At 49.8% G+C, this 54,691-nt stretch carries 63 protein-coding genes and 2 tRNA genes (1 of these 65 cut by a window edge); 36 read left to right on the forward strand and 29 right to left on the reverse strand.

Translation table 11 applies throughout. The annotated features are described in order from the left end of the window. Positions 1-170 precede the first annotated feature (170 nt). Positions 171-698, forward strand: a complete 528-nt coding sequence (locus FTO68_RS07885) for a DUF2238 domain-containing protein (RefSeq protein ID WP_497529828.1) — start codon at positions 171-173, stop codon at positions 696-698. Between the two features lie 55 nt (positions 699-753). Here FTO68_RS07885 and FTO68_RS07890 read toward each other — a convergent pair. From FTO68_RS07890 to argH, 11 genes are all read right to left on the reverse strand, one after another. Further along, positions 754-827 (reverse strand) — tRNA-Thr (locus FTO68_RS07890). 167 nt (positions 828-994) lie between these two features. Continuing rightward, positions 995-2,746 (reverse strand): DUF2070 family protein, encoded by a 1,752-nt coding sequence (locus FTO68_RS07895; RefSeq protein WP_255332845.1) that lies wholly within the window; start codon positions 2,744-2,746, stop codon positions 995-997. Between the two features lie 2 nt (positions 2,747-2,748). Then, positions 2,749-3,411, reverse strand: a complete 663-nt coding sequence (locus FTO68_RS07900; RefSeq protein ID WP_255332846.1) for a diphthine--ammonia ligase — start codon at positions 3,409-3,411, stop codon at positions 2,749-2,751. Continuing rightward, positions 3,411-4,280: a carbohydrate kinase family protein gene (locus FTO68_RS07905; protein ID WP_255332847.1), complete on the reverse strand. Its 870-nt coding sequence runs from the start codon at positions 4,278-4,280 to the stop codon at positions 3,411-3,413. The genes FTO68_RS07900 and FTO68_RS07905 overlap by 1 nt, the downstream gene beginning before the upstream one ends. Further along, on the reverse strand, positions 4,277-4,615 hold the full coding sequence (locus FTO68_RS07910) for a DUF555 domain-containing protein (protein WP_255332848.1): 339 nt from the start codon (positions 4,613-4,615) through the stop codon (positions 4,277-4,279). Before FTO68_RS07910 ends, FTO68_RS07905 begins: the two co-directional genes overlap by 4 nt. Before the next feature lie 17 nt (positions 4,616-4,632). Further along, positions 4,633-5,160, reverse strand: coding sequence for a nitroreductase family protein (locus FTO68_RS07915; protein ID WP_255332849.1), 528 nt, complete (start codon positions 5,158-5,160; stop codon positions 4,633-4,635). After that, positions 5,147-5,503 carry a hypothetical protein gene (locus FTO68_RS07920; protein ID WP_255332850.1) on the reverse strand — a complete coding sequence of 119 codons (357 nt, stop codon included), beginning with the start codon at positions 5,501-5,503 and terminating at the stop codon, positions 5,147-5,149. The genes FTO68_RS07915 and FTO68_RS07920 overlap by 14 nt, the downstream gene beginning before the upstream one ends. A gap of 48 nt (positions 5,504-5,551) precedes the next feature. Next, positions 5,552-5,833, reverse strand: a complete 282-nt coding sequence (locus tag FTO68_RS07925; protein ID WP_255332852.1) for a DUF5350 domain-containing protein — start codon at positions 5,831-5,833, stop codon at positions 5,552-5,554. Between the two features lie 49 nt (positions 5,834-5,882). Further along, positions 5,883-7,712 (reverse strand): Glu-tRNA(Gln) amidotransferase subunit GatE, encoded by a 1,830-nt coding sequence (gene gatE / locus FTO68_RS07930; RefSeq protein WP_255332853.1) that lies wholly within the window; start codon positions 7,710-7,712, stop codon positions 5,883-5,885. Beyond that, positions 7,702-8,928 carry a Glu-tRNA(Gln) amidotransferase subunit GatD gene (gatD, locus tag FTO68_RS07935; RefSeq protein WP_255332854.1) on the reverse strand — a complete coding sequence of 409 codons (1,227 nt, stop codon included), beginning with the start codon at positions 8,926-8,928 and terminating at the stop codon, positions 7,702-7,704. The genes gatE and gatD overlap by 11 nt, the downstream gene beginning before the upstream one ends. Then, positions 8,925-10,406 carry an argininosuccinate lyase gene (gene argH, locus FTO68_RS07940; RefSeq protein WP_255332855.1) on the reverse strand — a complete coding sequence of 494 codons (1,482 nt, stop codon included), beginning with the start codon at positions 10,404-10,406 and terminating at the stop codon, positions 8,925-8,927. Before argH ends, gatD begins: the two co-directional genes overlap by 4 nt. Positions 10,407-10,599: 193 nt before the next feature. Here argH and FTO68_RS07945 point away from each other — a divergent pair, with 193 nt between their 5' ends. The 17 genes from FTO68_RS07945 to hisB all read left to right on the forward strand — a co-directional run bounded on the left by FTO68_RS07945 (position 10,600) and on the right by hisB (position 24,287). Beyond that, the gene (locus FTO68_RS07945; RefSeq protein WP_255332856.1) at positions 10,600-11,820 is read left to right on the forward strand and encodes an ABC transporter substrate-binding protein; all 1,221 of its coding nucleotides are present in this window, start codon (positions 10,600-10,602) and stop codon (positions 11,818-11,820) included. Next, positions 11,820-12,581 (forward strand): ABC transporter permease, encoded by a 762-nt coding sequence (locus FTO68_RS07950; RefSeq protein WP_255332857.1) that lies wholly within the window; start codon positions 11,820-11,822, stop codon positions 12,579-12,581. The genes FTO68_RS07945 and FTO68_RS07950 overlap by 1 nt, the downstream gene beginning before the upstream one ends. Continuing rightward, the gene (locus FTO68_RS07955) at positions 12,578-13,336 is read left to right on the forward strand and encodes an ABC transporter ATP-binding protein (RefSeq protein ID WP_255332858.1); all 759 of its coding nucleotides are present in this window, start codon (positions 12,578-12,580) and stop codon (positions 13,334-13,336) included. Before FTO68_RS07950 ends, FTO68_RS07955 begins: the two co-directional genes overlap by 4 nt. Positions 13,337-13,396: 60 nt before the next feature. Further along, positions 13,397-13,897: a 50S ribosomal protein L16 gene (locus FTO68_RS07960; RefSeq protein ID WP_255332859.1), complete on the forward strand. Its 501-nt coding sequence runs from the start codon at positions 13,397-13,399 to the stop codon at positions 13,895-13,897. A gap of 71 nt (positions 13,898-13,968) precedes the next feature. Continuing rightward, entirely contained in the window at positions 13,969-14,808 is an 840-nt protein-coding gene (locus FTO68_RS07965; RefSeq protein ID WP_255332860.1) for a fumarate hydratase, read from the forward strand. Further along, a complete protein-coding gene (locus FTO68_RS07970) occupies positions 14,805-15,353 on the forward strand; it encodes a FumA C-terminus/TtdB family hydratase beta subunit (RefSeq protein WP_255332861.1) in 549 nt (182 codons plus the stop codon). The genes FTO68_RS07965 and FTO68_RS07970 overlap by 4 nt, the downstream gene beginning before the upstream one ends. 67 nt (positions 15,354-15,420) lie before the next feature. Next, on the forward strand, positions 15,421-15,693 hold the full coding sequence (locus tag FTO68_RS07975; RefSeq protein WP_255332862.1) for a 4Fe-4S dicluster domain-containing protein: 273 nt from the start codon (positions 15,421-15,423) through the stop codon (positions 15,691-15,693). Beyond that, positions 15,690-16,790 carry a 2-oxoacid:acceptor oxidoreductase subunit alpha gene (locus FTO68_RS07980; protein ID WP_255332863.1) on the forward strand — a complete coding sequence of 367 codons (1,101 nt, stop codon included), beginning with the start codon at positions 15,690-15,692 and terminating at the stop codon, positions 16,788-16,790. The genes FTO68_RS07975 and FTO68_RS07980 overlap by 4 nt, the downstream gene beginning before the upstream one ends. Then, the gene (locus FTO68_RS07985) at positions 16,787-17,575 is read left to right on the forward strand and encodes a thiamine pyrophosphate-dependent enzyme (protein WP_255332864.1); all 789 of its coding nucleotides are present in this window, start codon (positions 16,787-16,789) and stop codon (positions 17,573-17,575) included. Before FTO68_RS07980 ends, FTO68_RS07985 begins: the two co-directional genes overlap by 4 nt. Further along, on the forward strand, positions 17,572-18,111 hold the full coding sequence (locus FTO68_RS07990; protein ID WP_255332865.1) for a 2-oxoacid:acceptor oxidoreductase family protein: 540 nt from the start codon (positions 17,572-17,574) through the stop codon (positions 18,109-18,111). The genes FTO68_RS07985 and FTO68_RS07990 overlap by 4 nt, the downstream gene beginning before the upstream one ends. Then, positions 18,108-19,196, forward strand: a complete 1,089-nt coding sequence (locus FTO68_RS07995; protein ID WP_255332866.1) for a succinate--CoA ligase subunit beta — start codon at positions 18,108-18,110, stop codon at positions 19,194-19,196. Before FTO68_RS07990 ends, FTO68_RS07995 begins: the two co-directional genes overlap by 4 nt. Further along, positions 19,193-20,068: a succinate--CoA ligase subunit alpha gene (gene sucD, locus FTO68_RS08000; RefSeq protein WP_255332867.1), complete on the forward strand. Its 876-nt coding sequence runs from the start codon at positions 19,193-19,195 to the stop codon at positions 20,066-20,068. The genes FTO68_RS07995 and sucD overlap by 4 nt, the downstream gene beginning before the upstream one ends. Positions 20,069-20,091: 23 nt before the next feature. Continuing rightward, complete coding sequence (locus FTO68_RS08005) at positions 20,092-20,871, forward strand: DNA integrity scanning protein DisA nucleotide-binding domain protein (RefSeq protein WP_255332868.1); 780 nt, start codon at positions 20,092-20,094, stop codon at positions 20,869-20,871. 60 nt (positions 20,872-20,931) lie between these two features. Next, the gene (locus tag FTO68_RS08010; protein ID WP_255332870.1) at positions 20,932-22,137 is read left to right on the forward strand and encodes a methionine adenosyltransferase; all 1,206 of its coding nucleotides are present in this window, start codon (positions 20,932-20,934) and stop codon (positions 22,135-22,137) included. Further along, positions 22,118-22,996, forward strand: coding sequence for an ATP phosphoribosyltransferase (gene hisG / locus FTO68_RS08015; protein WP_255332871.1), 879 nt, complete (start codon positions 22,118-22,120; stop codon positions 22,994-22,996). The genes FTO68_RS08010 and hisG overlap by 20 nt, the downstream gene beginning before the upstream one ends. Positions 22,997-23,001: 5 nt before the next feature. Further along, positions 23,002-23,712: a 1-(5-phosphoribosyl)-5-[(5-phosphoribosylamino)methylideneamino]imidazole-4-carboxamide isomerase gene (gene hisA, locus FTO68_RS08020; RefSeq protein ID WP_255332872.1), complete on the forward strand. Its 711-nt coding sequence runs from the start codon at positions 23,002-23,004 to the stop codon at positions 23,710-23,712. Beyond that, positions 23,709-24,287, forward strand: a complete 579-nt coding sequence (hisB, locus tag FTO68_RS08025) for an imidazoleglycerol-phosphate dehydratase HisB (RefSeq protein WP_255332873.1) — start codon at positions 23,709-23,711, stop codon at positions 24,285-24,287. The genes hisA and hisB overlap by 4 nt, the downstream gene beginning before the upstream one ends. A 17-nt stretch (positions 24,288-24,304) precedes the next feature. Here hisB and FTO68_RS08030 read toward each other — a convergent pair whose 3' ends face one another. From FTO68_RS08030 to FTO68_RS08040, 3 genes are all read right to left on the reverse strand, one after another. Next, positions 24,305-24,514: a histone family protein gene (locus tag FTO68_RS08030; RefSeq protein ID WP_255332874.1), complete on the reverse strand. Its 210-nt coding sequence runs from the start codon at positions 24,512-24,514 to the stop codon at positions 24,305-24,307. A 178-nt stretch (positions 24,515-24,692) separates the two neighbouring features. Continuing rightward, positions 24,693-25,448, reverse strand: coding sequence for a methanogenesis marker protein Mmp4/MtxX (gene mtxX / locus FTO68_RS08035; RefSeq protein WP_255332875.1), 756 nt, complete (start codon positions 25,446-25,448; stop codon positions 24,693-24,695). Further along, positions 25,445-26,449 carry a methanogenesis marker 2 protein gene (locus FTO68_RS08040; RefSeq protein ID WP_255332910.1) on the reverse strand — a complete coding sequence of 335 codons (1,005 nt, stop codon included), beginning with the start codon at positions 26,447-26,449 and terminating at the stop codon, positions 25,445-25,447. Before FTO68_RS08040 ends, mtxX begins: the two co-directional genes overlap by 4 nt. Positions 26,450-26,562: 113 nt before the next feature. Between FTO68_RS08040 and FTO68_RS08045 the strand changes: the two genes are divergently transcribed. Continuing rightward, a complete protein-coding gene (locus FTO68_RS08045; RefSeq protein ID WP_255332876.1) occupies positions 26,563-27,942 on the forward strand; it encodes a replication factor C large subunit in 1,380 nt (459 codons plus the stop codon). On the opposite strand, the gene FTO68_RS08050 is transcribed toward FTO68_RS08045, so the two are convergent. Further along, positions 27,922-28,335: a UPF0146 family protein gene (locus tag FTO68_RS08050; protein WP_255332877.1), complete on the reverse strand. Its 414-nt coding sequence runs from the start codon at positions 28,333-28,335 to the stop codon at positions 27,922-27,924. The genes FTO68_RS08045 and FTO68_RS08050 overlap by 21 nt on opposite strands. A gap of 14 nt (positions 28,336-28,349) precedes the next feature. Here FTO68_RS08050 and FTO68_RS08055 point away from each other — a divergent pair, with 14 nt between their 5' ends. Together FTO68_RS08055 and cas1 are read left to right on the forward strand one after the other, a co-directional pair. After that, on the forward strand, positions 28,350-28,883 hold the full coding sequence (locus FTO68_RS08055; protein WP_255332878.1) for an archaemetzincin family Zn-dependent metalloprotease: 534 nt from the start codon (positions 28,350-28,352) through the stop codon (positions 28,881-28,883). 94 nt (positions 28,884-28,977) lie between these two features. After that, positions 28,978-29,904 (forward strand): CRISPR-associated endonuclease Cas1, encoded by a 927-nt coding sequence (gene cas1 / locus FTO68_RS08060; protein WP_255332879.1) that lies wholly within the window; start codon positions 28,978-28,980, stop codon positions 29,902-29,904. Positions 29,905-29,935: 31 nt separating this feature from the next. Here cas1 and FTO68_RS08065 read toward each other — a convergent pair whose 3' ends face one another. From FTO68_RS08065 to FTO68_RS08075, 3 genes are all read right to left on the reverse strand, one after another. Continuing rightward, positions 29,936-30,214 carry an acylphosphatase gene (locus FTO68_RS08065; protein WP_255332880.1) on the reverse strand — a complete coding sequence of 93 codons (279 nt, stop codon included), beginning with the start codon at positions 30,212-30,214 and terminating at the stop codon, positions 29,936-29,938. A 93-nt stretch (positions 30,215-30,307) separates the two neighbouring features. Beyond that, positions 30,308-31,666 carry a phosphoglucosamine mutase gene (gene glmM, locus FTO68_RS08070; RefSeq protein ID WP_255332881.1) on the reverse strand — a complete coding sequence of 453 codons (1,359 nt, stop codon included), beginning with the start codon at positions 31,664-31,666 and terminating at the stop codon, positions 30,308-30,310. After that, positions 31,647-32,243: a DUF5806 family protein gene (locus FTO68_RS08075; protein ID WP_255332882.1), complete on the reverse strand. Its 597-nt coding sequence runs from the start codon at positions 32,241-32,243 to the stop codon at positions 31,647-31,649. Before FTO68_RS08075 ends, glmM begins: the two co-directional genes overlap by 20 nt. A 496-nt stretch (positions 32,244-32,739) precedes the next feature. Between FTO68_RS08075 and FTO68_RS08080 the strand changes: the two genes are divergently transcribed. Further along, complete coding sequence (locus tag FTO68_RS08080) at positions 32,740-34,077, forward strand: IS4 family transposase (protein WP_255332883.1); 1,338 nt, start codon at positions 32,740-32,742, stop codon at positions 34,075-34,077. 1,165 nt (positions 34,078-35,242) lie between these two features. On the opposite strand, the gene FTO68_RS08085 is transcribed toward FTO68_RS08080, so the two are convergent. Next, on the reverse strand, positions 35,243-35,395 hold the full coding sequence (locus FTO68_RS08085; RefSeq protein ID WP_255332884.1) for a hypothetical protein: 153 nt from the start codon (positions 35,393-35,395) through the stop codon (positions 35,243-35,245). An 845-nt stretch (positions 35,396-36,240) separates the two neighbouring features. Further along, positions 36,241-36,429, reverse strand: coding sequence for a hypothetical protein (locus FTO68_RS08090; protein ID WP_255332885.1), 189 nt, complete (start codon positions 36,427-36,429; stop codon positions 36,241-36,243). Here FTO68_RS08090 and xerA point away from each other — a divergent pair. Beyond that, positions 36,428-37,294: a site-specific tyrosine recombinase/integron integrase gene (gene xerA / locus FTO68_RS08095; protein WP_255332886.1), complete on the forward strand. Its 867-nt coding sequence runs from the start codon at positions 36,428-36,430 to the stop codon at positions 37,292-37,294. The genes FTO68_RS08090 and xerA overlap by 2 nt on opposite strands. An 82-nt stretch (positions 37,295-37,376) precedes the next feature. Here the strand turns inward: xerA and FTO68_RS08100 are convergent, their stop codons facing one another. From FTO68_RS08100 to FTO68_RS08125, 6 genes are all read right to left on the reverse strand, one after another. Next, complete coding sequence (locus FTO68_RS08100) at positions 37,377-37,559, reverse strand: tautomerase family protein (RefSeq protein ID WP_255332887.1); 183 nt, start codon at positions 37,557-37,559, stop codon at positions 37,377-37,379. Positions 37,560-37,613: 54 nt separating this feature from the next. Continuing rightward, positions 37,614-38,732 carry a DUF373 family protein gene (locus FTO68_RS08105; RefSeq protein WP_255332888.1) on the reverse strand — a complete coding sequence of 373 codons (1,119 nt, stop codon included), beginning with the start codon at positions 38,730-38,732 and terminating at the stop codon, positions 37,614-37,616. A 186-nt stretch (positions 38,733-38,918) separates the two neighbouring features. Then, positions 38,919-39,779, reverse strand: coding sequence for a coiled-coil protein (locus FTO68_RS08110; protein ID WP_255332889.1), 861 nt, complete (start codon positions 39,777-39,779; stop codon positions 38,919-38,921). Positions 39,780-39,781: 2 nt separating this feature from the next. Beyond that, complete coding sequence (locus FTO68_RS08115) at positions 39,782-39,928, reverse strand: hypothetical protein (protein ID WP_255332890.1); 147 nt, start codon at positions 39,926-39,928, stop codon at positions 39,782-39,784. Positions 39,929-40,120: 192 nt separating this feature from the next. Beyond that, the gene (gene ftsZ / locus FTO68_RS08120) at positions 40,121-41,266 is read right to left on the reverse strand and encodes a cell division protein FtsZ (protein WP_255332891.1); all 1,146 of its coding nucleotides are present in this window, start codon (positions 41,264-41,266) and stop codon (positions 40,121-40,123) included. A 15-nt stretch (positions 41,267-41,281) separates the two neighbouring features. Continuing rightward, positions 41,282-41,461, reverse strand: a complete 180-nt coding sequence (locus FTO68_RS08125) for a ribbon-helix-helix domain-containing protein (protein WP_255332892.1) — start codon at positions 41,459-41,461, stop codon at positions 41,282-41,284. Between the two features lie 258 nt (positions 41,462-41,719). Between FTO68_RS08125 and FTO68_RS08130 the strand changes: the two genes are divergently transcribed. From FTO68_RS08130 to FTO68_RS08140, 3 genes are read left to right on the forward strand one after another with little or no spacing between them, the layout of a single operon-like run. After that, positions 41,720-42,727 (forward strand): pyridoxal phosphate-dependent aminotransferase, encoded by a 1,008-nt coding sequence (locus tag FTO68_RS08130; RefSeq protein WP_255332893.1) that lies wholly within the window; start codon positions 41,720-41,722, stop codon positions 42,725-42,727. Further along, entirely contained in the window at positions 42,715-43,362 is a 648-nt protein-coding gene (locus FTO68_RS08135; RefSeq protein WP_255332894.1) for an NTP transferase domain-containing protein, read from the forward strand. Before FTO68_RS08130 ends, FTO68_RS08135 begins: the two co-directional genes overlap by 13 nt. Before the next feature lie 22 nt (positions 43,363-43,384). Next, complete coding sequence (locus FTO68_RS08140) at positions 43,385-44,611, forward strand: ornithine cyclodeaminase, nickel-pincer nucleotide-dependent (protein WP_255332895.1); 1,227 nt, start codon at positions 43,385-43,387, stop codon at positions 44,609-44,611. 15 nt (positions 44,612-44,626) lie between these two features. On the opposite strand, the gene FTO68_RS08145 is transcribed toward FTO68_RS08140, so the two are convergent. Further along, a complete protein-coding gene (locus tag FTO68_RS08145) occupies positions 44,627-45,613 on the reverse strand; it encodes an archaeosine biosynthesis radical SAM protein RaSEA (protein ID WP_255332896.1) in 987 nt (328 codons plus the stop codon). 29 nt (positions 45,614-45,642) lie between these two features. Here FTO68_RS08145 and FTO68_RS08150 point away from each other — a divergent pair, with 29 nt between their 5' ends. From FTO68_RS08150 to FTO68_RS08190, 9 genes are all read left to right on the forward strand, one after another. Next, complete coding sequence (locus tag FTO68_RS08150; RefSeq protein ID WP_255332897.1) at positions 45,643-46,743, forward strand: hypothetical protein; 1,101 nt, start codon at positions 45,643-45,645, stop codon at positions 46,741-46,743. Between the two features lie 33 nt (positions 46,744-46,776). Then, a tRNA-Ser gene (locus tag FTO68_RS08155) sits at positions 46,777-46,859 on the forward strand. Between the two features lie 100 nt (positions 46,860-46,959). Beyond that, on the forward strand, positions 46,960-47,184 hold the full coding sequence (locus tag FTO68_RS08160; protein ID WP_255332898.1) for a HypC/HybG/HupF family hydrogenase formation chaperone: 225 nt from the start codon (positions 46,960-46,962) through the stop codon (positions 47,182-47,184). Next, positions 47,184-47,525, forward strand: a complete 342-nt coding sequence (locus FTO68_RS08165) for a hydrogenase maturation nickel metallochaperone HypA/HybF (protein ID WP_255332899.1) — start codon at positions 47,184-47,186, stop codon at positions 47,523-47,525. The genes FTO68_RS08160 and FTO68_RS08165 overlap by 1 nt, the downstream gene beginning before the upstream one ends. Next, entirely contained in the window at positions 47,522-48,517 is a 996-nt protein-coding gene (hypE, locus tag FTO68_RS08170; protein ID WP_255332900.1) for a hydrogenase expression/formation protein HypE, read from the forward strand. Before FTO68_RS08165 ends, hypE begins: the two co-directional genes overlap by 4 nt. Then, a complete protein-coding gene (gene pyrC, locus FTO68_RS08175; RefSeq protein ID WP_255332901.1) occupies positions 48,511-49,773 on the forward strand; it encodes a dihydroorotase in 1,263 nt (420 codons plus the stop codon). Before hypE ends, pyrC begins: the two co-directional genes overlap by 7 nt. A gap of 186 nt (positions 49,774-49,959) precedes the next feature. Further along, positions 49,960-50,274 carry a DUF167 domain-containing protein gene (locus FTO68_RS08180; RefSeq protein ID WP_255332902.1) on the forward strand — a complete coding sequence of 105 codons (315 nt, stop codon included), beginning with the start codon at positions 49,960-49,962 and terminating at the stop codon, positions 50,272-50,274. Between the two features lie 176 nt (positions 50,275-50,450). After that, positions 50,451-51,767, forward strand: coding sequence for a DNA primase DnaG (gene dnaG, locus FTO68_RS08185; protein ID WP_255332903.1), 1,317 nt, complete (start codon positions 50,451-50,453; stop codon positions 51,765-51,767). Positions 51,768-51,841: 74 nt separating this feature from the next. Further along, complete coding sequence (locus FTO68_RS08190; protein WP_255332904.1) at positions 51,842-52,126, forward strand: UPF0058 family protein; 285 nt, start codon at positions 51,842-51,844, stop codon at positions 52,124-52,126. A 16-nt stretch (positions 52,127-52,142) separates the two neighbouring features. Here FTO68_RS08190 and FTO68_RS08195 read toward each other — a convergent pair whose 3' ends face one another. Both FTO68_RS08195 and tes read right to left on the reverse strand, forming a co-directional pair. Next, positions 52,143-52,931: an ATP-grasp domain-containing protein gene (locus FTO68_RS08195; RefSeq protein ID WP_255332905.1), complete on the reverse strand. Its 789-nt coding sequence runs from the start codon at positions 52,929-52,931 to the stop codon at positions 52,143-52,145. A gap of 18 nt (positions 52,932-52,949) precedes the next feature. Continuing rightward, positions 52,950-54,422 carry a tetraether lipid synthase Tes gene (gene tes / locus FTO68_RS08200; RefSeq protein WP_255332906.1) on the reverse strand — a complete coding sequence of 491 codons (1,473 nt, stop codon included), beginning with the start codon at positions 54,420-54,422 and terminating at the stop codon, positions 52,950-52,952. A gap of 135 nt (positions 54,423-54,557) precedes the next feature. Here tes and FTO68_RS08205 point away from each other — a divergent pair, with 135 nt between their 5' ends. Then, positions 54,558-54,691: the beginning of a CDP-2,3-bis-(O-geranylgeranyl)-sn-glycerol synthase gene (locus tag FTO68_RS08205; RefSeq protein ID WP_255332911.1), read on the forward strand. The gene runs 367 nt beyond the window's last position; only the first 134 of its 501 coding nucleotides appear in the window; it begins with the start codon at positions 54,558-54,560; the stop codon falls past the right edge of the window.

The raw sequence follows: 54,691 nt of genomic DNA on the forward strand, positions 1-54,691 counted from the left end.
TATCCCAAATATCTATTAATCTCTCATTATATAAGGATCTATCGGTCATACGGGCGTATTTTCCGAAAAGTGGGGGTGTGTGATGTGAGTTAAGGAGAGGTCAGGAGAGGGGGTGCTGACCTGTTACGAAAAAACACTTCATTGAGCGATATTGTGTCCTTATCCTGGAACTGGCATTATTCTGCTTTGCCTGGAAGGCTTTTATGATCGGTGATACCACCCGTCTTCTCGTTGTTATTGCCTCGATGCTTCTTATCCTTCTCCCCTCACTTTCTGAGCGCCTTCTATCCATCAAGCTGCCGGATGGCACGAAAATGGCAGTTGCTATTGCCCTTCTGTTCCATGTTGCCGGAGGCATCAATCAATATTACTGGATTTATGCACCATATTATGACAAGATAGCTCATTGCATATCCGGTTTTGCCCTTGGTTTGGTATTATTCTCCTTCTTTCTCTATCTAGCCGGAAAAGGCATCCGGATGCCACTATCCAATGTATATGCAGGTATTATCCTGCTGGTATTCTGTTTTGGAGTGTTCTGGGAGATAATTGAATTATCAATCGATGCTCTGATTGGATCGACCTATAATCTCGGGGTCGTTGACACCTTTTTTGATATGGCTGGCAATACCCTTGGCTCCCTCGGTGCAGTATTCTATGCCAAATATGTTATGCAATCTATGCCTTCTAACATATAAGTCATCAACTCATGAACAATAATCCAATATTTTTGGTAATTCTAAAAATAAAGGAAGCCTCAGCCGTGATTTGAACACGGGACCTGCTGATTACAAGTCAGCCGCTATGCCGGGCTAAGCCACTGAGGCACTTTAAACTCAATGAGCATAACAGACGGTGACGGAAGCAACATCTCCAACACAATCGCCTTGAAATGCTTATAACAATACGCTTGCCTCATTAAAAAGGTCTTCGGAAGGGGGTCCCCTCCCCTCCCCTCTGTATCCCTCTCACCGGGTATGGAGTGCCCCTTCGATCACCAGTATAGTCCGATCACCGAGAAGGTAAGGATCGAGAGGATAAAGGCAAGAATCAGCATTCCGAGGCTTAAAGGTGGAATAAAGATCAGCATGGCATTGACGGTGCTTGCAAACTGTGCGATCCGTTGAGAGCCAAAGATGGTTATGCCCTCGCACCATGTTGTCGCAGATGCAGCCCTGGCAGGTGAAAGATCTTCTAATGCTTCCAGAACAGCTGCTCTGACATGCGGAACAATCTCAGATGCAGGGATTGAAAGGCCGATTGGATTTTTCCCGCTAACTGTATTGACGACATGGGTATCAGTTGTCATAATCTCCGATTCATCAACCAGATCAACAATTGCGCGGCGGATCTCCTCTCTCACTCCATGGTGGATATTATTGCCATCAAAGAGAATATAGGCAGTTTTCGTGGTACCAACCATCATTACTAGCACCTGGATACCAAGATCGCCAAACCCGTCCTCTCTACCAAACGGCAGCTGGTGATGACAGATCCCAACAGCAATCGGCAGAAGTGATGCAGCGGCAGCCTCTTCCATAGCGGCAAGTGCTGCCCGATAATATTCGATTCCGAGCGGGGTTGCCGGCAGTACCGGTGAAGAAACATCAGTCATGCAGTTGTGGGCATCAATAAAGACGACATCACGGAACCAGCGATGCCCTTCGGCCATGATCGCCATCCCGATATTAAAATCGATATCCTCGGTCTTTTCAGGTGAACGGGTGGAGATCATCAGTATAGAGTCTGAGAACCGCTGTGTCAGGATCTCAACACTTCCATACCGTTTTCGGATTGGCGTGCTCCCGCCTTCAGAAAATGTCAGGCTCCTCCGGGACTTTTCAAGTGACTCGATGATAACTTCGGCTTCAGACTCTGAAACCAGGTTGAAGTCATGGGTGGCACATCCATGTGCAACGAACATTTCGGCATCAAACCTGTCGTGGATAATTTTCGGGAGATTTGCGCTCCCAATCTCACCCATTGGTCCTGGATGGATATTTGGTACAGTGAGGACTGCCATCTTCTTATCATAACGCGAAAAGATCAGGCTGGATTGTGGGACTGTCACTTCCTCGCCGATATCCCGGAAGAAATCCTCCATGGTCTTTGATCCATCTGTCATGTGGGCAATGAAGGCATTCAGGAAACTCAGTCCGGAGATGCCAAATGATCGTTTCAGTGGACGATCAATGAGCCATATGAATATCGAGCTACCTATACCGAAGATGATCAAAAGGCCGCCTGCCCACAGGAAGAACTCCCCCCCAAAATAGTAATACCCTGCACACAGGCCAGTAAGACTCTGGAGTGCCGCAGGAATGATCATTCTCCTGAGCCGGTAATCTGCAACAGCAACAAGGACAAGCATCCTGAGCGAGAGGATCATGCCAAGACCGGTTGCATAGGTGATTGGGAGATAGAATCCCGAATCTGCACCTATTGCAGCAAAAGCGGTCGTGATCACCCCTATAACAACTGATGCCAGGGCAAGAAGCCCGGATCTGTTCCAGGTCAGTGTCTTTCCAGACAGGAGGATACTTTGCCGGGTCAGATAAAAAGCAACCAGTGCAGGCAGAGAAAAGCCAATAGATCCAAAGAACCAGATTGGCTCTTTTGCCTGTATCAGTGCAATGTCGATGAGAAAACCAAGAATGACAATGAGAAGCAGAGATCGTGGCCAGGATGGGGCAGTAAAGATGAATCTCGATAGCCGCTCAATCCTGACATCGCCCCCTGTTGTCATGGTTACCACAATCCGTTCAGGATCAATTCGCTCCGGCCAGCATTAATTCTGCGATTCTCTTCACTCCACCGGATTGGAGCGCTGTAAAATGGGGCGTTCAGCGCTAGCGTCTCGTACTCGCCCCCTTCCCCGGCGATATGTATCCTGTTTCTGCGTGAGAGCTGCTTGAGTCTCTCTACCAGTTTGGCATCGATGTGGGCGCCAAGTATATCTTCAGTCAGGCCGTCTGCTGCACAGACCACGATGATGGCATCGAGGCGACGGACCACTTCGTCCATGATCCATTCAGGATCCTTTTGCCAGAGTGGGGAGAAGACATGTAGACTCAGGCTCCGGGCAATCTCACTGACCCGTTCGTACTGGTATGCAGACTCAATCGCACCAGCGATAATCCCATCAATCCTGAGTTCTGACAATCCTCTTTTGAGATCGATAAGCTCCTCTTCTTTGCGTCCGTGTGTTTGTATCTCGACATACTCCATTCCACCCCGTTCTGCGATCAGATGGACCGCATCCAGGTTCGATGAATGGAACATATACGAATCCGGGTTTTCTGGCCTGACACAGACAATATATCCAACTTCAAGCCCCTCATCAAGGGCTAGCTGGATTGCGAGGATGGAGTCCTTCCCTCCTGATGTCAGAGCGGCATACACTGGTTCCATCACCCGAAGTATTTCCGCAGCCGCTCCTGCATCTGATCCCAGCTCGGAAGGTTCGTCTGGCAGCCAACCCTCTCAATTACAAAAGAAGAACAGACCGTTCCGATACGGCAGCAATCTGTAAGCGGCATCTGTTTCTGGTAGGCTGTCAGGAACCCGGCCCGATACGCATCGCCTGCACCGGTTGGGTCAACCAGCGTCACCGGGACTGATGGGATCACCGTGAGCACTCCATCTTCATAGAGCCTGCTCCCGTCTTTTCCCTGGGTGAAGATAGCAACTGGCACCCGTCCTGAAAGCTCTTCTTCAGTGTGTTTCAGTACTCCTGCCATGATCTCCGCTTCATACCGGTTTGCAAAGAGGATATCGATCGAATCAAGCAGCTGTTCAAACTGCTCGGCACTATATTTGTGGATATCCTGTCCGGGATCAAATGAGGCAAAACCCGCACGCTCAGCAACTTTCACATTATATGACGGATCGGCTGTTGCCATATGTACAAAGTCAAAGGCAGGTGGATCGGCTTTTGTGAATGCTTCAGATGCCCCCCATTCAAAGAAGGTGATCTGATCTTCTTTTGTATCGGTGAACATGCAGGCAAGCGGTGTGTGCGCTTCCTCCTCAATGTAGAAGAACCTGCCCACCTGGTGCGAATCCAGCCATCTGTCATACTCCGTTCCTGCAAAGTCTCCTCCCACAGCGGAGACGAGCGTAGACTCTCCGCCAAGTACTGCAATGCCGACGGCGATATTTGCTGCCCCGCCGCCGAAGAATATCTGGTGATCAAGGATCTGTGTCGAGGTGTTTGCATCCGGCAGATGAGGGACACGGAAGATATGGTCTGTCGCCGTATGGCCGACGACATGAATCATATCTCGATCACTTCCACTACCTGGAGTGGAATCTCCCTGAGTGCCTTTCCAATTGTTGCCTTGGCTATCCTCTCAGCATGCTGCTCTGACTCTGCCTTGAAGACTTTCATATCCAGTGTCAGGCCGACAAGTGCTGTATTTGCCACCATCAGCGCATTATTCAGTTCTTCTTCACAATTTGGGCATGATGTGGCCCCGATCTCAACCTCGACAAATTTTGCCGTCGGATTGAGCCGCTTTCCAGCCTCGCTGATGGCAATACCGATCGCATCGTCAACGGTTTTGACGTCTTTTACGATCCATGCCGATTCCAGTGTTACGTGATAATCTGCCATATTTATCCATCTCCAACTTACCAGTAATCCTCATGCATGTGTTCGTGTATGGGCATCCTTTCTGGTGATGCCGCCTGCTCCTTCCCCTCTCCGATCAGGAGTATCACAACCGGCCGGACATGCGGCGGGATGCCGAGGATCTCTTTCATCTCTTCCTCGTCAAACGCCCCGATCCAGCAGGTGGCACGCCTCAATACGTGTGCAGCGAGCATCATATAGGTTCCTGCGATAGTTGCATCCTGAACCGCATATAATATCCCGCGCTCCCCGTACCGTGACATAGATCTGACATAGTTTGCGCAGATGACAAAGGCTGTCCCCGCCCCACCAATAAAGTCCTGGCTAAATGCTGCATCTGCTATGGCTTCAAGGAGATCCTCCTGCCTGCAGATGATCACATCCCATGCCTCCCGGTTGCCTGCAGTCGGGCAGGTTGAAGCAGCCCTGAGGATATACTCAACCTCTTCCCTCGCTATCTGCTCGCCCGTATAACTCCTGACAGAGCCGCGGGATTGTAGAAAACCAAGAAATTCAGAGGATTCCATGTGAATGAAGCACTTCCCAGGATTCCTGGGCAGCTGTTGTTGCGGCAGAAACGCCTTCGCCTGCCCGCTCGGTAGCAAGACCGAACTGGCTGCTCTCGGCAAGGCTGATCATCTCGGACAGAGAATGAACCACCTTTCCAAATGCCGTAATCCCGGTTGCCGCGGATGCCGTCTGTGCATCCGCACGCAGCTCGTCCATGACGGCAATCAACATTCTGCGTGCACCCGGTCGCTCTTCTTTTGGATAATCCGGCAGTGTCATCAGCATCTTTGAGACCGAGATGATCCCGGTCTTCAGACGTTCAGCATACTGCCAGGAGAGAACTGCATTCCTGACATCCATATGGATATACAAGAGGCAAAAGAATATAAAAAGATAGGTAGTCTTCGATTACCGCCTGGATTTCTGTTTGGCGCCCATCATCGTCTTCTTCGAGCGGCGGATGTGGCGGCGGACACGTGGGTCGACAACATGTCCTCCCCGGCGTCCCCCTCCCCGGCCCTGCTGCTGGGCATTTGCCATCTTCTGCTCAAGCTTCTTGACGATGGTGTGTCTCTTAAATCTCTGGTTCGGCCCTGGCTTCTTCGCCTCACCACTTTTTTGAGGAACAAGTCTGATCTGTCCCTGGTTTCCTTTTACCTGGTGCCAGTTTATACTGCCTGTCTTTCCCATATGAAACTCCTTATAACTACTGTTTGGCTTTTTGATAAAGATATCTTTTTTAGATCATCTTCTTGATCGACTGCTTGAGAACATCTGCAACAATCTGCCCGTCTATCCTGCCACGGACTTCTTTCATCACAATACCCATCACCGGTCCAAGCGCGGCCATCCCCCGTTCGCTGATGAAATCTTTTCGCTCGGCAACAATCCCATCGATCAGGCTTTCAAGGTCATCAACAGAGAATGTCGGCCCTACAGACTGAATTGCCTCTTCAAGTGGTGCACCCCCGGCCAGGGTGCGGAGGATCTCAGGCACTGCCTCTTTTGCAACTTCTCCATGACCAACGCGGGTGAGGAGTTCAATGATGCTTTCGTCAGGCACCTCCCCGCAGTCCACGCCATCGCGGGATAGCTCCCGTATGGTAGAGATGAGTGTCCGTGCAGCTAATGAGGGTTTAATTCCGGCTGTAATCGCCTTTTCAAAGGTTAAAAGCCGGTCTGAGTACGCGATGTGTCGGGCGAGCGCGCTATCAATGCCAAGTTCGCTGCTAAATCGTGCCGCAATGTCGGTCAGCAGTTCAGGAAGCTCGATTGCATCCATCATCTCACGGCTGATCTCAACAGGCAGCACATCCGTCTCCGGGTACATTCGTGCTGCTCCCGGTAACGGACGCATATACGCCGAGTTCCCTTCAGGGAGCATCTTCCTGGTCTCTTCAGGCACCCCGACAAATGCCATCCCGGCACGCCTGAGTGCAAGCCTGATTGCACATGAAGCCTGCTCTTCTGTTCCAGAGACGAGGATAACACAGTCTCCTTCATTCGCACCTGTCCGCTTTCGAAGGCCAGCCACCTCTTCTTCGGTTACCCCATAGGCAGGCAGCTCATCGGTATGGAATATACCGCCGACACCGCACTTCTTTGCATAATCCGACATCTCGCTTCCAAGGCGGCGTCCTGGCTGGATCTCCCTTCCGACAATCCCGGCAAATCCTTTTAACACGCAAGCCATGATGCAGGGAGCCTTCTTCAGCACCTTTGATTGCGTCGAAGCGAAGAGATCGGAGACGTTGATCCCATCATCGGGCACTTCTGCACCACGGCTGAGCAGTTCTTCCCTGATCGCAAGCAGGTTCACCTGCCGCAGCACCTCACGGGAGACTACCTCGGGGATCAGATCGAGTTCCTGTACTCCTTTAATCTCAACGCGGGCACCGTCCCTTATGGAAATATTCACATCCTGCCGGATAGTTCCGATGCCGCGTTTAACCCTTCTGGTTGATCTGAGGATCATTCCTATATATTCTGCGGTTTTCTTCACCTCTTCAGGTGTATGCATGCAGGGGGCGGTTGTGATCTCAACAAGTGGTATTCCAAGGCGGTCGAGTGAGAATGTGTTGCCAGTCACCCTCTGGGCAGCTTCCTCTTCAAGGCAGATCGATTCGATCCGGCAGTCCCCGCCGGCAACTCCGTTCATCGCAACGAGTGCCGTCCTCTGGAATCCGGTGGTGTTCGATCCGTCGATAACCATCTTCCGCATCACATGAACCTGTGGAATCGGTTTCATCGAGAGGAGCTTTGCAATAGTGAGCGTAATCAGAAGGGCTTCTGGATTCAAAGGCGTCGGCGGCTCGTCATCATTCTCGACAAGGCAGGTGGTGTCATACGTATAGTACGAGAAGAGGCGCATTTGCTTCATCTCTTCTTCTGCTGCACGATCTATGATTCCCATCTCAGATACCGTCGCCCTCAGGTATCTCCGGATCTCACCGTTCCTCTCTTCAATATTCCTGAGTGAGGTAGGGCACCGGCAGAAGAGTTTCTCGATAGTATCAAGCTGCTGGTGGATCTCAATCCCGGCCATCAGGCCAAGCGCCTCATAATCCATATGCCGACCTCCTTACAATCTCACCTTTCTGGCTCTCCTGCATCAGCTTCCGGATCTCACCGGGCTCATCTGTCTGCCCAAGCACCCACATCAGTTTTACAAGCGCAGTCTCGGGGAGCATATCCTCTCCTTCGATGACACCGGCCCTGAGAAGGTCGCGGCCCGTATCATAGACCCTGTCGCATACACGGCCGCTCAGGCATTGTGTCGTCATCACAACCGTTGTCTGGTTGCGCACAAGTTGGCGTATTCCATCCATTAGGGTGGTTCCGACATGGCCGAGCCCTGTTCCGGCGATGACAACCCCGCGATATGATGCATATGAATCAAGGATTGCGGGATCCATACCTGGATAATAGGAGAAGAGCGCACATCTCTCCTCCATTGTATCATTGAGGACTGGTTCCTGTGCCCCTCTCTGAATAGCATGGGGGGCTGGAGAGACTGCAAGTTCCGGATATGTGATTGTTGCGATAGGTTCAGTCCCGATGCTCTGAAAGGCATCCCGGCGTGAGGTATGCATCTTTCTGACTCTTGTTGCACGGTGCAGCGCACAGAAATCATCATGTTCTGTTCCATGCATGCAGATGGCAACCTCCCCGAGATCGGCTGAGGCAGCTGCTGCACTGCAGAGTGCATTCATCGCATTATCGCTGCTTGGGCGATCGGCTGACCGCTGTGATCCAACAAAGATTACAGGGACCGGTGTATCGAGCATAAAACTCACTGCAGATGCTGAATATGCCATCGTGTCGGTTCCATGGGTGATGATCACTCCACGGACGCCTGCTTCGATCTCAGCATATATGGTGCGGGCAAGCTCAATCCACATGGAGGGCTTCATATTCTCAGATAGAATTGAGAACGGCTGGCGTGTCCGGTACTGCCCGACTGAAGCCATCCGGGGTATTGCACGGATGATCTCCTCAGCCGTCGATCTGCTTGTCACCGCGCCTGTCCGATAGTCGACACGGGATGCGATCGTTCCTCCGGTAGATATGATCGAAAGCTCCGGTAATGTGGAATCCTGTATGATCAAAGGTTCTTCCGCCTTCCTCTCCTGAGCATCCCCGATGAATCTCACATCTGTTGGAGGCAGGCCGATATTATAGCCAGATGAAAGTTTCAGAACAGCCATGCCATCCCGCTCGGTAATATAAATTGCTTCTACCGTCTCTCCGCCCAGAGTACATGATACCAGATCCCCGGTTTTCATGCTTCAGTCAGCCCCTTTATCATCTGAATGAGCTCTTCTTCTGCATCCTTTGTTGCGTTCTTTCGCATCGTTATCATCTCATTATGTTTTTTCAGGAGACCTGAGCGTAATCGGATTGCATACACAATCGCTTCTTCTGCAGGTCCTCCGGCAACCCTTTTCGCGGCAACCACGAGTGTGGGATCGAGTGCCTTTCGAATGCGATCCTCCGTCAGTCCCCTTTCTTTGAGCGAGATGCCTGCGATCTCTTTGCCTGCTTCTTCGATTGTAGAAAGGGTGATCTCTCCAGAGCGGACAGCTCGCCCGACGATATTGTGCGCAGTCCGAAAAGGCAGTCCAAAATCACGAACAAGGGTGTCTGCAAGCTCAGTTGCTGTTGAAAACCCCCTTTCGCTTTCACGATACATCTTTTCTTTGTCGAATACTGCCGTCTGCACCATCCCGGCAAGAATCTCCATGCTTGCGGCGGTATGGGAGATTCCATTCCAGAGGTGGGGTGTCAGCGTCTGGAGATCGCGGTTATAGCTCATGGGGAGCCCTTTCATGCAGATGAGTGCGGACTGGAATGCCCCTGCGACCGTTCCGGCATGTCCGCGCATAATCTCGGCACAATCCGGGTTCTTCTTTTGCGGCATGATTGAACTGGTAGAGCAGTAGATGTCATCCAGCTCGACAAAACCGACAAATGCGCTGCTCCAGAGTATCAGCTCCTCACAGAGCCTGCTCGCATTTGCCATCATGATAGTGAGGGCAGAGAGCACCTCCAGTGCAAAATCCCTCCCGGACACCGCATCCATTGAGTTGCCGAGGATACAATCAAACCCAAGTAACCTTCTCGTCATCTCCCGGTCAATGGGAAAACCTGTCGAGGCAAAGGCAGCGGAACCGAGTGGTGAACGGTTGACTCGTGTATATGTGTCAAAGAGCCGCTCGGCATCTCGTGAAAATGCCTCTTCATAGGCGAGAAGGTGATGGGCGAGTGTTGTCGGCTGTGCATGCTGAAGATGCGTAAAACCTGGCATCACAGTTTTGGCATGCCCATCTGCGAGATCGATCAGGATCTTCCTGAGAGAGGATACTGATCCAAGGATCTCAAGTATATCCTCTCGCACCCTGATCCTGAGGCAGGTTGCCACCTCGTCATTTCGTGAACGTGCAAGGTGGAGCCGTCCTCCGGCATCGATTCCGGCTTCTGCTATCAACTCTCCCTCTATCCCTGCATGGATGTCTTCAAAACGCTCATCATATGCCTCCCCGGGGATGCCATCAGTATACATCCTGAGGAGGGCACCAGCGAGGAGTTTCGCATGCTCTGCCGGGATCAGCCCCTGCTGCTTCAGCATAGCAAGGTGGGCCATATCCACCCTGAGATCCGGAGAGGCGATTCTCCGATCCGCATCCATTGATGAGAGATACCTGGCTATGAAAGCATTCCGGTTGCCAGAGAGCCTCCCCTCCCGTATCTGGTCGTGTCGCATCCTCTTCCTCTCTGTTATGATGGTACCTGAAAACTGATTATCTCTTCGTAGAAAGCTTTTCGTTTATGTTACTGGTATTCTGGACGTCTCACTCAGATAGAATCATTTTCTGTAGAAAATAATTGGATATATTATCTTATATGTCCAAATTACAATCCAATAGATTATATAGTCTACCTCTCCACTCCTACACATGAATGCTAAGTTGTTAGCGTCTATAGTAGCTCTTCTTGCACTTGCACTCCTTGTGGCAGGTTGCGTATCAGAAGAAGTACCGGCAACTCCTCCTGAGGATGTACAGGGAGAAGTGGGTATCATGTATACAGCAGTTGGGCAGATGCCGATGCTTCTCTCGACCGGGCAGGTGGATGGCTTCATGGTATGGCAGCCTCTTGTATCTGTAGCGACAGTCTCAGGAATCGGGACTGTGGTCAGTTACTCCCAGGACCTTCCTCCGGCAGGTACCTGGAACGATCATACCTGCTGTGCGCTCTCTGCACGTGAAGACTTTATTGCAGAAAATACTGATGTTGCAAATGCTATCGCAGCGCTCTTCATTCTTGCCGGAGACTATGTCCGTGATAATCCGGAACGGACTGCCGAGATCTCTGCCAACTGGCTGTACGGCGGTGCAGACATGACATTTGGTGATGTCACGATCAGCTCCCATGATGTACTGAAAGACTCGATCCCAACGATCAGGTTTACAACAGCACACTCTCCCGAATGGCTCAAGAGCAATGATGAATTCATTCTTGCGCTCAAGGATATCGGTTACCTGACCGGAACGCTTAAGGATGCCTCGAATGAAGAGATCCGGGATATGCTCTTTGACTTTACCTCTTATGAAGCGGGACGGGCAATGGTTGATGCAGGTGAGATTATGACTCCTGCAAAGCTTACAGAGCCGATATCACTCGGGTATCTCCCCTCCGATCATGATGCCCCCCTCTTTGTTGCTGTCAAGGAGTGGCGTTACTTCAATGACGAATTCGGTATTGCCCTGAAACCGAGGGCTGATGTCCCCGGCAAAGTGGAAGTTGCGGATCTAATCGTTAATGGCGTCACTGTCGCCGAGGTGAAGCTTGTACTCGGCGAGGGTGGAGCTCCGCTGATGACGCTCATGTCGACTGACGCGATCCAGATGGCATATGCCGGGACTCCGCCTGCGATTACAGCCATCGACAAGGGAACGCCTATTAAGATCCTCTTCCCAACACAGACGGAAGGATCAGGCTTCGTCGTTGCAGCATCTGCACCGGTCACTGACTGGGACTCATTCATCACATGGGTTGGAAAACGGTCAGCAGAAGGAAAACCAGTTACGATCGCCGCACCGGCCAGAGGCTCGATCCAGGATGTGCAGATAAAATATGCACTTCAGGATAGCGGTGTGGTGGTGAAAGAAGTCTGATGAAATGGTATCTGAAGATTATTCCTCTCCTTTTTATTCTCGTTGCATGGGAGATTGTATCGGTTATATTGAATAATCCGTTCATTCTTCCAGAACCTGCATCTGTAGCTGCTGTCCTCATGAAACCAACTGCGGATATCCTTGGAAGCGGGAGCATTCTTGAAAACTCCCGCCTCTCCATCTGGCGTGTGGCTCTTGGATTTGGGCTTGCAGTGGCTTGCGCGGTACCCGCGGGGATTATTATCGGGCGATATCAGATCATCGAAGATCTGGTGAACCCGATCATCCAGCTATTCCGCCCGATACCTCCGCTTGCATGGGTTCCTCTTGCGCTGGCCTGGTTTAAAATCGGTCTCCCTTCTATGGTCTTCATCATCTTCATCGGGTCGTTCTTCCCTATTCTAATCAATAGTATCGATGGTGTGCGGAGAGTGAACCGGACATGGATCGAGACTGCGTCGATCTATGGGGCAAAAGGATGGAAACTCCTTGTATATGTAATCCTTCCGGCAGCAGCTCCTGCCATCTGGACCGGTCTTCGGGTTGGGTTTGGGGTTGCCTGGATGTGTGTGGTTGCAGCAGAGATGCTCCCCGGCACCACCTCGGGCATCGGGTACCTGATCATGTACTCGTATAACTGGGGGCAGGTGCAGGTGATCATTGCCGGTATGATCATCATCGGCATCATCGGGATCGGTGTTGACATCCTCTTCCGTGCAGTTGAGAAACGGAAGTTCCAGTGGCAGGAGATGAACAGATGACGGTTGTTTTGAAAAATGTCGGCAAAATATTTGCCGCGCGCCAGAAAGAGCCACTCACTGCCATTGATGATATATCTGCCAGTATCTCAAGAGGCGAGTTTCTCTGTATCCTAGGTCCATCCGGCTGCGGAAAGACGACGCTTCTCCGGATGATCGGCGGCCTTGACCATCCTACCTCAGGGGAGATTATCGTTGAAGGAACGCCTGTAACAGGACCCGATCCCCGGCTTGCAATGATCTTCCAGGAATATTCGCTCTATCCCTGGCGCACTGTCCGTGCAAATGTGGGCTTTGGGCTTCAGATGCGGGGGATTGCAGTTCCTGAGCGTGAAGAGATCGTCAATCGGTTTATCAGGCTCGTTGGCCTGGAAGGGTTTGGTGATAGTTATCCTTATGAATTATCTGGCGGAATGCGCCAGCGGGTTGCTGTCGCACGGGCGCTCGCCACCGATCCCGCTGTCCTGCTGATGGATGAACCATTTGGCGCCCTTGATGCACAGACCCGGAACCGGATGCAGAAAGAGCTCCTCCTGATCTGGGAGAAGACGAAAAAAACGGTGATCTTTGTAACTCACAGCGTGGATGAAGCGGTCTATCTGGCCGATCGGATCATTGTGCTCTCGCCTCGTCCGGGCCAGATAGCCGGAACCTATGATGTCGACATCCCCCGGCCGCGTGACCGGACCAGTATTGAGTTTGCGACTCTCCGCCGGGATGTGCTTGAACTGATCGACCGGCTTGACGAACGCCAATAACTTTTATACCTTATACCATCCATTTTATTAAGCATATTTTCATAGCGAGGAGTTTTTTACATGGTACGAAAGCCAGCAAAGATGTACAGAGCCATCTCAAAGAAGGCATATACACGCAGGAAATATATGGGTGGTGTCCCGGGCCTGAAGGTTGTCCAGTTTGATATGGGAAACCTCCAGGATGAGTTTCCGGTTTCCCTCCACCTTGAGGTAAAAGAGGCATGCCAGATACGCCATACAGCACTTGAAGCTGCCCGTGTCAACATGAACCGAAGACTGATGAAGGAAGTGGGCAGGAGCAACTTCCACCTGAAACTCCGTGTCTACCCGCACCATGTGCTCAGGGAGAACAAACAGGCAACCGGCGCAGGTGCAGACCGTGTCTCGGAAGGAATGCGGCTTGCATTTGGCAAAGCTGTCGGGACCGCTGCCCGGGTTCAGGAGAAACAGCGTGTCTTCACCATCTGGACATCCCCACAGTATGTTGAAAAAGCAAAATATGCGCTTCTTCATGGCGGGCACAAGCTTCCGACACCTGTCAGTGTTGTTATTGAAGAGTAAACAAAACCTTCTATACCTTTTTTTCTCTGGGTTTTCACGAGTTTTATCATCTTTGCCGTCTAAATAGCGGTATGCATGCCCGTGAATATCAGATACTCAGAGAAGCTGTGTCGGAGGCTACCCATGCCTGTATCCATGAGGCTGAGGTTTGTCTCCCCCCTGACGTGAAGGCTGCAATTGATGCTGCATACGAGTCAGAAAGCGATCCGGTTGCACGGGGGGAACTCGCTAATATCCGAGCCAATATCCGGGAGGCTGAGAGGCTTGATATCCCTCTCTGTCAGGATACCGGCATTGCAGTAATCTATCTGACAGTACCTCATAGCTGCCCCCTGCATGAAAGGGATCTTATAGATGCCGTCTATGACGGTGTCAGGCGGGCAACCCACTCCGTCCCTCTCAGGCCAAATGCGGTTGAACCGGTTTTGCGCCAGAACAGCGGTGATAATACCGGTGTTGGAATCCCTCCAATTCATATCAGTGAAGGCCCGGATCTCACTGTTACAGCCCTTCCGAAAGGGGCAGGATCAGAGAATGTGTCCCGGATCGGGATGCTCCTCCCATCGCAATCAGGGGAAATACCGGCATTCATCGTCGAAACGGTGTTGATGGCGGGAGGGCGTCCATGCCCGCCTGTTGTTGTCGGGGTTGGGATCGGTGGGACCTTCGATCTGGCTGCCTCTCTGGCAAAAGAGGCACTCCTCCTTCCGATAGATACAATGGACGAATATGAAAGAGAGATCCTCAATGCGATAAACAGCCTTGGGATCGGTCCGATGGGGCTTGGTGGAAGTACAACTGCTCTTGCCGTGAAGGTGAAAAAAGCCCACTGCCATACCGCATCGCTCCCGGTTGCCGTCAATATCCAGTGCTGGGCATGCAGGCGGGCGACACGGAAGGTGAGTGTATGAAGATTAGAACTCCGCTCGGGGATGAGATCCTCACGCTCAGGGCAGGAGACTCTGTCCTCCTCTCTGGCACCATCTATACGGCACGGGACGAGGCACACCTGAAGATGATGAAAGATGGAATTCCATTTGATCCGGAGGGGGCTGTGATCTATCATTGCGGGCCGGTTATACAGGAGAACCGTATCGTAGCTGCAGGGCCAACGACATCTGCACGGATGAACAGGCTGACTGTTTTTCTCATCGACGCAGGTATCCGCTGCCTGATCGGAAAAGGTGGTATGGGTAAGGAAGTTTCCGACTCCCTCAGGGGTCGTGCCGTCTATCTCGCATTTACAGGAGGCTGTGCCGCCCTTGCGGCATCCCATATGAAGCTCACCGGCGTCTTCTATCCGGAACTTGGTATGGCTGAGGCGATCTGGGTGATTGAGGTTACCGATCTCCCGCTTGTGGTCGGGATTGATGCAGATGGCGGCGATCTCTTCTCGCGGGTGGATGCAGAAGCACGAAGACGATACCTGGCATGGAAGCAGGGAGTAGAAGTATGATGATTGAATTGATACGCAAGAGCTTATTGAATAACCACACCATTCTATATACGAGGGTTTCCATTGCATGAAACTGGTTATCGATGATACACGGTGTAAAGGATGTAACCTCTGCGTGATGGTCTGTCCGTATCATATATTTCAGGAAGGGCGAACATCTAACAGGCGCGGTATCTTTGTGCCAGAGCTTGATCGGCCGGAGCGATGCACAAACTGTCGTCTTCAACCGCTTTACCAGCGCCGTCTCTGCGGAGTATGCCAGATGATATGCCCCGATCAGGCGATCAGCTGGTTACATGAGGCACCCTTTGAACCTCATAAGGTGGTGATTGAATATTGACACGCGTCAGCTTTATGCAGGGAAATGATGCCTGTGCAGAAGGTGCAATAGCGGCTGGCTGCCGTTTCTTTGCCGGGTACCCGATCACTCCGTCATCTGAAGTTGCTGAACAGATGGCGCGCAAACTCCCAAAAGTTGGAGGTACATTCATCCAGATGGAGGATGAGATCGCGAGCATGGCTGCTATCATTGGAGGAGCATGGACCGGTGTCCGATCGATGACTGCAACAAGCGGCCCCGGTTTCTCTCTGATGATGGAGAATATCGGGTATGCAGCATTCACCGAAACCCCCTGCGTTATTATTAATATCCAGCGTGGAGGTCCTTCAACCGGTCAGCCAACGATGGCTGCACAGGGTGATATGCTTCAGGCAAGGTTTGGATCCCATGGTGATTACAGCGTAATTGCTCTTGCTCCTTCAACTGTTCAGGAGCTGTTCGATCTCACGGTAAAGGGATTCAACCTCGCAGATCGGTTCCGGGTTCCTGCCTTCCTGATGTCCGATGAGATCATCGGCCATCTCCGGGAGCGGGTAGAGTTCCCCGATGAGGTTGAGTGTATTCCTCCAAAACCGATCCGGGAGGGTATGCTTCCATTTGAGCCTGAAGACGATCTTGTACCTGGATTTACCCCGTTTGGGAAAGGCCACCGTGTTCATGTCACCGGTCTGACTCATAACGAGAAAGGATATCCTGCATCCACCGATCCCGATCTCCACGAGAAACTTGTAATGCGGCTTGTTGAGAAGGTGGAACGAGCCCGCCATGAGATAGCAGATTATGATATCGTCAATCCTGACGCCGAGATAGTCTTTATATCCTATGGTGCGCCGACACGGGCTGTCAGGCAGGCATTTCTGGATGCCCCTGAGAAGTCCTATGGGCATCTAAATCTCAGGATCGTCTGGCCCTTCCCTGAAGATCTTTTAAAGAAATTCAAAAATGCACGTGTATTTCTGGTTCCGGAGATGAATCTCGGACAGATTGCACGGGAGATTCAGCGGCATGTCGATCAGCCCGTTATACCGATTCCGAGGCTTGGAGGCGAGCTCCACATCCCGGCATATCTTTTGAAATGTGCGGAGGAGCAGGAATGAGTGTTGAAGACTGGTACAGGGTGGATCGCCTTCCCCATATCTTCTGTGCAGGGTGCGGTAACGGAACCATCATCAACTGCACCCTTGAGGCTGTCGAATCGCTTGGATGGAAGATCGACGAGACCATATTTGTATCCGGGATCGGCTGCTCGTCACGTGCGCCAGGATATATATCGACCGACTCACTCCATACCACCCATGGCAGGGCTCTCCCCTTTGCCACAGGTGTGAAGATGGCAAAACCAAATTTCAATGTAGTTGTTTTCACCGGTGATGGTGATCTCTCGGCAATTGGAGGGAACCATTTCATCCACGCCTGCCGCAGGAATATCGATATCACCGTCATCTGCATGAACAATCAGATCTATGGGATGACAGGAGGCCAGGGGAGCCCATGTACGCCCAAGGGTGCTCTCTCGACAACCACACCATATGGAATGGACGAAAACCCCTTTGATCTCTGCGAACTGGCAACCGCTGCCGGAGCGAACTATGTTGCACGCTGGACATCGTACCATGTGAAAGAGTTGAACCAGGCGATCACCTTCGGCCTTCAGAAACCTGGTCTCTCCTTTATTGAGGTGCTTGTCCAGTGCCCGACAAATTACGGGAGACGGAACAAGCTCCGTGATGTGCAGTCGATGATATCAGCAATGAAGGATCATGCCCTCCTCAAGGAGAAACGTGACCGCCTGCTTGCAGAAGGAAAACCTATTCCGGATGGTATGTTCGTCGTCGGAACGCTGACAGATCGGAATCGCCCGGCTCTTGGGGTGAAACAATGAAATATGATGTATTATTCTCGGGATTCGGCGGACAGGGGATCATCCTGTCCGCCGTTGTCCTCGGTCGTGCAGCAGCGATGTACGATGGGAAATACGCCGTCCAGTCCCAGAGCTATGGGCCTGAGGCGCGGGGCGGTGCATCCTCAAGTACTGTGATCATCAGCGACGATCCGATCCAGTACCCAAAAGTCCTCGAACCGACTGTCTATGTGATCATGTCTGAAGCAGGCTTTCAGAAGTTTGGCGCAGGAGCACCGAAGTCTGCCCTGATGCTGATAGACTCGGGGCTTGTCCAGTCGCGTCCGCAGTGCAGGTGTATTGAGATACCCGCAACCATGAAGGCAAAAGAGGTACTTGGCAAACCGATCGTCGCCAATATTGTCATGCTCGGGGCGCTTGTCTCTGTAACCGGGATCGTTGGTTTCGAAGCGATGGAGAAAGCGGTTCTTGACAGCGTTCCAAAAGGCACCGAAGAGCTTAACATAAGGGCGCTTGAGCTTGGGCAGGATATCGCACAGAAAGGAGGAGATGCATGAAACTGCTTGAATATGAAGCGAAAAAGGTATTTTCAACATATAAAATCCCAATTCCGGCAAGTACCCTGATCACCAGTGTCGGTGAGGCAGCAGATGCCTGTAAAAAAATCGGCGGATCGGTAGTACTGAAAGCACAGGTCGATGTTGGGGGGAGAGGTAAAGCTGGCGGTATCCTGATGGCAACAGCTGATGATGCTGAAACCGTTGCCAATGATCTCTTTACCAGGAAGATCAAAGACCTGACCGTAAAGGAGGTGCTTGTTGAAGAGCGTCTCTCTATTCAGAAAGAATATTTCGTCTCAATAGCAATTGACCGGAGCAGCCGGTCTCCTGTGATTCTCTTTGCTGAAGCCGGGGGTGTTGAGATCGAGGCAACCGCCGGGGAGAGACCTGATGCGGTCAGAAGCGCCCGTGTATCGCCACTATTTGATGAGGTTCCAGGTTTTATCCTGAGGTATCTAACACGTGGATGCGAAAAGGAGATCATCCCTGTTATATCTGCTCTCTATCGTGCCTTCCGTGAAAAAGATGCACTTCTTGCTGAGATCAATCCGCTTGTCATCACTCCGTCAGGTGTTATTGCAGCCGATGCAAAACTAATAATCGATGATAACGCACTTGCCAGGCAGGGGATCACCGAGAACCGTGACCTGACCGAACGCGAGGCAGAGGCCGAGGCACATGGCTTCTCATATGTCGAGCTGAACGGGTCGATCGGAGTCATCGGCAATGGTGCGGGCCTCACAATGGCAACCCTTGATCTTATTGCCCATCATAAGGGTGCTGCAGCAAACTTCCTCGATGTCGGGGGTGGTGCAGGATCTGAGCGGGTTATGTATGCTGTACGGCTGGTTGCGTCGGTTCCTGATGTGAAGGTGATAATCGTCAATCTTCTCGGCGGGATCACCCGGTGTGATGAGGTTGCCCGAGGAATAATTGCAGCAGGTGTCTCCCAGCAGGTGATCGTCCGGCTAGCCGGAACAAACGAGGCAGAAGGGCGTGCTCTCCTTGAGGGTGCAGGGTACAGGATGCTTGATACGATGGAAGCAGCAGTTGCTGCTGCTGTTCTGGAGGCATCATCATGATCTACTGTGATAAACAAACACGGATCCTTGTGCAGGGTGCAACCGGAAACCAGGGTGCCTTCCATATCGATCTGATGAACCGGTATGCACAATCTGTCAGCGGTGCGGGCGTGGTTGCCGGAGTGACTCCGGGGAAAGGCGGCAGGGAGGTCCATGGTGTCCCGGTTTATGATACCGTCCGTGAAGCGGTTGCCATACATGATACCGAGGCATCAGTCATCTTCGTTCCGGCGGGTGCTGCGGCAGACTCTATCATGGAGGCAGCTGATGCCGGGATTAAGACGATTGTTACGATCACCGAGCATATACCTGTACATGATGTGATGCGTGCTATCGCCTATGCCCGATCCTGCGGTTCAGCTGTCATCGGGCCAAATTGTCCGGGATTGCTCTCTCCCGGCGAATGCAGGCTTGGCATCATGCCATCCCCTCTCTTCATGCGGGGGCCGGTTGGGGTGATATCACGGAGCGGTACGCTCACCTATGAGGTTGTGGATGAACTCACCCGGGCCGGGATCGGGCAGAGCACGGTTGTTGGGATCGGAGGTGATCCTGTGATTGGCGAGACCTTTGTTGATTGTATCCGGAGATTCAGCGAAGATTCTTATACAAAGGCTGTTATCCTTATCGGTGAGGTCGGCGGCGCCCTTGAGATAGATGGTGCAGAAGCCGCACTCTCACTGGATCTCCCGATTGTTGCGTACATTGCAGGTGTCTCTGCACCTAAGGAGAAACGGATGGGTCATGCCGGTGCAATCATCGAAGGTGGTGAAGGGGATGCGGCATCGAAGATCGAACGTTTGAAGGCGATGGGGGTCACGGTTGCAACACGCCCCTCAGAACTTCCGGCATATATCAGCACCCTGTTATGAGCATAAGTAAAGAAGAAGTGTTAATGGCAGCAGCCGCGGATCTTGCACGTTCAGTGGATGCAATAGCGATACTATCATTCCTTGACTCCATGCCGATGGAGACGGATATCCCTGTCATCTGGGTAAAGGAGCACCAGCCGGATCTGATGATTAAAAAGAGTATGCAGGAGCTCCTCCTCTTCTGTGAGCATCACATACTGGATGCAGTTGTTCAGTATCATCTCAGAACCGAGGTGTCTCAGGGGAAGATCATCGGAGTATTTCCATTTGCAATTCTTATCTATGATGTAGGGGAGGGGCGGGACTACCTCGATCTTGCTAGTTATGCCGATATTGTCACTCCTGACATCCTCCACTCCGCGCTTGCACTTGCCCTTGAGATTGCACATGAAGGAAGGGAGGGTAGAAACATCGGAACCGCTTTTATTATTGGCGACGGCTCATCACTGCTTGCCCGATCACATCAGGCAATCCTCAATCCCTATGCAGGCCACCCCCTCTCTGTCTGTGATATCAGGAACCGGGAAAACTGGGAGAGTGTCAAAGAATTTGCTCAGCTTGATGGCGTCTTCATCATCACAAAAGATGGATACATCACTGCTGCCGGCAGATATATCGATGCGGATTCACGAGGAGTGAGCCTGCCATCGGGGCTTGGGGGGCGGCATATGGCGACTGCTGCGATTACCCGGGAGATTCCTGCTGTCGGGATCACCGTGTCCGAGAGCGGCGGTCTTGTCCGGGTTTTCCGGGACGGCGTATGCAGGCTCACGCTGAGGTCTGAGGTGGCGCTGACCAGATGAACACTGTTAAATCAAATCCGGTCTTTTTTATGTACTAATAGTATTCGATTGAGGGTCCTCATGAAACGCACTATAAACGTCGAATCACTGCGGCAGATGCCGATTGAAGAACAGGCTATTGAACTCGTCGAACGCAAATGCATCGGGCACCCGGACAGTATTGCTGATGGTGTGGCAGAGGCAATCAGCCGTGCGCTCTGCTGTGAATATGAAGATCAGTGCGATGCTGTCCTCCACCACAACACCGATCAGGGTGAAGTTGTTGCGGGGGCCTCACTACCATCATTTGGGGGGGGTAAGATTGTCCGTCCGATTTACCTGCTCCTGACGGGAAGAGCAACAAAATGTTTCGAGGGGAAGGTTATTCCAACCGATGCAACAGCAGTTGAGGCAGCGAGGGATTACCTCAAAGAGACCCTTCCTACCCTGAATATGGAACGGGATATTATTGTTGACTGCCGTATGGGTGACGGATCAACCGATCTCTGTGATGTCTTCAGAACATGCGGAGGTAATACAGTACCCCGTGCAAACGACACTTCATTTGGTGTCGGACATGCACCATTTTCTGAAGTTGAACAGATTATCCTTGCTATGGATGAGGAGATCAGCACACGCCTTCGTCCGAAAAATCCGATTATCGGCTATGATCTCAAGATTATGGGTCTTCGCCATGGAGATCAGATGACTTACACCATCGCCTCGGCGATGGTTGACCGGTACTGCTCATCCATCGATGATTACGTCGAGGCAACCGAGTTCATGAAGGAAGAACTTACTACTCTTGCCAGACGCTTTACTCAGCGGAAAGTCTCTGTTGAAGTGAACACTGCAGATGATATCAAGAATGAGAGTCTTTTTTTGACTGTCAACGGTACTTCTGCCGAGATGGGAGACGATGGTTCTGTCGGGCGAGGAAACCGTGTGAATGGCCTGATCACCCCGAACCGGCCGATGAGTATGGAAGCTGCAAGCGGAAAGAACCCGATCAATCATATCGGCAAGATCTACAATCTCCTATCAACGGAGATCGCACAGGAGGCATGTGGAAAAGTTGATGGTATTACCGAGATGTATGTCCGTCTCCTCTCCCAGATCGGACATCCGATCGATTATCCTCTGGTTGCGAGCGTCCAGATCATCCCCGAAACGGGAGCGGATTTTGGCAGCATCTCCCGTGACGTAGAAGAGATCGTCAATAACCGGCTTGCGAATATTTCAACTATCACCGAGAGGGTCATAAAAGGTGAGCTCAAGACCTTCTGATCTGATTCGTCTGGCAATCCCGAATAAAGGAAGGATAGCAGAACCGATTGCCGCTCTCATCGAGAAGAGCGGGCTTCATATCAATACCGCAGGGGATCGACGGCTGATCGCGAAAACGGTCGATCCTCATGTGGAGATCCTCTATGTCCGCCCAATCGATATTCCTGAATATGTTGCACAGGGTGTTGCCGATATCGGAATCACCGGTCTTGATATGGTGGCAGAACGCGGATCAGATGTTCTTGAACTGCTTGATCTGAAGATTGGGCATGCACGTCTTGTTGCAGCAGTTCCTGAAGATTCGGGATGCCTGGATATTGGGGATCTTGCAGGGGGCAGGATTGCGACCGAGTTTCCGGGTATCACCCGTTCTTATTTTCGAGAACATGGTGTTGATATTTCTATCGTCTCTGTTTCAGGAGCCTGCGAGGCAGCACCCCAGCTTGGCATAGCAGATGCAATCGTGGATCTGACCAGCTCCGGGACCACGCTCAAAACAAACCACCTCAGGATCGTTGCAGATGTTTTTGAAAGCTCCACCTGGCTTATTGCAAACAAAGTATCTTTCAGTGGGCATCGGGAGAAGATCGATGAGATCGTTCTTGCACTAGAGAGTGTGATCCGGGCAAAAGGCCAGTGCTACCTGATGATGAATGTCAGCCGGGATCGCCTTGATGAGGTGAGATCAATCCTTCCTGGCCTATCCGGCCCTACTGTGATGGAGGTTGCCTCTGATCAGAACCTGGTTGCGGTTCATGTGGTCGTCTCTGAAGAGCGGGTTTACCAGCTGATTAACATGGTGAAGCGTGCCGGTGCAAAGGATATTCTGGTGATGGATGTCCAGCGAATGATTCCGTGATTATTATGGAGATTTTTCCTGCTGTAGATATCCTCGGGGGAAGATGTGTCCAGCTAGTCCAGGGCAGGAGGGAAACTGCTCATGCATATGGCCCTCCGCTCTCCTCCGCTCTCAGATGGATTGATGAGGGTGCAACAGCACTGCATATCGTCAATCTCGATGGCGCTTTTGGAAGTGCGGGAGCCAATGTGGAGATTATCCGCGAGCTCATCAGGGAGACAGATGTCTTTCTCCAACTTGGAGGTGGTATACGAACCGAGTCGGATGCAGCCGGATGGCTTGCACTGGGCATCGAGCGTGTCATTATCGGAACGGCAGCAGCAGAAGATCCATCTATTGTCAGGCGGCTTTCAGAGGAACATGGAAGCGATCGGATCATGGCTGGGGTGGATGCCCGTGGCGGAGAGATCGCCATCCATGGGTGGGAGAAGACTGCCGGTGATGCTTCTGCCTGGGCAGAACGGTTTGAAGAGGAGGGTGCAGGTTCCCTCCTTTTCACCAATGTCGATGTGGAAGGGCTGTGTAAGGGAATCGCCGTTGATCCGATACAAAGGGTTATGAATGCGGTAAACTGCCCTGTAGTCGTCTCTGGGGGGGTCTCAAGTATAACAGATTTGAGAATACTTCGGGAACTGGGTGTGGCAGGGGCTGTTCTCGGATCAGCTCTCTATAATGGGATGCTCTCGTTCCCTGTGGTTATGGAGGCGATGAAATGAGACGGTCAGATGTTAATCGTGAGACGAAAGAAACGCGAATAACAATCAGCTTTGATCCCGATGGCGGATCCCAGCGGATCCATACGACAATTCCTTTCCTGGATCATATGCTCGATTCATTTGGGAGGCATGGGCGATTTGGCCTTATGGTATCGGCAGAAGGCGATACTCAGATAGATCCCCATCATACTGTTGAAGATGTGGGAATTGTCCTTGGGATGGCGATCAAAGAGTCGATCGGAGATGGCAGGGGGATAAACCGGTTTGCAGATGCTGTCATACCGATGGACGAGGCCCGTGCAGAGGTGGCGCTTGATTGCGGCGGACGGGGTTATCTCGTCTTTGAAGGTGCATTTGCAGGCAGGGAGACCGGGGGCATTCCAAATGATCTCTTTGAACATTTCTTCTCCTCACTTGTTCACCAGGCAGGTATCACTGCCCATATCAGGTTTTGCGGGAGATCAGATCACCATATCTGTGAATCAATCTTCAAGGCGTTTGGGATTACCCTGCAAGAGGCATTAAAGAAGAGTGATGACGAATCAGGTATTCGAAGTACAAAAGGTCGTTTTTAATTGAAAAGAGGGGAGTTTCAAGCCTCGCTCTTTGCAGCGAGTTCGATGTCTTCCTCTTTGATCGTCTTTCTGCCAGCGTGAAGGGCGTACTGGTTTGCCTTCTTGGTGAGTTCGGCGATGTATGCTTCTGCTTTGGCAACAAGTGCCTCTGCTGCATCACTGCCGACGCGTTCTGCACCATTCTTCTTTGCAATTCTTACTACAGCTGCAATTGGTAGGTCTGCCATGTAATTACCACCATTGAAAGAGTATATTGTTAAATATTTATAGCTTTCGTATATTCCGCCCTTTTTTCCCTTCCAATTACCTGTTTCTCGATGGTGAAGGGTTATTGATAATTTGAGCCTTTTGTTGAAAAATAAGAGTAATTTAGCCTTTTATTTGATATCTGTGTTCATATGGGATTTATTTGTTTTTTACCAACGATGCAGCGAGCCGGAGGGCATTCCCGTAATTAACAGATGCGCGCGAAGTATCGACGAACGTTACATCGATATTTACGACAGGTGCGCCATGTGATCCTCCCAAACCGAGAAGGACGAGTGTCCTGAAGATGAGATTGCCGGAGATACCATCCGGGGCAATCACGATACCGTACTTCCGGGCAGCGTCCTCAATCAGGATCTCTGAATGAACTCCTCCGGTAAGCCTTGCAAGCAGCTCTGCCTCTGCGAGGCTTCGATCGACATTCACATTTCTCCCGATATCTCCGAGACGGCCCCCCGAAAGGATTCCGATCGTTGTGTCGATCCCGATCCGTTCTGCGAGTTCCTGAGCATTCCTGGCAAGCTTCAATTTATCTCCGATGGTCCACCCCTCATCAATTCCTACCGGAGTGAGCAGAAACTTCCTCTTCTTGGGTGTTTCGAGCACTGCAATCCGCTCAAGATGGTTGACTGAGGCAGCCTCACGGAGATACCTGAGTGTGGTTCCGGATGGAAGCGTCCCCCGGACCGCTCCGTCGATTGTTCCACTCAGAAGGGCGTCGATAAGCGCTTTTGCAGGATCTGGTGATATGTGGTACTGGAGGCCATCGCCGGCACTCACATGTGTCCCATCCGGCGCATAGATTACGACGAAAATCTCGTCTGATACAGCTTCCCGGGCTGCCTCTACGACTTTGTTGATATCTTCAAAAGCCCCTATTCCGATTTTTCTCATAATGACTGGCACCAGTCTCTGGATCCCAGAATTCCGTCAAGAGAGAAGTCAAAGACCTCTGAGCTATTTCCCTGATAGGTGATGGTGAGTTCTTTTGTTGTGTTGATGGTTCCGATGACCCGGGCTGCCATTCCTACATCACGAAACAGCCTGCATACCTCATCGACATGGTTCTGGTTCGCAGTCAGTATAAAGCCCATTCCGGGGTACATGCGTACCCAGTGTTCGAATGTAATCCCGTGTGCTGCAAGATCCGGCATCGGTATTGCATGGAGATCAATGACCGCTCCCTTTCTGCTTACCTCAAGGAGCATCCCAAGGGTCCCGATGATGCCGGGATTCGATATATCCTTGGCTGAAGTAACAAGATGCCCCTCTCCAAGTGTTTTCATCACTTTTACCTGTGCTCTGAGGGTTGCTCCGTCTTTCATCGTAACAGAGTCCCAGTTCATTGCACAGGATGGATGGACGCGCCCATTGAGGTCGATGGCCGCAATCACCGCATCGCCATCTTCTGCTCTGTCACTGTAAATGATCGAATCCAGGGTTGCAGATCCGAGAACCGCGACATCAATCACATTATATGGGGTATGTGGATGGAGATGCCCGCCGACGATCGGTACGCCAAAGCGGCTCGCTGCATCTGCCATTCCCCGTGTCACCTCATGCATCAGTTCCTCGTCAGTAAAGGAGAGGATATCAACAAGGGCGAGGGCATCACCTCCCATTGCAGCAATATCGTGAATGTTCACGAGGACAGCGCAGAAACCCGACCAGTATGGATCTGCCTCCATCAGTTTGTTCCAGATACCATCTGCGGCAAGGAGGAGGGCATCATCTCCTTTACGGATGACGGCTGCATCCTCACCAAACGATGCCACAACATCCGGAGAATCAAGATGTAGAGAGCGGATTATCTCGCCGATAGCATGTTTTCTGGTCACGCCCTCGTATTCCCTCACCGCAGTTGCTACTGATTGACTGGAGCAGTTCTTCACCACAATAAACACCAATATCGATTGCAACTATATTTTTGCCTCATCTGAGATAATGTATTTGTTCTGCGTATTGATCCCGGAACCTATTTTCTTCTCGGAAGCTGAATAGATCAGATATGGACTGGGTGGAGAAGTACCGGCCAAAGACGCTTGCAGATGTTATTGGCAATCAGTCTGCGGTTCACGAGCTTCTGGAATGGGGGAAGGGATGGACCATACAGAAGAAACCCCTCCTCCTCTATGGCAAACCCGGTATTGGAAAGACATCGGCTGCTTATGCGCTGGCGCGTGATCTCGGCTGGGAGATCATCGAGCTGAATGCAAGCGATCAGCGGACAAAAGGGGTGATCGAGCGGATAGCGGGCAGTTCAAGTACAACTGCCAGTCTGTCCGGAGCTCTGCGGCGGTTAATCCTCCTTGACGAAGCTGACAATCTCGAAGGAAATGCCGATCGTGGCGGCGCGAAAGCGATTGTGGATATCATCAAAAAATCCCGGCAACCGATTCTGCTTATCGCCAATGACGCCTATGGTGTTGCGCCCGAAATAAGGAGGCTCTGCGATCAGGTCCAGTTCCGGGCAGTACCTGCACGTACGCTTGCTCCGCACCTGAAATTCATATGCGCAACTGAAGGGCTGGATTGCGATGCAGATGCGATCCGCATCATCGCCGAGGAGGCACAGGGGGATATCCGTTCTGCTGTCAATATGCTATTTGGCTCTGCTGTCGGAAAGGATCGGATATCTCACTCGGATATCCGGGTTCATCAGAAGGATTCCCGCTCCAGCATCTTTGATATGGTTGCAAAAACGCTCTCCGGTTCAACAGATGACAACTCGTTGATTATGCTCTCGCGTGAGGTTGATGATACTCCAGATGCACAGATCCAGTGGCTGGAATCAGCGGTCATTCAACACCGCGAGGTTTGGAGACGCACACTCTCTCTTTGCTATCTGTCGCGTGCTGATTCATATCTGGGCAGGACATTCAGCAGGCAGTATTATACACTCTGGAGATATGCATCCGCAATCATGCTCATCGGGACATCTGCTGCATCTGCAGGTTCCGGCCTTCGGGTTAAAATCTCCCCGCCTGACCGTTGGAAGCGGATGGGCCTGGCACGCAGGCAGAAGACTATCCGCCTCTCCCTCCTTAACCGATGCTCACAGGCGTATCACGTCCCTGAGAAGACGGTATCTGATGAGTACCTAACTCCGATAGCCCTCCTTGCAGATGCATCCCCTGACCGCTTTGTCAGAGCACTCAATCTGGATGCCGATCAGCTCGCACTCCTGATCCACGATAAGGCTCGTGCCTCAGCAATCTTAAAGGAGATCGAGAAACAGGATAAAGAAGAGGAGAAGAGGAAAGCCGCACAGAAGGTTGCAATGCCAAAGCTTCCTGAAGAGGAGATGGACACGAGTCATAGAGATACTGTTGAAAAAACACCGGAAAAGAAGAAGACAGAGGCGCAGTCAACGCTCTTCTCTTTCTAAGGAGACATAGCGGTGAAGGATAACACCACAGTCAATGGTCTCCCCCCCATCCTGGTAGATCTCACATCCAAGATGATAGATCAGCAGATCTGATCTGACGGTAGTTGCAAGTGCAATAAGATCCGGCATCATCTCAATTCCCGGCCGTATCGCGTAGATACAGTCTGATCCTGTATAATGCCTGAGATTGGGTTGTGTTATATCGTCGATTCCAGACCTGATTCCGGGAACCGCAGGGAATTTCCTTATATCAATGCAGAGTACTGATCCTCCCCTCTGCTGAATGATTGATGCGGCTATGGTCTTCCCCCCATATCCAACCTCTACGCATCGTTTGTATCTCATCCCGATAAAATGCCCAATAGTCTCTTCAATATGTTTATAGCCGTTCATTTCCTAGTTACTGTATGGGGATCGTAATCTATTGGGATTATCGATCTGTTGATGGCATTCAGCTTCCTGTGCAACGAATCATCTCGGCTGCCATCGGCTACCCCGTCGAGCTTATTCTTGGCGATCACTTCCCTGTTGAAGGATATCATCGTATACGGCGCCAATATGACGGAGGGCGAATCCTCAACCGGATCAGCCTTTTCAAGAGGATGCATGGATTAAATGATTTGTTACTGCTCGTCATTCCTGATGATATCTATGCTGATTCATCTGATTTTGTCTTTGGGCTTGCCCGAGAATCAATTGGAAGTGCCGTTGTCTCGACAGCACGTCTCAGGAATGAATTTTATGGGCTTCCAGAGGATATTCATCAGATCATAGAGAGGACTGCCAAGGAAGGTGCTCATGAACTCGGCCATCTCATGGGCCTTCAGCATTGTTTAAAACCCGAATGTATCATGTACCGGCCGGAGAGTTTAAGCGAGCTTGATCGCAAGGAGAGGTATTTCTGCCCCGATTGCCGCTCTCAGCTTCCTCTCATGAGATGAACAAACCTCTATTGGTTAGAAATCCAAAGATTAATCTCTGAAAGAACGGATAATATACAGTTGTTCTGTTTATGAGGGTTGATTATTGGTCGCTATGAAGGTTCCCTGGTATGCAATATGGGGATATGGTGCACATATCAAGTCGACACCGGGGCTGTTGTATGTACAGAAACGAGCCCAGCAGTCAAGCTACTCCATTGATGCGATAAATCATCTGCTGCTTGTTGGAGGGCATACTATACAGACTGCAACAATCAATCGTCTCCTTGAGAAGGGCGCGTCGATATCCTTTTTTGACGCCCATGGCACCCCTCTTGGGACACTCACGCCATTTGGGACAAGTAAGAATGAAGAGACATGGTGCCTTCAGACCTCTGCACCATCTCACCGGTATGTCCTGGAATTTGTTCGATCATCGATGAAATCCCGTCTTCTCTGGCTTGAAGAGCTTGATAAATCGCTCGAATCCGGCCTGTTTTATCGCGGGGAGCATGATGTCCTGGTGCAGTCCCAGAGTGAGATCGAGTATCTTGTCCGGATAGAAGAGATACGAAGGCTGCACACATTGACAACTGATATGTACTATGAGATCCTCTCGCGTATGCTTCCTTCAGCGCTAGATTATCGGAGAAGGACCCGGCGTCCCCATTTTGACCCGGTCAATTCAATGCTCTCATTTGGCTATGCCCTCCTCTTTGGTAATGCATGTGTTGCTATCATCGGGGCACATCTAAACCCCGATCACGGTCTCCTGAACCAGGGGGCCGGAGGTCTGGTGTACGATATCATCGAGCCGCTGAAGAGAACAATGGTTGACTCAACGGTATTTGAACTGGCAAGGGAGTCAATAACGAAAGCAGATTACGAGTTGAGCCAGACACGTTGTGTTCTTTCTGATGAACTCGTCTCCCGTCTTCTTGAGCGGTTGTATACCACAATCGATCAGAAGATAATCGATACAAATGTCTACGCATATCTTAATTCTCTTGAGAAAGGAAGGGAATTTTCGTATGTTTTTTGATTTTGAGCCGGGCTCTGAATTTTTTTTGAAGTTATAACAATGCTGTGCGTTTGATCGAAAAGTCGGGAAATTCAGTCAGAATATAGTTTTTCTCTTCGATATCCCTGATGATGGCTCGAGGGCAGCTATAGAGCATTGAGACGAATTTCTCGAGTATAACATCCTCTCCTGTGGCAAGCACATGCACCTTGCCGTCAGGGAGGTTCTCCACCTCCCCTGTGACGCCAAGGCTGGTTGCAATATGCCTTATACAGGCACGAAACCCGACTTTCTGTACTCTTCCTGTTATGATCAGTTCAATCGACTTCATCCAACTGCTCACGATTGGTTCTGTATTCTTATTAGTATTTCATCGGAGAATTCAAAGCGGGTGGTCATCATGCAGGATGATTGAATTCCGCCTTCAAAGAATGGAGAGGAGGTAGTCCTTCACGTAAGCTGCCCTTTCCGGATTTTTTGATTCTGCATATATCCTGATGAATGGCTCTGTCCCTGATGGGCGGATAAGCGCCCAGGCATCGCTCCATCGAACATGGACACCATCTGTTTCGTCAATCTCCTGCCCAATACAGGCTTCCCGTACTTTTGTGAGGAGTGTATCTGCATCATCTGAGTGGATCTTTTCTTTCACCATTGTATAGGATGGAATCTCTTCGGCAATTGCTGAGATCTTCTTCCCGGAAACTGCAACGAGCTCTGCCATTGCGGCAGCTGTCATCCCGCCATCCCTGCAGAACTGGTGTTGCGGGAATATCTGACCGCCATTTCCTTCTCCCCCAAATGCCACCATCTGACCTTCCCCGATTAACTTCAGCATCGTCCGTGCGACGTATATGCTTCCTACCGGGGTATAGGTGGTGGGACATCCGCAGTTGGCTGCCACTTCTTTTATCACATCCGAGGTGCTGACGGGTGTTACAACCATGCCCGGGTTTCTGCTGCATGCGGCTCGGGCTAGCATGGCAAACGTCAGGTTCTCGCTCATAAAAGAACCCGTTTCGTCAACAAAGACTGCCCTGTCTGCATCGCCGTCGTGGGCTACGCCGAATGAAGCTCCTGTTGCAGTGACAGTTTCTGAGAGGAGGGAGAGTCCCTCGGGACTTGGCTCAGGAAGCCTGCCGGGGAACGTCCCATCAAACCGGCCATTGATGGTGTGAACGATGCAGCCCATCCTGCGGAGGATCTCAGGGCTTGTCTTTGCGGCTGGACCCGATCCCGGATCAACGACAACAATCATGCCCTTGCAGCAGTCTTTTGGAAAATGTGAGGCTATCCCACTGATATATTCCTCTATCCTGTGGCTTTCATCGGTTGGCTTACCGACATTCTGCCAGCCTGCAATGTTGACATCTCCTGAAAAGATCAGTGATTCTAGTGCTATTGTTCGGTTGTCATCCATCTCTGTGCCGTCGCTCTCTATCACCTTCACGCCATTATATTCTGGAGGGTTGTGGGAGGCGGTGATCATTGCTCCTCCGTCATAGTGCTCCCTTACAAGGTACTGGAGCGCCGGTGTCGGGAGGATGCCGAGATCTATAACGTCGCACCCGGATGCAAGGAGCCCGGAACGCATCGCAGCGGCGAGTGCCTCCCCGGATGTTCGTGTATCCATTCCAACAGCCACTCTGCCCTGTATCATCGTCCCAAGAGCAAGCCCGATCTTCATGACAAGCTCCGGGTTCATGTCCTCTCCTATGATCCCCCGGACTCCATTTGTTCCAAACAGTACTTTTTTTGGCTCGTTATTCTTCGTCATCATCATCTCTCTCTGTTTCTCTTCCTGCTGTATCATTATTGTGAATGGATTTCTGTGATCGTTTGTTCAGAAGTATGTTAGCAGAATCGCCGAGCTTTCTCATAATGTCGGTGATCCGATCTTCAATCTCGATCTCATCATCGATCTCAAGAGATGTGCCCTCGACTTCAAGAAGAAAGCGGGCGATCTCACTTGATTCAAATAGTATGTCGTCAAGCTCATCGAGGGTGAAGAAACCGCACATGGCGCCATAAAAGAATGTAGCGCCGGATTTTCTGACCTTCCGCTTAAAGGAGCTGCGTGCCTGGTTTACTGCCTGCGGAGAATATGGCTCCTGCATAAATGGAACCAGATCGGGCAGGTTCTCTCCGATGAAGGTCATCTCAGCACCTGCAGTTGTCTTAAAATCAGAGCAGAGCCTGGCTATTGCCCATTCCCGTGCAGTTACGTAGGTATGTTTCCGTAAGAACTGGTTGACTTTCCGGTATGTTGCACCATCGACTTTCCGGAATTTTTTGTATTTTGAGATCTCCTCTCTCCGGCCTTCATCGATCGCTCCTTCTTCCTCATGTGAGTTGCTCATCTCAATTACCTCTGTTGCTCTTCTCCTCCCTTGAACCTTTTTCTGTGTCTATTCATGTCAATGTATGACGGGTTGCAGGGGGTAGGATGGGGAAATTTCTGTGCCATTTAACATATAGCATCATATGGTTTATAGATGGCGATTTGCCTCGAAAAAGCTCCGATTGAAGCATATTGTTGAATGTATAATTTATTTATTTGCTCATGTGCTTATGTCTGCGAATTGAGGGGGTCTCTCTGTTTATGTGAGGGTGGGGTGGTATGTTGTCAGATGTGGGTGGACACCGCCTGGGTATGGCGGTGTACATCATCTGCCTGTACCTGACTCCGGCTCTTCTTTTACGTCGGCATAAGGAGAGTATCTTGTCTTGCCACTGATGACAGGTTAAGACCAGCACTCTCTCAATTCATACTTTTCTAACAATTTCTCATATTTTTCGCGACCGCCTTCGGCGCATCAATTCGGTACCATTATTAAGTTACAAGAAAATGGCTCTATGTCGCGTGAATTCGACAAAGAATGTCAAATTGTTGAGAAAAGGGTGGAGGAGCTCTTCCCCTACCAAAGACTGCATGAACTTGCCCGGGAAACCGGGTTCTGTCAGAGGCTCAGGAAGATACACCCGGTCATCTTCCTTCAGGTGCTCATCTTCTCTGCTACTCTGCACAAACATCCGACAGTTGCAGAGATATGGAGGAGATATACCTATCTCACCGATTCGGACATTGCCTATTCGAGCTTTATTGCACGATTTGAAGACTTATCACTGAAATTCATGCAGAGAGTTTTGGATGACTGTATCCATTCACCGGTGAACGGCCTCTCTCTGGAGCTCCGAGAACGATACCGGAAGTTTGCCACAATCTTCATCCAGGATTCTTCAATTATCAGACTCCATGAGAAACTTGCAGAGAGATTTCCCGCCACCCGCGCCAAAAAGATAGCTGCCGGGATCAAGGTCAGTTATCTCCTCAATGTCCTCGCAAATAGTCCACAAACCGTCTCTCTTGTTCCTGAACGGACAGCTGAGATCAAGACACTTCGAATCGGTCCCTGGGTGAAAGGATCACTCCTGCTCATTGATCTGGGATTCTACTGTTATCACTCCTTCTCGAGAATAGACAAATATGGGGGTTATTTTGTGTCCAGAGTCAAGAAAGACAGCTGTCTCATTATCACACGATTTCACTCACCAGTCACTGCTGCACAACGGGAGATGTTCACCGGCAAGGATCTCAAACATGTCCTTAAAGTCCTCGGAGGAACCTCTGTTGATGCAACCGTAACCATCACGGTCAGAATGACCGATGGTTGTTCTCACAAGAAACGAAGTGTGCACCAGCAGTTTCGGTGTGTTGGCCGTGTCCATCCTGAAACGGGGAAATGGCATCTGTACCTGACAAATCTCTCCCATGAAGAGTTTTCAGTTTATGAGATAGCTACTCTGTATGGATTCAGATGGGAGATTGAATCACTTTTTGACGAGTCAAAGAACGAATGTATGCTCGGGGATGTTCGGGTCACCCGTGAGGGTGCCATCCTGATATTGGTCTGTGCAGCCCTGATCCGGCAACTCTTGTTGAAACGGATCTATCTGGTGATGAGGTCACTTATGACAGAGTGCCAGAGAGCAAGATTATCTTCGGATCTCTTTGGAAGAGCGTTTATCGAGCAGATAGGGTCACTCCTTGAGTTGGTTCTTGGATACTGGAATGATGACTGGTCTGACCGGGAGCTGGTGAAAGGATGGCAGAGATATGTTGACCGGCTCAGTCGACATTCCCAGCAGTACCATCCGGCACGATTGATGCGGGATAACGTTCTCTACCGGTAATCTGGATCAGTGCGGCGATCATCTGCTCTGCGGGTGGTGTTCGTTTGAGCGGATGCTTTCGGTCGTTTTATGGAAAAAATAGGTTAAAATAGCTTATTTTAGTGTTATAGTACCTAAATGATGTTTATGCGAGATGGTACCGTCCATCATAGTGTCATGCGGGAGCCGGAATGTCGAATTGTCCTTGATCTGTCTCTGTGTATACTGATCTCAAAATTAATTTTTGCTACTCACGAGGTGTTTTCGTATGAATGCTGAGCCCTTGAAGTGGATTTGTGAAATTAACCTGACAGGAGTGCTTGTCTTGCAGGGATGGGTTGTGGCAGTATGGCATTGTGGGTTGGAGGGCTGGTGGGGTTGTAGGGTTATGGTGTTGTGACATTGTGAATTGGGCTCCATGGGAAACGGGCATCCTAATCTCAACTACGGGATACCGGGGCGGAGACGGCACTTCCGATCAAAGGGGGCTTCTTCTACGGGTGTCCTGTGTTCCCATGATCACTACATTGACGGCATAGCGGGGTTTCGCATCCTGATGCAGAGGAATGCCGGCCACACTGCCTTATGGGTAGAGGCGAGCTCGTGCCGGTCACTATTGTTTGACCAATAAAAATAAGAAAAGGATATACTATATTTCTATATTCATATCAACTGCGAAATCTTCAGGCTTTAAGATTATTAGTGCTAACGAGTAAGAGAAAGTCCTCGTATTACTTAAGGGGGGGCTATGGTATCGAGTATCAGAACTCCCCGCCGCCCCTGTCCCGTCCGCAGATGCTCCGCAAGGGGATCCTGGTTTGGATATCTGCAGATACAGCGCGGGAGGGGCCGGAATGCTATGCAGGCTGCCAGAAGCCGATAAATCTTCGATTCTTACGAATCGCCTTTCGGGTTGTTCTGATGAGCAAGGGTTTATAAGCTCCTTCAGCCAGATCCCTTGCTACTCCGCCCCCCGATACTCGCGCTGCACCTGCTTCAATCACTCCCAATGATCCGGTTGTTGCATCGGGATCTCGAATGGGATCAATCCCATGTTCCTAAAAATTCAGTAAAAACCTGGGGATCAGGATTTTGGAGAAGCGTCAAAAAACTGCCGCCAGCCGGCTGGGCAGTACCTTGGGGTTGTGGTACCTGGTCTCTTGCTGGCTGGTTTGGTTCTTTGAGATCAGATCTCTGCTCTCTCTGCTCTCTTTGTCCTTATGGTGTGCGAGTGGTGAGTGGGGTGCGGCGGGGCCCGGGTTGTTTCGATGCGGTTGGTTGTTGTGTTGGTGGTCATCTGAAGGCAGCCGGTTGCAAAATGGTCATGCCGGAATTCCATACATCTCTCCCGGCTTCCATTTGGTTTAAGACGTCTTTCAATTTCTCTTAAAAATACCGTCCTCACATTGGCGATTTCTTCGACTTTTTTTGACTCTCACGATAGACTCTATGAAAAAACGGAAAAAATCGATAAAATCAACGATATGGAGATTATTTATATACTCTTATTGACTGAGGTATGGGTGCTCATTGACTGAGGTGCGGATACTCATCGTCTGTCCGGAAGGTGGGATTCTGTTCCTCTGGAAAAATATGGGTTGATGCGGCCTAGGATCTCGTATCTTAAAAAAGGTTATTATGAGCTTTATTTCAAATTATGGCTTAAAATTATCGCTATTTCGATGGTGGAAAAGATCACATTTTTTTGCGCAGAATAGGTATTCTGCGTAATTGTGATGTCATTATTATGATAGGAGGCTCCAATTGAGCAGGATTCAGCTCTTCAGGATCTCATGTAATAGCTCTCTCTGGCGGTCTCCCGAAGATGCCCGGCTTGGTGGTTCCATTTCTGGGTTGGATTCTCCAGGTAATGAATCGATGTTTATTTGGTATGCGGGTGTTGAGTGGGTATCTGGCATGATCTGAATCTGATAGCCGGTTTGTTTGATCTGTGTGGGTGATTGTGCTTAAGGCAGTTTAGGGATGAATGTATGCTGATGGTTGATTGCATATGATCACATCGTTGGAGGTATCGTTCTTCTCTGGCTATCTTATTTTCTTCATTCCTTGTTTTAGTCTTTCATTTATCAGGCCTTGATGTCTCGTGATAATGGCTGTACATATTTTTGAATGGCCTTTTTGTTTTACTTTATACGAACATATGGCCCTATAAACTATATAATGCTATATGGATCTAAGTTGATATTTTCCATCTTTTATATGGAGATTTCCATCTTTGATGATTAATTTCCGATAATCGTGATCCATCCTGGGAGAAGGCTCTATTAGTTTGATTACATTACCTGAATATTCATGAGCTTCAAAATATTCTGCGCAATATTCATATCCCAGGAAAACCATTGATACTATCATGGCTCCCCGGCAGCGCACATTCTCAGTCTGGATTCCCCGGTTTATGAATCACCTGACGATGCGGAATTATTCTGCAAAAACAATAGATACATACCGCCGGGTGCTGGATGATTTTTCCTCTTATTCTGCCGGAGTACAATGCTCAGATAATCCGGATGTTGATACAGATGGGTATGAGGTCACCAATTTCATGGCACAGGCATCAGTGGAACGTGGTCTCTCCGCAACAACGATGAACCGCTATCTCTCAACCCTCAGCTCATTTTACAAATTTCTGGTCGGTCAGCAGATCATTGAAACAAATCCGGTTCTCGGGGTTGATCGGCCAAAAATAAAGGATCGGGAGTTATTATATCTCAAACATGCTGATGTCATTGCCCTTCTGGAGAAGATCGAAGATCAACGGGATCGCCTTCTTATCAGGACGATCTATGCAACCGGTGTGCGGGTCTCCGAACTCTGTGGGATTATGATCGGGCATATCGATTTTTCCGGGGGGACGATTCGTATACGGGGCAAAGGAGGAAAGATCCGAACGGTCTTCATCGACCCTGATACTCTTGCAACGATCCGATCTTTCACAGGCGGAAGAGAGGATGGTCCGCTCTTTTCAGGCCATAAGGGTGCCCCTCTCTCTCCCCGGACCGTCCAGCACATATTCCAAAAATATGCGCCTTCCGGAATAACTCCTCATAAGATTCGCCATAGCTATGCCAGCGAACTCTATCGGCGATCAAGGAACCTCAGGGTTGTGCAGGAGAACCTTGGGCATTCGTCTATTCAGACGACTGAGGTATACCTGCATACGGATATTGAAGAACGGCAGAAAGTGTACCTGGAGCATTTCCCCCTTTCAAATGAGTGACTTTCGTGATCTGCATTCAATAAAAGCTCTTGATTGGGGATTTTTATGTTGATTCGTGGTATAAAAAAAGATTTGATCTCTATTAATCTGAGAGGAGCTTTCCACTTTTTGCGATATTATCGCGTGGCAGTTCGTGAAATAGAATGGTTATTGCGGACGGCTCAACCCCAAATGTGTCTGTTATGGTTTTTGTGATCTCAGCAGCAACTGTCCGCTTCTGCTCAATGGTTTTCCCCTCAGACATCTGAATGGTTATTATTGGCATGTATATGAAAACGACATCAATTCATAAATGTGTTGCCGTTTTGGCCATGTCTTCTCACCATTTCCTGCTTGTTTTACCATCTATGACCCATTTTCTTGTTGCTGACTGGATATATATTCCGAAGAGTGCACAGATGAGGCCGGCAACCGTAAAGATGATGATGGATTGTACGCCTCCCCCTGCTGTGATTGGAAACTCAGGTACATTACTAATGGATAAGAGATAGCTGCTTGCCCCATAGATGATCGTTCCAATTGCTCCGATGAAGAAGGGAATGATCACAATTTTGGAAAGGTTTTCCTGTTCATGCAGGATACAATCAATAATCTTACCTAAAATTGCAACAACTCCTGCCCCGACGAACCACCAGACCGATCCATAAATGAAGGAAGCGATAAAAAGGAGAACTCCGGCATCCTGTGGATAATAGACGAGCAGGCTTGTCAGTCCCATAATGATGGCAATGATTGAGATAAGAACTGCTGATATGTATGCAACAAAGCTGAAGCTCCCCTTCTGAAATGACTGCTGAAGACCTGACACGAGGTATCCGAAGAATTCATCAATTCCAAACCCTTTAAAGAGGAGGTATATCCCAACGGCACCGACGACAATAAAAGTGGCAAGATCCGGCCTTCCCCATAGGTATGCCGCAGAATAGAGGAGCATTGCAAGGCCAATTGGTACAAGAACTACCCTGGCAATCTTCGGATCATCAAGGAGTTTTTTAATGATGTAATAGGTGCCTTCGAGATTGGGCATCTGGGCAACGATGACCCTCCTGACGCTCTCGACAGGTATTCTGGACTGGACGATCGGGAGTATGAAGTCATCCTCTGCACCATCCGAAACAAGGATGCAGGCAGTTGCATTCGTTTGAGTAATTATCTGTGAAAGGGCGTTAGCTATCCTTCGATCTCCCTCGAGCATATTCATATGGCTGCCGCCGATGACAGCAACGATTACATCATCGCCTTTTGCTGTCAGCTCATCATACGTTTTTATTGCCTGAAATATCGCGTTTACATCGGAATCTTCAGGATCAACCAGCCCAAGACGTTTTGCCGCTTCAAGGCATGCCTCTCTTCCTATTATCGGGCTCTCAATTCCTGCCTTGTATCCGATATCATCATCGCGATCGACGCTGAGAATCAGCGTCTTCCTCGTATCCATTACAGAATACATGAACCTATAAGGATAATAAAGTTGTTTTCTCACGATAGGAAACAAAAGACGGGTTTAAGACTGAATTTTGGTAGTACTGTTACGATTACGCATTTCGAATATCTATGGCCTTGTGGAGTACAACCACATTTTCTGGCATCATGGAGGATGCATACCTCAGATAGAAAAAAAAGATTAGATGAGTTTTGATCTCTGGAGGAGGAGGAGGTCATCTGTGGTGAGCTTCTCTCCGCTCTTGAATGAGTTGAAGATCTTCTCAGCTTCCAGTCTGACCGTCTTATTCTCTTTAACTGTTTTAACCTTCTTGGTTTTTGTCCGCATGCCGCTGATGACTTTGTCATAGTCACGCAGCTCTTTCTGGCATTCGATGAAGGCTTTATGTTCTGCATCTGCTGACTCCTGTGCCTCAACGAATGCACGGTGTTTTGCATCTGCTTCCTCGCGGGATTTATCGGCTTTTCTGTAGCAGTCAACCATCAGATCGTGGTGAGTCTGTGCAAGTTCTGCGCTCTCGGTCACCTTGATATGAAGATCGGATGCCTGTTTCCGGAGGTCGCGTGCTTCCTGCAGCTTTGACCGGATCTCTTTGTTCTGCTCAAGTTCGGCTTCCTGCTCACGAACCTGGCTTTTCATATGTTTTATCTTCTCGACGAGTTCACGCTCTTTGTCGGAGCTCATCGCCTCGGTCTGCTGTTTGAACTCAAGAAACTCAATCTGACGCTGGATGTCTTTAACCTGGCCTTTCTTTATATTGCCATGTTCTTTCTTATATTCCTCAAGCTCTTCAAAAAGGACGTTTGCCTGCTCATTCAGGACATTTCGCTGATCTTTCAGATCAGAGACATCTTTGTTGCTTGAGTCACGAAGCTCTTTGTGCTTTTGTGCTTCTTCTACAAACTGGCGCGTCTGATTGTTCAACTCATTTCTCTCGCGAGCACACTTACTCGCAAGGGCATTGAGTTCATTCCTTCGGTTCTTATGCTGTTCAGATTCAGCAAGAATAGTTTTCCTCTTGTCAACGAGATCGTTCAACATGCTCAACAATCCTCAAATGTCGATACGGGTGCCTCTGGCTGGCAGTGTGGGTTATCGTCATAGCACTCATACAGATCATACTGCATAGCGGGTTTTGGATCTGAAAAAACAGACAGCACCTTGCCCGAGTGCTGATGCGCATAAACCATCCTGTTCAACCTCCGATACGAAAAGCCATAATATGCTCATTTCCGGGGGCAGAAGTCCATGCCGGATCCAGAGGCAGTGATACGACTTTCTATAAGTAAAGGTTAAGGTCGTTATTAAATCTATCGCGCTTTCAGAATGTCTGCTAGTGTGGGGCTTCCGGAGGTAAATAGAAAAGAAAAATTGGTTGTTATTTACATTACCCAGTCAAGCAGACTTCCTGAACGAGCATCTGCTGTTCCTCGCCCAAGGCTCCTTCCCTGTACAACCGGCTCGTTTCTGGAGCGTGTTGACTGCATTGAAAGGCTTGGAAGACCGCCAAGTATCTGTGGGCTCTGGACGCCGGTCATAATTGCCATTACGCGGACTTTGCCTTCATAATCGCTCCTGACGCGCGCACCCCAGATCACATCTGCATGCGGATCCAGCTCATAGGTCAGCTGGCTGGCGATCTCTTCTGCATCATGAAGGGTGAGGTCGCTACCGCCGGTGATATGGATGAGGCACCCTGTTGCTCCGCGATAATCGATGTCAAGCAGTGGATGGTCAAGGCATTCGCGAACGACACTATCTGCTTTATTCTGTTGCTTGCTCTCGCCGACGAGCATAACGGCAAGGCCTCCCTTGCTCATTGTTGCACGAACATCTGCATAATCGATATTGATGAGCGAAGGTTCGGTGATGGTTTCGCTGATTCCCTTGACGGTCTCTGAAATGAGCTGATCCATCACTGAGAATGCCTGCCCGAGCGGGAGGTTCGGGACGAAATTCTTCAACCGGTTATTGTCAAGGACGATCACCGAATCTGCTGCATTCCGGATTGCTTCCAGGCCCTCTTCAGCTTTCAGCATGCGCGCCTTCTCGACCTGGAATGGGTAGCTCACCATTGCAACAACGATTGCACCCTGCTCTTTTGCAATCTGTGCTACGACTGGTGCAGATCCTGTTCCGGTACCTCCGCCCATTCCGGCGGTGACAAAGACGAGATCAGCTGACTCCAGGAGGTTTTCAAGAGTGGGCCTTGCCATCTCTGCTGCGCGTCTTCCGACATCCGGGAAGCCTCCTGCTCCAAGACCCTTTGTCAGGGATTTGCCGATAAGGACTCTCTTATCGGACTGGACCATGTCAAGATGTTGTTTATCCGTGTTGATTGCAATCGTCTCAGCGCCATTCACCTGCATGTGGTGAAGCCGGTTAACTGTGTTATTGCCTGCGCCGCCACACCCGATGATTACAATACGTGGATTGCCAAGCATTTCGTCATCATCAATGATCGATGACTTTACACGGTCTTTCTCAAGTTCAGCGTGTTTTAAAGCTTCATTTATGATTGTCTGCATACTACAACCCCTCTATTAAATTTTTAAAGACGTGACCTGATCGCTCTCCCGAATTACCCGATCTCCGTGTCTGGATACAAGTTCCCGTACTGCATATCGCACCGCTTCAGATACTGTAGGGAATTCACCGGCCGCTACCAGTCTCTCCAGCATCTCGACCTGTTGTCTTGGTAATCGGATTGTGATCCTGTCCATTTTCACTCCTGTCAGACAAATGTCATACTTTAATTCGCTAATTGTCAGACATTAAGCGTACAATCGTCTGATCTAACTAATCAGATGAATGTAGATATATCCTTAATGTATATATAGCTTACGAATTATCATGAAATTCATTTCATTCAGCCCTTTCAGAACCCTTTTATTCAGATCAATGCAAAATTAATTGAGTATGAATCAACCTGCTTTCTTTGAAAATTCCTGTCACATCATCTCTTCAGGGTGGCTGGTCATATGAAGATCAAACGTATGCCAAAGAGGCAGATGCATGGTGGAATAATCAGGAAGCTGCGTAAACAGAAGTCTCGGAATGGGATACTTGACTTCAGTGCCAGTATGAATCCCTTCCCCCCGCATGTTGAATGGAGGCCTGAGGACTGCGACCTTGGCGATTATCCCGATGATACCTACTCTGATCTGAAAGAAGCGATAGGATCGGTCTATTCAAGAGATCCAGATGAGATCACGGTTGGAAACGGCTCTGTGGAACTCATCCGGATATTTGCACAGGTGATGGCACCACCCGGCACAACTGCATTTATTGAAAGATCTACATTTGGGGAGTATGCGCAATCGGTCCGCCTTGCCGGCGGGTCGGTGACGGACAATCCTCATGAAAGAGTTAATATCAGGTACCTATGCAATCCAAACAATCCGACAGGGACACTCCTCACAAAGCACGTGATTGTGAATCTGCTGGACACATGCAGAGAAGAAGGTTCATCACTCTTTCTCGATGAGGCATTTATTGATCTCTCTGATCCAAAAGAGAGTCTGGTGAATCACCGGGATCCTGATCTCTTTATTCTCAGGTCGCTTACAAAGGCATTCTCTGTTCCGGGAATCAGGTTTGGCTTTGGATTTGGTGATCCCGAGCTTATCGAGGCGATCGAGCTGACGCGTCCCCCCTGGACTGTAAACAGGTATGCAGAGATTTATACAATCGAGGCTATCAGGCACATTCCTGATCTTGAAGAATCACGCAGGAAGATTGCAATAGAACGTGATTTTCTCACCAAGTCAATTCGCTCAATCGGACTTGCACCCCACTCTTCGTCAGCAAACTATATTCTTATTGATGCTGGAATGAATTCCTCCGATCTTACGTCCGCCCTCTTGAATGAGGGTATCCTTGTCAGGGACTGTCGATCATTTGGTCTTCCTGAATCAATACGGGTTGCAGTAAGATCACATGAGGAGAACAGGATTCTCATTGAGGCTTTATCGATATGCGCGCCTTAATTATGGCAGGCGGTGAGGGATCCCGCCTTGGTATGGGGGAAAAGCCACTTGTCAGGATCGCCGGGAGACCGATGATCGAGTGGGTTATCGATGCATTTTTGGAAGCTGATATTGATCCGATTGTCGTAACATCGATGAAAACACCCTACACAAAAAACTGGTGCAGGGCAAACCAGATCACATTTGTATCCACCGATGGAGAGGGGTATCTGAATGATCTTGCCCGGGCAGTGATGCTCCTTGAAGAAGATGGTGCGATCTTTATCTCCGTATCTGACATACCCTGCCTTCGCGCCGATACAATCCGCGCGGTGATGGATGCCTACATCGAGTCCAAATTGCCAGCCTGTTCAACATGGATCCCTGTTTCTTTCTGTGATCATTTTGGGACAGAACCACGGTACCAGGCAACTATTGAAGGCGTACCGGCAAGCCCGGCCGGGCTCAATATCCTGTATGGTTCATGTATCCATGAAGAGCAGCCTGAACTCCAGCTTCTCCTCAATGAACCCGGGCTTGTCTTCAACGTAAATACCAGATCTGAACTTGAAAAGCTTGAAACGCATTTCCATTCTCTCATGAAAGATTCGCATCAGGCCCACAATACCCCTGATGAATCGTCAGAATGCATATAACGACCACTGCTGACTATTATATATGAACCATTCGCGGGAGATTGAGGTAGAGGGTCATATAATTGATTCGGGAATAATGACCCGCGTATTTGACCGCATCATGGATATGGGAGGAGACTTTGAGATCCTCATGTTTGATGTCGGGAAGAAGAAGGCCGATCCAAGCTATGCCAGGCTCCGTGTATCTGCTGCCACAGAAGAAAAACTCGATTTAATAACAAGTGAGCTACATCGCCTTGGTGTTCGGCTGATCGAGGCAGAAAATGTCCGGCTCGTTCCCGCAGAAGCCGACCGTGTAATCCCAAAGGGATTCTACTCAACAACCAATCATCCGACATCTGTCCGGTACAACGATGAATGGATTCCTGTTGAGAATATTGAGATGGATGTGTTAATCGTCGTTGATATGGAATCTTCGCGTGCTTTCTGTACTCCGCTTTCAAAATTACGGAAAGGAGATTACGTGGTGATCGGCGAAGGGGGTGTCCGGGTGAGCTACCCTGAAAGACCCAGGGAGATCGGCATGTTTGAGTTTATGCATGGACAGGTTTCATCCGAGCGTCCCAGTGAGACGATCGTCAGAAAGATTGCAGAAGAGCTACTCAAAGTAAAATCCCTTGGCCTGAAGGTTGCCATCGTCGGTGGCCCTGCGATTATCCATACCGGGGCAGGAGATGCCCTCGCCGCCCTCATAAGGGAAGGATATATCGACATTCTCTTCAGTGGAAATGCCCTTGCCACACATGACATAGAATATAATATCTTTGGGACATCACTTGGAATGAATCTTAAAACCGGTGATCTCGTCACAGGCGGCCACAAGCATCATCTCTACGCCATCAGTGAAGTGATGCGTGCAGGCTCGATTGCAGCAGCCGTTGAATCCGGCGTAATAACCGGAGGTATAATGTACGAGTGCGTCAAAGCCGGTATCCCGTATGTCCTTGCCGGATCGATCAGGGATGATGGGCCGCTCCCCGATGTGATAACAGATGTCGTGACAGCACAGGATGCGATCCGGGCGCATCTTGGGGATTGCGGAATGGTGCTGATGATCGGAACGCTCCTTCATTCAGTTGCGGTTGGGAACTGCCTGCCCTCCTATGTGAAGACCATCTGTGTCGATATTAATCCCGCGTCGGTGACAAAACTGATGGATCGCGGTACCAGCCAGGCGATAGGTGTCGTATCAGATGCAGGGACATTCATTCCTGCTCTCCATGCAGCACTCCAGCAAAAAAAGAAATAATTCAATAAAAATTTCTTATCGTGTGAGCGGCATGCACCAGGGCATCTCATGTTCGAGAACATACCGCCACTCTTCCTTACACGCACATTCCGTATCAAATACTGCCTCTAACAGGCTCCGATCATAGCTCAGCGAGTATGCATCGATCGCTTTTTTTATCTCACGATCACATTCACCGCAGTTGTGAGGTCCTCGTGCAAAACCACCTCCAACCGGATCGCAGCTGACATTCTCATCTGTTGAGAGGAGGACATCAAGGGCACTCCAGAGATATGGTGGGCGATATGCCCCCCGCTTCCAGTAATACTCAAGATCTGTTCTTTTCTGGACTGTGCAGAGATTCATCGACATCAGATCAGAATATGGTGCCGCCTCACGGATAGAGGTCTTCATATCTGCTATTGCCTCCTTCTCGGTAAGGAAGAGAGGTTTCATCATGAGGTATGACTTGACGCCGACATCTGCCTCATCAGCTGTTTTTGCTGCCCTTACAAAATCTCCAAATGTCATCCCCTTATCAATACACTTCTCCCTGATCCGATCATCGGTTGTTTCAAGCCCGATTGCAACATAGAGTGGCATCTCATGATCACCGCAATCGATCAGGTCGAGAAAAGAACTGATCTCAGGTGATACAATGTATTCTGCACGGGATTCGGCGATGACAATTTTTCCCCGGATCAGCTTTCCAAGCCTGTCTCTTACCTCAAGTGGTACTTCGTCCTGATCGAAGAAACTCCCCGAGGTAAAGATCTTTACCGCATCGTAGTCAATAGAGCGGTAATTCCCTTCGATCCAGTTTATCTGGGAAAGCATTCGTTCTGTAAGCTCGTTTTTATCCATTGTATGGTACCGTTCAAACCGGTATCCACACATCCTGCACCTGTTCCAGCGGCATCCTCCGGACTTCAGAATAATGGTAAGTGTTCTCCTTACCTCGCCCTCTATCCTGTCTTCCCCCATCCATGAAGCGAGGGGCTTCTCAACTGTTCGGGATACCATTAAAACCATATACTGATTATATCTCGTCCATGAAAAAGATCGCACTTGTATGTATCCTGCTTCTCTTCTGCGTCACGGCAGCAGGAGCATATAACTTCCAGTTTATCGGGCCGCCGCGAGACTCGGGTAGCATTAACGGGAATGTTGGTGAGGTAATCACCATCAGCGGAATCTCCCAGAATATCCCTCCGGGCGTTACGATGACTCTCACCGTTACCGGGCCGGGCAGTTATTATATAACCCGAAAAATGGTCGTTCAGGCAGGGGGTGGGTTTTCAACAGAATTTGATACTACGGGGCTCAGAGAAGGTGATTACAGGTTTGAAATTCAGGCACCTGACTATTACAAGGTTACACAACCGCGGAACTGGTTCCTCTACCACTTAACCGATCGGAGCCTCCTCCTGACCATGATATCCCCGGTTCAACAGGAGTACGATGGCTGGCTCTCAGTCAATGGAAAGGTCGAAGGGCTCGGTGATATGGGGATTGAACTGACAGTCTATGGCCCTTCAGGCACATATTTTGGTCCACAGTGGATATCGACCGATCAGATTGGCAGATTCTATAAGGAGATCTCCATCGACAGGGCAGGGATGTATTCTGCCCGTATTGCCGATCGGAGAGGGCTGATCGGAACGGTGCAGATTCAGGTAATCAGGGAGGGGATCGCAACCCCGGCCATCCCGACAAGCACTCCTCCCCCTACGATCATCTCAGCAAGCGCTTCAGCGTCACGGGAGAGCCCTGCCTTTTTTGTGATGCAGACACAAGCCGGTCCGGCAACCCTCAGCACTTCACTTGGGGTTGACTGGGTGATCGAGTATATCGATGAATCCGGAAATAAGCATATCATCAACGAGTATGGGTCTGATCAAGCTGAATCGTTTATGATTGAAGGAAGAGGAGGCACTGTCCGGATCAGGGCATATCCGGATGGAGATGGGACGGGAACTGTACACCTCTATGGCCAGAACATCGTCTCACTGACTGCGAGTACTACTCCCTCGGATGTGTTTGGGGATCTTCAGGCTTCTGGCCAGATGCCCGCAGAAGAGTCTCCGGCGTTTCTCCTTCTGCCCCTTATCGCACTTGCGATTCTTATCGCTTGTATGGTGAAGAAACCATAATCTCTTATTTCAAAAGAGCATATCTGTATAAGGGCCGGGGTAGTCTAGTCCGGAAAGGCGGTGGCCTTGAAAGCCACTGGTGTTGCACCTCGGGAGTTCAAATCTCTCCCCCGGCGTTTTTTATCACTCCTCTCTTCTGTCAATCCTCACTTATTTATCAGCCACATTCGTTCTCTTTATCACTTTGAGGATACAAGAGGATCTGAGGAAAGGTTCATGTGTATCGCAGTACCTGCAGAGGTTATTGAGATCAGAGATGGCAACATCGGCCTCGTCGACTTCGGCGATCTCCAGCATGAAGTCAGGCTCGATCTTGTTGACGTGAAGGTAGGGGAGTTTGTCCTTGTTCATGTCGGGTTTGCAATCCAGCGGCTTTCACGTGAGGAAGGACTGGAAACGCGGGAGATATTCCGGCAGGTCTACGAGGCAATGGGTGCCTGATGCATGAATATGGCATAGCCTATGATATCTATGCAACGGCACGCAGAACGGCCCTTGACCATAATGCCATTCATGTCACAAGGATCATAGTGAACTTCGGCAGGATGGCTATGATCAATCCTGACCAGGTCTCCTTTCTTTTTGAGACCCTTGCGGTCGATGATCCGGTAATGAGTGGAGCAGAGATTGTATGTGAGATCATCCCTCCGAAGACCCGGTGTGTATGCGGATATGAGGGAGAAGAGATCTATGTCTGTCCGGATTGTGGAAAACTCCCTACACTTATTGCCGGAAAAGAGATCGTTGTGAAGAATATCGAGATAGATACAGGTGAAGAATGAAAGTCAATCTGATGCATGGCGCCGGCGGAGAGGTAATGGGGGAACTCCTCAGGACTCTGACGGCTTTTTCGCATAATAATGCCGGTGGTGTTGGTCTTGAATCCCTTGATGATGGAGCTATCATACCCATCAATGGCAGCAATATTGTCCTCACAACCGATTCGCATGTGGTTCGCCCTCTGTTTTTCCCCGGTGGCGATATAGGTAGGCTATCTGTCTGTGGCACAGTAAACGATCTTGCTGTGATGGGGGCCCGTCCGATAGCCCTCACCTCTGCGATGATCATAGAGGAGGGTTTTTCTGTTGACGATCTAGCGCGTATAGTCGCCTCAATGGATCAGGCGCTTGGCGAGGCAGGCGCCAGTATTGTGACAGGTGACACCAAGGTGGTGGAACGGGGCTCTCTTGATGGAATAATCATTAATACCGCCGGTATCGGGATAGCTCTTCGCCCTGTGCGTGACAGCACCCTTCAGGAAGGAGATCTCATCATAGCTTCAGGCACACTCGGCGATCATGGCATCTCAATCCTCTCCTACCGTGAGGGCTTCGAATTTGGAGAAACACTCCATTCTGATGTAGCACCGGTCTGGCCGATTATTGAGCGTGCTCTCGCTGCCGGCGACATTCATGCAATGAAGGATCCAACGAGGGGCGGTTTTGCCGCTGCTATCAATGAGATGGCACACAAGAGCGGAGTTGGAATTCTTCTTGATGAAGAGAAGGTTCCAATCCGCCGGAGCATCAGATCGGCTGCAGATATTCTTGGAATTGATCCCCTTCAGGTGGCAAATGAAGGAAAAGTCATAATGGGTATTGCTCCCGAAGATGCAGATGCTATCCTTTCGGCCATACGATCTCATCCTACCGGTGCAGATGCAGCAATCATCGGAGAGGTCATTTCCGGTTCACGAGTGGTGATGCAGACCAGTATCGGCGGAGAGCGTTTTATCGAACCACCGCTTGGAGATCCGGTGCCAAGGGTATGTTAGATCTTGTTCTGCGGAATGCCACTCTGCCTGATGGCAGGGTGGCAGATCTTGCTTTCCATGAGGGAGCTCTTGTTCATATTGGAAGTGCAGGAAATGCGGATGAAGACATTCAGTGTGCTGGTCTCCTCTGTATACCGGCAGCAACCGATATGCATGTCCATATGCGTGGCGGGACACAATCTGCCAAAGAGGACTGGCGTACCGGGACGATGGCTGCCCTCGCCGGAGGGGTTACGCTGGTCGTTGATCAGCCCAATACCCTCCCGCCCCTCATCTCAAAGGATCGTTATCTGGATCGAATCCGGGAGGCACAGGCTGGCGCCCTCTGTTCATTCGCAGTGAACGGGGGCGTCTCACCGGGTGTAGACCCAAAACCTCTCTGGGCCGCAGGCGCCCTGGCATTCGGTGAGATCTTTGCTGCCCCTTCAAGCTATGGTGATGCTCTCACGCTTGAGGAACTGCGTTGCGCACTCCGGGCGATTCATTCACTTGGCGCCCTTGCCACCATCCATTGTGAAGAGGTTCTCCCGGGATCTCCTGATACACTTCTGGATCATCATACTATCCGGTCACCTGAGGGTGAGGTACGATCCCTTCAGCAGATAGGATCAGTAATTCCCACCGGCATGAGGCCGCATATCTGCCATATCAGCTCAGCACAATCGCTTGCAGTTGCGCCAGGATCAAAAGAGGTGACACCCCATCACCTCTTCCTCTCAATTGAGCATTTTGAAGAGGACGATACATTTGGTCGGGTCAATCCTCCCCTGCGTCCAGAATCCGAGAGGCGAGCGCTCTTTTCATCATGGGATGAGATCGATCTGATCGCTTCCGACCATGCTCCTCATACAAAGGAGGAGAAGCTGGTGATGTTTTCTGATGCCCCCTCCGGTCTCCCCGGGGTCGAAACGATGCTCCCCCTGTTGATGAACGAGGTCTCAAAGGGAACCATAACACTCTCTTCTGTCATAGAGAAGACGGCTATTGCACCATGCAGGGTGCTTGGAATCCCGCCAGCAGGTTTTGGAACCGGGGAACGGGCAGATTTTGCATTCTATGCGATGGACCCTGAAATGATAGATCCAACGAACCTCCATTCGAGGTGCGGCTGGACTCCGTACGAGGGGATGATGGGGGTCTTTCCCTCTCTTGTCATCAGCCGCGGCAGGGTTGCCTATTGTGATGGAGAGTACTCGCATGAACCCGGAAACTGGATTCCGGGAAGAGGTTATCATCCATCGGAGCTAATAGAATAATGTGCCAATACATTCGCATTCATAGGTCCCCAGGTGATCCATATGACGTATGTCATGAGATGATCCATGGGACAACCCGTCTGCGAGACAGGCACCACCCGGTGACGGGTTTGATGCGGGAGGAACGGCAACAGCCACCAGTGACCGAAATCAGTTATCACCGGGTGACATTACCCAACAATACGTATGGCTTCTTATAAGGATGCGCTCAGAATTTCAGGCGATGGACTCCTGATATCTCTTGAAGTGCATGCGGGGTCGGGAAGGAATGTATTTCCTGCTGGATATAATTGCTGGCGAAAGGCGATAGGCATTGCCATCACCGCGCCGCCTGTCGAGGGGCGTGCCAATGCAGCGATCATCGATCTCATATCGCAGGTTATGGGTGTACCTAAATCTGCCGTGAGTATTCTGTCAGGGCACCAGTCTACGCGAAAGGTGATCCAGATAGCTGGCATGAACAATCTCCGGGCACTAGAAATACTCGAACCGCTTTTTTAACCGAATCAATCAAAACCTCAAAAAAGCCCCCGAGAACCTCTCATGAGATGCTGTCTGACTAGTATAGTTTCCTTTCAATTGTACCATGGGTTAGTTTAAGTAATGGCAAAACCTTATGAAATATTGCCTATGATCAAGCGCAGAAAGTATTGCATGATCGATGGAGGTGCGTTTACATGTATTCACCAGATACGACAAAGTATCTTATTCAGATTCATCTCGAAACAGAGGGGGTGGTCGATAAACCCGATGTAGTCGGGGCCATATTTGGCCAGACAGAAGGGTTGCTCGGCGAAGATCTCGATCTGCGGGATCTCCAGAGAACTGGAAGGGTAGGGAGAATTGATGTCCAGATAGTGAGCAGGCGGGGAGAGACCTCAGGCGATATCTTTATTGCATCATCTCTGGACAGGGCAGAAACCGCTATTCTTGCCGCCTCGCTTGAGACTATTGACCGTGTCGGCCCTTGTGTTGCACATGTCCATGTTGAGTGCATAGAGGACATCAGGGTGGCAAAACGGAAGAAGATTATCGAGCGAGCAAAAGAGCTTCTTCTTGATGCTTTTGAAGAGGATTCAATCGATTCCCAGGATCTTCTTGATGAGGTCCGTGAGTCGATTCGGATTGAAAAGGTCAGGTCACTTGGTGAAGAGCGCGTTCCGGCTGGTCCCAATGTTGAAGAATCGGATGCAATTATCATTGTTGAGGGGAGAGCGGATGTTCTGAATCTCCTCCGGTATGGGATCAAGAATAGTGTTGCCGTGGAAGGAACAAACGTCCCTAAAATCATCGTCAGCCTCTGTGAGAAGAAGACGGCAACAGTCTTTCTGGATGGAGATCGGGGAGGGGAACTGATCCTGCGGGAGCTTCTCCAGATAGCGGATATCGATTTTGTTGCTTATCCGCCAAGGGGCAAGAGTGTCGAAGATCTCAGCAGAAAGGAGATCGTCAAAGCCCTGAGAAATAAAGTGCCGGTTGAATATGTACGCGATCAGGTTGAGCGGGATATCCGGAAGGTATCCTTAAACCATGAATCACAATCAACCCTCTATCCCTATTCTCCAAATATCTCAGAAGAGAAGGAATCAGACCTCCGAAGCGTAGGGGAACATCCTGTATCTTCTTCTATTGGAGAAGAGCAGATTCAACCGGTGTCAGGATCAGGTGATGGAACAACTATTCCTGCTGTTTCGATGCCTCCGATCGAGAATGGGGGGAATGCCACACTTGGCTGGCATATCGGGGCAATCCGGGGTAGCGGGCTGGGAAGGTTTCTCTCTCCCGATCTCTCGACTATACGGGACTTTCAACCCGGGGAGTTTTGTGATCTCCTCAAGGAGTATGGGGCAGAGAGTGCCGGTGTTCTCCTCGATCAGGTCGTAGATCAGAAGATGCTGGATTTTGCAGCCGAAAAGGGATTGGAATTCATAGCAGCGCGGGAGTTTTTAGGTATTGTGAAAAGACCAACAACTTTACGTATGGTGAACATTTAAATCTATTTAAATTTTGTCTTTTAATCCATACTCTTTTATTCCCTGCCATCACGATTGTACTTACGGGTGATCCGATGCATAAAGATGAGTTGATCGCACTACACCAGATGTTATCTGATATCAAGGATTACTTTGAAGAAAAGAGTCCAAATATTACATTTCCACAGTACCAGGCCCTGAAGATCAACCCTTCACAGGTTCATAAGAGCAAACTGGAACATAAATATGCAATCTTCATTCTTGCAACTGAACTTGCAAATGCAATGAAAGATGCAGAACTTGGGTCTTCCGGCAGAATATCCTCCAGAATGAGGGAGCTTGCTGAGAAGACGCTCAAAGAGATCGAGTGCGCCCAGTAAAAAAATTTAGATTTATTTATTTATTTTCTTCTCTGACAAGGTACTCGGCGATGAGACGGGGTATCGGGGCATCCATGCAATGCCAGTTTGGTGTTCCATTCACTTCCAGAACTGTATACCCGCCGTCATCTCTTTTAAGAAGATCGACACCGCAATAATCTATTCCGATAGCGCGTGCCGCCGCTTCTGCGATCTCCCTCATTGCAGGATCGATCTCAACAGGTGTGCCTGTCCCTCCTTTATGGATATTATGGGTCAGGTGAGGTGACTGGCGGTATATCGCACCGACCGCATCGTATCCGATGACAAAGACTCGAAAATCACGATCATTTTGGACATACTCCTGAATGTAGTAGGGTGGATCTGCCAGGTCGGAGACATCTGAGAAGAGAAAGATGCCATCGCCGTCAAACCCGTATACTGGTTTATAGACTGCCTTGCCATGCCTTCCAAGAAATACTTCAATATCTGTTTTTGAACCGGTAAAGATGGTCTCTGGTGTTGGCACATCATGATGTATCAGGAGGGCGGACGTCAGAACCTTGCTTGCACAGGTAACAATTGCATCCGGTGTGTTAACAAGCCGGTTTTTTAATGAAAGGGCTTTAAGCTGTTCAAACTCGATACCGTCCTGGCGAATGCCGCAGACCCATATCAGATCCCCCTGGCAGGGAATCTGGAATGGATTCAATCCTCGTAATGTGAGAATGTCATAGTCCGCCCCCATCTCATCAAGGGCACTAAGAACCATCTGCGTGGAATTATCTCCTGGCGTATCGGTTGGCTTTGGGATTATCCTGATCATTGTATACTCACTCCCAAATCAATGAGCCTCATCATTAGGTCCAAGTGCGTGCTCTTTCCAGACCTGCTCCCTCCATATTGGGCCGCTATTGTAGCTGCAAAATGGTATAATCCGCCCATCCGGGGTTGCATAATGGATACAGCAGCGGTTTACCCTGTTTATATCATAATTGTAATTATCCATGAAATGCATCGTCCCTATAAAGAGCGCATTCCAGTGGAACTTTCTGAGCGCATCAAAATTCTGGTGGATCAGGGCATTTGTAATCAGCCCCCAGAAATCAATCCTATCCTGATTATCCTTTTTCATGGTGGTACGGAGGTGATTTACTCCCTCAAGCAGTGTTCGATATTTATTGATGGCTCCTTTCTGTTTCAACCCTTGTGCGATGGTATCAATCGATTCAAAGAACTCGTCCACATTCACCATCCTGTTCACCGGGACCAGGCCATGGTCGGTGACAAACAGGTATGTTGCTGCCCCGCAATGAGGATTGGCGGTAAACTGAATCTGCGGGCGGCCGGTATATGATTCGACGAGATCGATGATCGGCTCAACACACGGGATCGGGTAGAAGTCTTCTGCTTTCAATACACCTTCTGTCTGCTGTTCTATTCCATTGAGAAGATCCGGGATGGTAATCCGCTCCTTCATTATATCATCATTACTTGCAGCACCGGTGAACGCAACCGGCTGGAAATTCACACCCCTTATTACATCGATATTGTCTGCGGCAAAGCGGATGATTGCGCCTGCTTCATGGTTATTCTTCCCGCCTATGATTGTCGGCACGAGGACGATCCCGACTTTTTCCCTGCGACAGTTCTCTATGACTTTTTTACTAATCTCAAGAAGGTTATTTGTCTCTTTGGTAACTCCGTCAAAATGAAGGTATACTGTTGAAACACCAGCACTTTTCAGTTCTGCTACCAGTTTTTCATCCTGTGCAAGCCTGATTCCGTTTGTGGCGATCTGTACCTGGTTAAATCCGTACTCTTTAGCCTTTCTGACGATCTCGGGGAGATCTTTTCTCATTGTCGGCTCGCCCCCGGAGAGCTGGATGGCTGGTGGAGGCACAGGCTTCTGTGATCGGAGGAGGAGGAACATCTCCTCTATCTGCTCCATTGAAGGTTCATAGATGAAGCCGCACGCGCGGGCATTTGCAAAACAGAAATCACAATTCAGGTTGCAACGGTTGGTGACATCCACATTGGCAAGCAGGGTTCCTGATCTGTGTTCGGAGCAGAGGCCGCAATCATATGGACATCCTCTTGATTCTTCTTTCTGTATGGAGTTTAACACCCCTGAACCGATCGCATTAAAGGCATCGAATCGGTGGTACATTGCTGAATCTGACCAGTATAATGATCTGAAGGGACCATGTTCGGGACAAATACGAGAGATCCATACTGCATTATCTTCATCTGTCAGATCAGCATCAAGCACCTTTTTGCATATCGGGCAGATTCCTTTTGTCTTTTTAATCAACATTCTTCACTCACCCGCAATACCTTCAGTGTAAGTATGTGATACAGTATTTTTTAAACCTTCCACCATAGTACATAGGATATGGGCAGTATCAGTATCATTTCGCTTTTCATCATTGGAATTTCTGCCATATGGATAATGCTACCCGCATATCTCCCCAACCCTGTTGCTGCTGCACTTGGTGGTGGGAAGCCTATCGATGGAGGACATTGCTGGAGCGATGGAAGAAGGATCTTTGGTGACGGAAAGACGATCAGAGGTCTTATTGTCGG

The sequence above is a fragment of the Methanocalculus taiwanensis genome, assembly GCF_024372745.1.
GTDB lineage: Archaea > Halobacteriota > Methanomicrobia > Methanomicrobiales > Methanocorpusculaceae > Methanocalculus > Methanocalculus taiwanensis.

What these genes read in the sequence shown, in the direction of transcription:
- hisA (WP_255332872.1), top strand. Translation starts at nt 23,002, where the DNA reads ATGGAGATTTTTCCTGCTGTAGATATCCTCGGGGGAAGATGTGTCCAG.
- FTO68_RS07920 (WP_255332850.1), bottom strand. Translation starts at nt 5,503, where the DNA reads ATGGATGTCAGGAATGCAGTTCTCTCCTGGCAGTATGCTGAACGTCTG.
- FTO68_RS07915 (WP_255332849.1), bottom strand. Translation starts at nt 5,160, where the DNA reads ATGGAATCCTCTGAATTTCTTGGTTTTCTACAATCCCGCGGCTCTGTC.
- mtxX (WP_255332875.1), bottom strand. Translation starts at nt 25,448, where the DNA reads ATGAGAAAAATCGGAATAGGGGCTTTTGAAGATATCAACAAAGTCGTA.
- xerA (WP_255332886.1), top strand. Translation starts at nt 36,428, where the DNA reads ATGGCTCCCCGGCAGCGCACATTCTCAGTCTGGATTCCCCGGTTTATG.
- dnaG (WP_255332903.1), top strand. Translation starts at nt 50,451, where the DNA reads ATGTATTCACCAGATACGACAAAGTATCTTATTCAGATTCATCTCGAA.
- FTO68_RS08085 (WP_255332884.1), bottom strand. Translation starts at nt 35,395, where the DNA reads ATGGAATTCCGGCATGACCATTTTGCAACCGGCTGCCTTCAGATGACC.
- cas1 (WP_255332879.1), top strand. Translation starts at nt 28,978, where the DNA reads ATGAAGGTTCCCTGGTATGCAATATGGGGATATGGTGCACATATCAAG.
- FTO68_RS08195 (WP_255332905.1), bottom strand. Translation starts at nt 52,931, where the DNA reads ATGATCAGGATAATCCCAAAGCCAACCGATACGCCAGGAGATAATTCC.
- FTO68_RS08080 (WP_255332883.1), top strand. Translation starts at nt 32,740, where the DNA reads ATGTCGCGTGAATTCGACAAAGAATGTCAAATTGTTGAGAAAAGGGTG.
- argH (WP_255332855.1), bottom strand. Translation starts at nt 10,406, where the DNA reads ATGCGACACGACCAGATACGGGAGGGGAGGCTCTCTGGCAACCGGAAT.
- FTO68_RS07895 (WP_255332845.1), bottom strand. Translation starts at nt 2,746, where the DNA reads ATGACAACAGGGGGCGATGTCAGGATTGAGCGGCTATCGAGATTCATC.
- FTO68_RS08115 (WP_255332890.1), bottom strand. Translation starts at nt 39,928, where the DNA reads ATGGTTTATGCGCATCAGCACTCGGGCAAGGTGCTGTCTGTTTTTTCA.
- FTO68_RS08065 (WP_255332880.1), bottom strand. Translation starts at nt 30,214, where the DNA reads ATGAAGTCGATTGAACTGATCATAACAGGAAGAGTACAGAAAGTCGGG.
- FTO68_RS08090 (WP_255332885.1), bottom strand. Translation starts at nt 36,429, where the DNA reads ATGATAGTATCAATGGTTTTCCTGGGATATGAATATTGCGCAGAATAT.
- FTO68_RS07960 (WP_255332859.1), top strand. Translation starts at nt 13,397, where the DNA reads ATGGTACGAAAGCCAGCAAAGATGTACAGAGCCATCTCAAAGAAGGCA.
- FTO68_RS08110 (WP_255332889.1), bottom strand. Translation starts at nt 39,779, where the DNA reads ATGTTGAACGATCTCGTTGACAAGAGGAAAACTATTCTTGCTGAATCT.
- FTO68_RS07985 (WP_255332864.1), top strand. Translation starts at nt 16,787, where the DNA reads ATGAGTGTTGAAGACTGGTACAGGGTGGATCGCCTTCCCCATATCTTC.
- glmM (WP_255332881.1), bottom strand. Translation starts at nt 31,666, where the DNA reads ATGATGATGACGAAGAATAACGAGCCAAAAAAAGTACTGTTTGGAACA.
- FTO68_RS08165 (WP_255332899.1), top strand. Translation starts at nt 47,184, where the DNA reads ATGCATGAATATGGCATAGCCTATGATATCTATGCAACGGCACGCAGA.
- FTO68_RS07955 (WP_255332858.1), top strand. Translation starts at nt 12,578, where the DNA reads ATGACGGTTGTTTTGAAAAATGTCGGCAAAATATTTGCCGCGCGCCAG.
- FTO68_RS08030 (WP_255332874.1), bottom strand. Translation starts at nt 24,514, where the DNA reads ATGGCAGACCTACCAATTGCAGCTGTAGTAAGAATTGCAAAGAAGAAT.
- ftsZ (WP_255332891.1), bottom strand. Translation starts at nt 41,266, where the DNA reads ATGCAGACAATCATAAATGAAGCTTTAAAACACGCTGAACTTGAGAAA.
- FTO68_RS07925 (WP_255332852.1), bottom strand. Translation starts at nt 5,833, where the DNA reads ATGGGAAAGACAGGCAGTATAAACTGGCACCAGGTAAAAGGAAACCAG.
- sucD (WP_255332867.1), top strand. Translation starts at nt 19,193, where the DNA reads ATGATCTACTGTGATAAACAAACACGGATCCTTGTGCAGGGTGCAACC.
- FTO68_RS08075 (WP_255332882.1), bottom strand. Translation starts at nt 32,243, where the DNA reads ATGAGCAACTCACATGAGGAAGAAGGAGCGATCGATGAAGGCCGGAGA.
- FTO68_RS08150 (WP_255332897.1), top strand. Translation starts at nt 45,643, where the DNA reads ATGAAAAAGATCGCACTTGTATGTATCCTGCTTCTCTTCTGCGTCACG.
- FTO68_RS08160 (WP_255332898.1), top strand. Translation starts at nt 46,960, where the DNA reads ATGTGTATCGCAGTACCTGCAGAGGTTATTGAGATCAGAGATGGCAAC.
- FTO68_RS08145 (WP_255332896.1), bottom strand. Translation starts at nt 45,613, where the DNA reads ATGGTATCCCGAACAGTTGAGAAGCCCCTCGCTTCATGGATGGGGGAA.
- FTO68_RS07900 (WP_255332846.1), bottom strand. Translation starts at nt 3,411, where the DNA reads ATGGAACCAGTGTATGCCGCTCTGACATCAGGAGGGAAGGACTCCATC.
- gatD (WP_255332854.1), bottom strand. Translation starts at nt 8,928, where the DNA reads ATGAAAACCGGGGATCTGGTATCATGTACTCTGGGCGGAGAGACGGTA.
- FTO68_RS08045 (WP_255332876.1), top strand. Translation starts at nt 26,563, where the DNA reads ATGGACTGGGTGGAGAAGTACCGGCCAAAGACGCTTGCAGATGTTATT.
- FTO68_RS07970 (WP_255332861.1), top strand. Translation starts at nt 14,805, where the DNA reads ATGAAGATTAGAACTCCGCTCGGGGATGAGATCCTCACGCTCAGGGCA.
- FTO68_RS08140 (WP_255332895.1), top strand. Translation starts at nt 43,385, where the DNA reads ATGAACCATTCGCGGGAGATTGAGGTAGAGGGTCATATAATTGATTCG.
- FTO68_RS08005 (WP_255332868.1), top strand. Translation starts at nt 20,092, where the DNA reads ATGGCAGCAGCCGCGGATCTTGCACGTTCAGTGGATGCAATAGCGATA.
- FTO68_RS08055 (WP_255332878.1), top strand. Translation starts at nt 28,350, where the DNA reads ATGGGGATCGTAATCTATTGGGATTATCGATCTGTTGATGGCATTCAG.
- FTO68_RS07910 (WP_255332848.1), bottom strand. Translation starts at nt 4,615, where the DNA reads ATGGCAGATTATCACGTAACACTGGAATCGGCATGGATCGTAAAAGAC.
- FTO68_RS08125 (WP_255332892.1), bottom strand. Translation starts at nt 41,461, where the DNA reads ATGGACAGGATCACAATCCGATTACCAAGACAACAGGTCGAGATGCTG.
- tes (WP_255332906.1), bottom strand. Translation starts at nt 54,422, where the DNA reads ATGTTGATTAAAAAGACAAAAGGAATCTGCCCGATATGCAAAAAGGTG.
- FTO68_RS08180 (WP_255332902.1), top strand. Translation starts at nt 49,960, where the DNA reads ATGGCTTCTTATAAGGATGCGCTCAGAATTTCAGGCGATGGACTCCTG.
- FTO68_RS08105 (WP_255332888.1), bottom strand. Translation starts at nt 38,732, where the DNA reads ATGGATACGAGGAAGACGCTGATTCTCAGCGTCGATCGCGATGATGAT.
- FTO68_RS07990 (WP_255332865.1), top strand. Translation starts at nt 17,572, where the DNA reads ATGAAATATGATGTATTATTCTCGGGATTCGGCGGACAGGGGATCATC.
- FTO68_RS08190 (WP_255332904.1), top strand. Translation starts at nt 51,842, where the DNA reads ATGCATAAAGATGAGTTGATCGCACTACACCAGATGTTATCTGATATC.
- FTO68_RS07950 (WP_255332857.1), top strand. Translation starts at nt 11,820, where the DNA reads ATGAAATGGTATCTGAAGATTATTCCTCTCCTTTTTATTCTCGTTGCA.
- FTO68_RS07995 (WP_255332866.1), top strand. Translation starts at nt 18,108, where the DNA reads ATGAAACTGCTTGAATATGAAGCGAAAAAGGTATTTTCAACATATAAA.
- FTO68_RS07975 (WP_255332862.1), top strand. Translation starts at nt 15,421, where the DNA reads ATGAAACTGGTTATCGATGATACACGGTGTAAAGGATGTAACCTCTGC.
- FTO68_RS07905 (WP_255332847.1), bottom strand. Translation starts at nt 4,280, where the DNA reads ATGATTCATGTCGTCGGCCATACGGCGACAGACCATATCTTCCGTGTC.
- FTO68_RS07965 (WP_255332860.1), top strand. Translation starts at nt 13,969, where the DNA reads ATGCATGCCCGTGAATATCAGATACTCAGAGAAGCTGTGTCGGAGGCT.
- hypE (WP_255332900.1), top strand. Translation starts at nt 47,522, where the DNA reads ATGAAAGTCAATCTGATGCATGGCGCCGGCGGAGAGGTAATGGGGGAA.
- FTO68_RS08010 (WP_255332870.1), top strand. Translation starts at nt 20,932, where the DNA reads ATGAAACGCACTATAAACGTCGAATCACTGCGGCAGATGCCGATTGAA.
- gatE (WP_255332853.1), bottom strand. Translation starts at nt 7,712, where the DNA reads ATGGATTATGAGGCGCTTGGCCTGATGGCCGGGATTGAGATCCACCAG.
- FTO68_RS08130 (WP_255332893.1), top strand. Translation starts at nt 41,720, where the DNA reads ATGAAGATCAAACGTATGCCAAAGAGGCAGATGCATGGTGGAATAATC.
- hisB (WP_255332873.1), top strand. Translation starts at nt 23,709, where the DNA reads ATGAGACGGTCAGATGTTAATCGTGAGACGAAAGAAACGCGAATAACA.
- FTO68_RS07945 (WP_255332856.1), top strand. Translation starts at nt 10,600, where the DNA reads ATGAATGCTAAGTTGTTAGCGTCTATAGTAGCTCTTCTTGCACTTGCA.
- FTO68_RS08050 (WP_255332877.1), bottom strand. Translation starts at nt 28,335, where the DNA reads ATGAACGGCTATAAACATATTGAAGAGACTATTGGGCATTTTATCGGG.
- FTO68_RS08135 (WP_255332894.1), top strand. Translation starts at nt 42,715, where the DNA reads ATGCGCGCCTTAATTATGGCAGGCGGTGAGGGATCCCGCCTTGGTATG.
- FTO68_RS08100 (WP_255332887.1), bottom strand. Translation starts at nt 37,559, where the DNA reads ATGCCAATAATAACCATTCAGATGTCTGAGGGGAAAACCATTGAGCAG.
- pyrC (WP_255332901.1), top strand. Translation starts at nt 48,511, where the DNA reads ATGTTAGATCTTGTTCTGCGGAATGCCACTCTGCCTGATGGCAGGGTG.